Here is a 57671-nt window from a genome sequence, read left to right on the forward strand (position 1 = left end):
AGACCTTTTGGTTACTTTTGGCTGGGCCGGCATTCCGGGCGTTTGCCAAAAGTGACCCGCTGTAAGAGCGGAACCCCAAGCCGCCGTTACCGCAGCAACGGATATGTACACCAACTCACGATGAAAACCGCAATGGCAACGCCGGCTTCAGCAACGCCGCCGGATCCCGATAACGCGCCCCAAAGTGGTCCCCCGGCAACCGCGCCCGCCCAGCCCCAAACAACCGCTCCCGCAACGTCTCCCCCTCGTTGTACCGCTCACGAAACCGCCCCCGACGACGCAACTCCGGCACCACCAATTCAATAAAGTCCCGCGCCGTCTCAAACGACAAGTACTGCCTCAGGTTAATCCCGTCGATCCCATCCTCATCCAGCCATTTCTCAATCGCGTCCGCCACCACCGTCGGCGTACCCGCGACAAAAAACCGCTCGCGATTAAACCCACCCAGCTGCGCCAATACCGCCCCAACAGTGGAGTCCGCCTTGTACCGGCTCAAACTCTCCCACCCCTTGACCTGCCGACTCACCAGATCACTGATCAACGTATCCCGCGGATACGCCGTCAAATCAATCGCCGACTGCCCGTGAGCCAGCGACGCCTCGACACTCACCAACTTGCGATAACTGTCGAGCTTGGCACTCACCTCCTCATCCGTCCGCCCAACGATCACCCCCGCCATCACAATAAACTTCAACCCCGCCGGATCGCGATCATGCTCAACTGCCTTCTGCCGCATCGCCTGGATATTCGCCCGCACCGCCGGCGCATCATTACCACCGGTAAACACCACTTCGGCATGCCGCCCGGCAAACTCGATCCCGGCCGGTGACCCCGTAGCCTGAAACAACACCGGCGTACGCTGCCGCGAAGGCTGGCACAAGTGTGGGCCGGCAACCTTGAAGTGCTCCCCCACGTGGTTGATATAGCGCACCTTGTCCGGATCGGTGTAGATCCGACGCTCACGGTCGACAATCACCGCGTCATCGTCCCAGGAACCTTCCCAAAGCTTGTACAGCACGTCGAGGTATTCATCGGCGATCTCGTAGCGGTGATCGTGAACCACCTCAGTGTCATGCCCGAAGTTGCGCGCCGCATTCGGCAAATACGAGGTGACGATGTTCCAGCCCACCCGCCCCTTGGTCAGGTGATCGAGGGTACTCATGCGCCGCGCAAACGCGAACGGCGGTTCGTAGGTGGTGGAAAAGGTCGCGCCGAAACCCAGGTTCTTGGTCACCCCGGCCATCGCCGGAATCACCAGCAGCGGGTCGTTGCTGGGAATCTGCATGCCCTCACGCAGCGAGGTCTCGGGGCCGTCGCGAAAGCGGTCATAGGTGCCAATCACATCGGCCAGGAACACGCCATCAAAGGTGCCGTATTCCAGCAGCTGCGCCAGCTCGGTCCAATAGTCCAGGTCGTTGAAACGGTGCCGGTTGTTGTCCGGGTGCACCCACAAACCATGGACGATGTGGCTGACGCAGTTCATTTCAAACAAATTCACGTGCAGTTGCTTGGGCACCAGGAGCACTCCTTTCGTAGATACGTTTTCCAATACGTCAGATCGCGACATTCAGGTAGAACGGGATCGGCGTGTAGTCGGTTTCAAGGGTCGGGATCGCATCGATCAGCGCGCGGGTATAGGCATGGGCCGGACGGTCGAACACCGCGCGTACCGAGCCGGACTCCACCACTTCACCGGCCTTCATCACCAGCACACGCTCGCTGACGTGATTGATCACGCCGAGGTCATGGGAAATGAACAGGCAGGCCAGGCCGAGGCGGCGCTTGAGGTCGTCGAGCAGTTCGAGAATCTGTGCCTGTACCGACACGTCGAGCGCCGACACCGGTTCATCGCAGATCAGGATCTGCGGCTCGGACGCCAACGCTCGGGCAATCGCGATGCGCTGGCGCTGGCCACCGGAAAGTTCGATCGGCCGGCGCGACAAGGCGCTGGCATCAAGGCGTACCAGTTCCAGCAGTTCCAGGGCACGGTCGCGCCGGGCATGACGCGGTACGCCAGCCACCACCAGCGCTTCGAACAGCACACGCTGCACGGTGTAGCGTGGGTCGAAGGAGCTGAGCGGGTCCTGGAACACCACTTGCACCGCACGCCGGGCTTCGCGTTTTTGCCTGGCGTCGAGGTCGGACCAGCGCTGGCCATTGATCCACACCTCGCCGGCATCGGCGGTTTCCAGGCCGAGTATCAGCCGGGTCAAGGTGGTCTTGCCGCAACCCGATTCGCCCACCACCCCCAGCGTCTCGCCGCGACGCAGCTGTAGCGACACCTGGTTCAGCACCGTGCGGGTTTTGCCGTCGGGGCCGACAAAGGTTTTGGACAGCTCGCGTGCTTCAAGCAGTATTTCGCCCTGGGGCGCCGGCTCGGGCTCCACCGCCGTGAGCAGTCGGCGTGTGGGCTGGAAGTGCACGGCCTTGGCGGCCCGCAGCAGCAGTTGGGTATACGGATGACGCGGGTCTTGCAGGACCTGTTCGGTGCTGCCCTCCTCCACGATCACCCCGTGGCGCATCACGGCCACGCGATCGGCCAGGCGCGAGACCACCGACAGGTCGTGGCTGACCATCAGCAGTGCATTGTCTTCACCGCGCAGGCTCTCCAGCAGGGCGATGACCTGGGCCTGCACCGTGGCATCCAGTGCCGTGGTGGGTTCATCGGCAATGATCAGCCGCGGATTGCAGGCAATCGCCGAGGCGATCAGCGCCCGCTGGCGCAAGCCACCGGAAAGTTGCCAGGGGTATTGGCTGGCGCGCAGTTCCGGTTCCGGCACACCGACATCCCGCAGCAGTTCCAGCACCCGCAGGCGGCGCGCTTCCAGGCCCAATGCGGTGTGCAGGTGCAACGGTTCTTCGATCTCGGCACCGACGCGGCGCAGCGGGTCCAGCGCGCCCAACGCGTCCTGCATCACAAAGCCGATGCTCGCGCCGCGCAGTTGCTGCCAGGCCCGCTCGTTGAGCTGGCGCAGGTCGACGCCCTGGAAGGCCAGCTTGGCAGCCTGGACATGGGCGTCCTTGCCGGTGAGGCCAGCCAGGGTGCGGGCGGTGACGCTTTTGCCGGACCCCGACTCCCCCACCAGCGCGAGGCATTCACCCCGGCTCAACTGCAGACTGACACCGTGCAACACTGGCTCGGCCTGGCCGAAACGTACTGTCAGGTCGCGGATATCGACCAGCGGGCCGAGGGTATGGATGTTCATCGTCATAGAGGCTTTCCTTCGCTGCGGCGCAAGAGTTCGCGGCCGATGGCACTGATGGAAACAACGGTCAGGGTGATGATCAGGGCGGGCCAGGCCACCAGCCACGGCGCATTGGCCAGGAAGCTGCGCCCGATGGACATCATCCCGCCCCACTCCGGCGCAGGCGGCGGTGCGCCGAAGCCGAGGAAACTCAAGGCGGCACCGGCAGTGATCGCGCCGCCGATGCCGATGGTGGCGAGGATCAACACGGGCTTGAACGCATTCGGCAGGATGTGCCGCAGCACCACCGCCAGCTGCGATTGGCCGAGGGTGACGGCGGATTCGACGTAGCCGGCATTACGTACGCTGAGGGTTTGCGCCCGCACCAGGCGCGCATAACGCGGCACACCGGCAATGCCTATCGCGAGAATCAGATTGGCCGTGCCCTGGCCGAAAAACGTGATGATCACCAGCGCCAGCAACAGGTCGGGAAAGGACAGCAGCACGTCGATCCCGCGCATCAATGCGCTGTCCAGCCAGCGCGGCCCAAGGCCTGCGATCAAGCCGAGCAAGGTGCCCCAGGCCAGGCCCAGCGCGGTGGCGGCGAGGCCCATGAACAGCGACGAACGCACGCCATAAATCAATCGGCTGAGCACATCGCGCCCGTTCTCATCAGTGCCCAGCCAATGCACATTGCTCGGCGCCTGGAACGCCATGCGCGCCGACGCCTCCAGCGGGTCATACGGGGCCAGCCAGTGCGGAACAACAGCGGCCAACAGCAACAGCCCGACAAATACCCCGGCGAGCAACAGACCCGGCCGCAGTTGGGTAAACCCGACAAGACGCAACGGGCGATTGCCGATCAACGTTTCAATGGTTTGCGTCATGCCAGGCTCCTGGTGCTAAGGCGCGGGGTTGGGGATGCGCTGGTGGATGGCCTGGATCTGCGCCTTGATCTCATCGCCAAGAGTCACGTCCAGCGCGCCGAGGTTGTCGCGCAATTGCGCCAGGCTGGTTTGCCCGGTCAGTGCGCTGGTGACGAAGGGTTTGTCGATGATGAAGGCCAGGGCCAGTTGGGCCGGGGTGAGGCCATGTTGCCGGGCTATCTCCACGTAGCCGGTGATGGCCTCCTGGGCCGAGGCACTGTCGTAGCGATTGAAAGTGCGGTACACCGCCGACAGCCGTGAGCCCTCGGGCCGTGCGCCGCCGAGGTACTTGCCGGTGAGCGCACCGAAGGCCAGCGGCGAGTACGCCAGCAGGCCGACGCCTTCGCGATGGGTGAACTCCGAGAGGCCGCCTTCGTACAGGCGGTTAAGCAGGCTGTAGGGGTTTTGCACACTGGCAATGCGCGGCAGGCCGAGGCGTTCGCTTTGCTTGAGAAACTCGGCGACGCCCCACGGGGTTTCATTGGAAACCCCGATGTGGCGTACCTTGCCGGCCTTGACCTGATCGGCCAGCACCGCCAGGGTTTCCTCGATGGCCACGCTCTGGGTGTCTGCCTGATACGGGTATTCGCGCTGGCCGAAGATGTTGGTGGTGCGGTCGGGCCAGTGCAGTTGGTACAGGTCGAGGTAGTCGGTGTTCAGGCGTTTGAGGCTGCCGTCGAGGGCTTCGACGATGTTGCGCCGGTCGTGGCGGCTGAGGCCGTCGCGGATGTGCTGCTGGCTGCTGGGGTCACGGGCCGGGCCGGCGATTTTGCTCGCCAGGATCACCTCGTCACGTCGACCACTGGCCGCCAGCCAGCTGCCGATGTAGCGCTCGGTGGTGCGCCAGGTTTCGGCCTTGGTGGGCGTGGGGTACATCTCGGCGGTGTCGATGAAATTGATACCTTCGGCCAGTGCCAGGTCGATCTGTTGATGGGCATCGTTTTCGGTGTTCTGGTGGCCCCAGGTCATGGTGCCGAGGCCCAGCACGCTGACTTGGATGTCGCTATTGCCCAGTTGGCGGTAACGCATGGGTGATCCTTTTTTCTTCAAGGGTTGATGGCTCATACCGCACTCGCTTCGTCGCGGGCGGCCTGCTGCTCGGCGTCGGCGGCTTGCAGGCTGCGCCAGGCGGCGTTCGGGGTGACGTCATTGAGGTAGTAGTTGCCCAGTGCCCGTTCGCGAAAGATCGCCGGGTTGTGGGAGGCCAGGGTTCGTGCGTTGCGCCAATGCCGGTCGAAGCGACGCGACTCGCTGGTGGCGGAGGCGCCGCCGACTTCGAACAGCAGCGTGGTGGCTTCCAGCACCTGTTCCAGCACGATCTGTTGCGCCTGAAAAGCGCGAATCTCGGCCTCGGTGTAATGCTGTTCGGTTGCGTGCCCGCCCTGCTCCGCTTCGTGCACGTCCTGCAGCACCTCCGCGACGGCCAGCACCTGGGTGCGTGCGGCATAGGCCAGGCTCGACAAGCGGCCAATCACCCGCTGCACCAGCGGGTCATCCTTGGGGCTCGATTGCCCCGGCACACCAAACGCGCGGGTGCGGCCCTTGACGAATTCGGTGGCGTCACGCAGCACGGCGTTGGCGATGCCGGCCAGGGTCGCCAGGTGGAACAGCTGGTAGAAAGCGCTCAGGTAGGACTCGGCGCGCAGTTCGTCTTTCTTGAAGCGCCGCACAATGTGCTGCTCCGGTACGTTCACCGCCTTGAAGCGGGTGGTGCCGCTGCCGGTGAGTCGCTGGCCAAAGCCGTCCCAGTCATCCTCGACGGTGACACCCGGCGCGTCGGTGCGTACCGCGAGGCTGACAAAATCTTCGCCATCCAGGGCCACGGCGGCGATCCAGTTGGCGTACAGCGTGCCGGTGCAGTAGTACTTCTCGCCGTCCAGCTGCCAGCCGGAGTCGACCGCGCTGAGGGTCACCGAGTTGCGGGTGGTGTCGGTGCGCTCGGCCATCGCGGCGCCCCACAACTCGCCGTCGACGACTTTGGCGAACCAGTAATCCTGGGAAGCGCTGTCGTGGCTGGAAAGCCGGCCTTCGACAAAACCAAAATGCGCGCGCACGATCTGCGGCAGGTTTGAATCGGCCTCTCCCAGTTCAATCAACAGGCGAAACAGCTGCGGCAGGCTTGCACCCAGGCCGCCCAAGGCCTGCGGCACACGCAGTGCGCCAAAGCCGGCCTCGCGCAGCCAAGCCACCGCGTCATGGGCCAGCTCGCGTTGCTGCTCGCGGGCGACGGCGGTGTCGGCTATCCGGGCAAATACGTCAGCGAAACGCTGGTGCAAGTCGGCATACCTCACTTCAGCGGGGATCGAAGCACTCATGGTTTTTCCTTCTTCAAAGGCACTCACGCTTGGTTGGCCCGAGGGTCAATCCAGCGGTTGATCAAATCGACGGCCAGGTTCACCAGCACATAGACGGTGGCGGCCAGCAAGGTCACGCCCAGCACCACCGGCACGTCTTTGTTGCTGGTGGCATCGAGCATCAAGCGCCCGATGCCCTGGCGTGCAAACAGCAACTCCACCACCACCGCGCCGCCCAGCAGGCTGGCGAACACGAACCCGGCCAGGGTCACCAACGGCACCAGCGCATGGCGCAAGGCATGACGCAGGCGCACAGCGGTTTCGGACAAGCCACGGGCACGGGCCATGGCAATAAAGGGTTGTTCGAGGGTGTCTTCCAGGGACTGGCGCAACAGCTGGGTCAGCACTGCCGCCACCGGCAACGCCAGCGCGATCGAGGGCAGGATCAATGAGCGCCAGCCAACGGAGCCGGAGGGCGGCAACCAGTGCCAATGAAACGAAAACACCAGCAACAACAGCATCCCGATCACAAACGAAGGTGCTGAAGACAGCACCAGCTCGCTGCCTGAAACGGCTGAACGCACCCAACGCGAACGGTTGGCGGTGAGGATCGCGCACACCAGGGCCAATACCACCGCCAGCAACGCCGCGCTCAGGGACAGTTGAATGGTTGCACCGATCTGCTCGGCAATCGCCTGCTGCACCGGGATGCGCAAGCGATAGGACTCGCCCAGGTCGCCATGGGCCAGGCGCACCAGGTAATTGCCGTATTGCACGATGAGGGGTTGGTCCAGGCCGTACTCGGCACGCACCCGGGCCAGCAGCTCCGGGGTGGGCATCGAATCCGGCCCGCCGAGGATTGCCAGCGCCGTGTCACCGCCGCTGAAATTGACCGCGAGGAACGTCAGCGTCGCCGCGCCCCACAGCACGCCAATGCCCGCCAGCAGGCGCCAGGCGATGGATTTGAACAGGCTCATGGTTGCCCCCGGTCCAGCCAGATGCTGGTGAAGAACGGTACGTTGTGGGAGGTATCGAAAATCACGCCCTGGACTTGTCGACCATAGGCGGTGAGTACCTGGGCTTCCACCGAAGGCACCGACGGCACGGTTTCGGTCAGGCGCTTTTGTGCCTCGCCATAGAGCGCCTGCAACTCAACCGGATCGCGGGATTGGCGAGCGGCGCTGAGCACGCGATCCAGTTCGGCATCACGGAAGCGTCCAACGTTCTGGCCGATCCTTTTATCGGTGCTGATGGACTCGCTGTGATAAAGCACGAACATGCCGTCGGGTGTGTTGGTGTGCCAGTAACCGTCCGCCATCGCCTGGAACTTACCGGCATAGCGCCTCTCGATCACCCGGGTCAGCGGCAGCATCTCGACGGTCATCTCAAAGCCGACTTTTTTCAGGTCGGCCTGGATGGCCACCGAAACGCTGCCGGGAAAGGCCGGGCTGCTATAGGCCAACAAGGTCGCCTTCAGGCGCTGCCCGGCCTTGGTCCGATAGCCCTGGGCGTCGCGCCCTGTCCAACCGGCATCATCGAGCAAGGTATTGGCCGCCTTGACGTCGTAGGCCAGGGCCTCTTTGTTGGGTTGATAAAACCGGGTATTCGCCGCCAGGAAATCGGCTTTGGCGATGTATTCGCCGAAGCCGGAAATCCACGCCAATCCTTCGCGGTCGACGGCTTTGGCCACGGCGCGACGTACTCGCACGTCGTCGAATGGCGCCTGCTCGACGTTGAACACGATGCCACGGCTCGGGTTTCCCTTGCGAATCCGGCTGCGCATCACCAGGTCGGGGTTGGCGCGGATGGCGGCGGCATTCTGGGCCGGTGCATCAAGCGCGAAATCCGACTGGCCGGACTCTAGCGCCGTGAAGCGGATCATGGCTTCGGGGACGTAGCTCAGTTCGATACGGTCCAGGTAGGCCTCGCCCGCGTGGCGCGTCACCGGTGGCGCCCAGTTATAGCCGGGGCGCTTGATGAACACCGCGCCCTGGTCACGGGTGTAGCTCTGCAACGTAAACGGCCCGCTGCCGATGGGGTGCTCGGCGATGGTCTTCGGCGCCTCGCGAATCTGCCTGGGGGAGATCATGCTCAGCCAGGACTGCGCCAGCACATCCAGGAACGGCGTATAGGGTTCGCGCAAATGGGCTTCGAAGGTGTAGTCGTCGATGACCTTGCCATCCAGGTACGGCGCGATATAGGCCGCGGCCAGTGGGGACTTGGTCGCCGGGTCGCGCATGTGGTCCAGGTTGGTTTGCAGCGCCTGGGCATTGAATTTCTCGCCGTCGCTGAAGGTCACGTCGTCGCGCAGGTGAAAGGTGTAGGTCTTGCCGTCGTCGGAGATGTCCCAGGAGCGGGCCAGCCACGGGCTGGTATTGCCCTGCTCGTCCTGGTACACCAGGCAATCGAAGAGAATCCGGCCCATCCACTGGATGTTGCCGTTAGACAGTGCATGAACATCGAAACTGCCGGCGTCGGAGGCGGCTGAGACGCGCAAAGTTCCGCCACTGCGCCCCGGTGACGACTCATGAAAGTCCGTCGCCGAATAAGTCACTACACCGTTGGTGACCGTGCCATCAGCCGCAGACGTTTCATGTTTCGGTGCCGCAGCCGGTGAGCAGGCATTGACTGCCAGGCACAGTGAAATAACCGCCGAAAGTTTCAGGATGGTTGTCAATGACACTTCCTTAGAGGAACTCGATGAACACTGAAAGTTTGCAATTACGGGGTGTAATGCAGTGAGCATGCCAGTCTTCAAGAAACGCCATATTGACCACAAAACCAGCGCAAAACCCTTGTAAAACGGGGCGAACACTGCCAAACACTTATATGGTTATACCCGTTATACACCCCGGGATTGTTGGTAGCCTTACACACTGCTTATCAACTGTTGCGTTCGCGACAGCAGCAGCAATCCCAGCCATTAAAGTTGACTGTTGAGAATCAAACACCGATTCAAAACAAAGTATCCCGCAGAACACTTAACCTTAACTAAGCGCCCGTATTCCTTGACCAATAGTCTTGGCATAGAAACTGCTCAGAGCGAAACAGGCATGACTATTCGAATAGAAAGCTGGGGCTCTTTTATCTATTCACAAGGAACACGCTTAATGGATCCAATCTTTCGGGGAGAGTTGCAAAAGTTGACACTTGCCGTGCGGCAGGCAACTTGGCTGGCGATGGTGGGGCTGGGCTCAGCCCTGGTTTTTTCCGCCAGTGTGCAGGCAGATGATGAGGTCACACCGACGACCGGAACACGGCTAAAGACGGTGACAGTAGAGGCACAAAAAATCACGCCCGTTGAGGCAGCCAAAAGTCAGCTGTCCGAAGTGCCAGGCGGCACCAGCGTGGTCGACAGCGAACAAGTGGCCAAGGGACGCACCGCCACCTTGCAGGACACCCTCGCCTATCAGCCGGGCGTGTTCGTGCAGTCCACCGGCGGCAACGACGCGGCCAAGATCTCCATTCGTGGCTCGGGCGCCAACACCTCGCCGGGGTATTTCCGTGAGGGCATCAAGTTCCTGTTCGACGGCCTGCCGATCACCGGCCCGGGCGGCACACCCTACGAATTCCTCAACGGCTCGGGGGTGAACTACACCGAGATCCTGCGGGGTGCCAACGCCTTCCAGTACGGCGCACTGAGCCTTGGCGGCGCCATCAACTTCGTCAACCAGACCGGTTACACCGCACCCGGGCTGCGGGTGCGAGCGGAAACCGGGAGCTACGGCTACAACAAGCAAAGCCTGAGTGTCGGCGGCGTCGAGGGTGCGTTCGATTACTACCTGAATGCCGACAACTACCGCAGCGACGGCTACCGCGACTACAGCCTGTCGAAGAGCCAGGGCGTGGTGGCCAACTTTGGCTACCGCTTCAGCCCGCAACTCGAAACCCGGGTGATGCTGCGTTACCGCGACGAGTTCCACAACGACCCGAGCGCCACCACCCTGGATGCGGTCAAGCACCACTCCGACCGCGCCAGTGCCACCGCCGAAAGCAGCGGCGCCGGCAGCCGTCGCCCCGGCAGCGTATGGCTGGGCAGCAAGACCACCTACACCTTTGAGGACGACGCCACCCTGTCGGTGGGTTTCGTCTACTACCAGTACGCCCACAACAACAGCCCGAACAGCCCGAGCAACCCCAGCTACTGGGACTGGCATGACCTGAGCGCGGTGATCAACTACGACCGCCGCGACACCCTGTTCGGCCACGAAAGCCGCTCCAGCCTGGCCTTCACCTCCACCGAGCACCTCAAGGGCCAGGTCGACTCCACCTTCGCCAACAAACAGACGCGCAAGTTCGTCGACTACAGCTCCTCGTTTGATCACGTGTTCTCCGTGGGCAACGACCTGGAACTGGTGGACGGCCTGTGGCTGACCAGTGGCGTCTCGGCGATCAACGTGCGCCGCCATGCCGACGTCAAGGAAGCCCTGGTGGCCAACACCACCACCTACCCGAGCGATGTGACCTACGACAACTGGAGCCTGGCACCGCGAGTGGGCGTGCGTTACGAGTTCAACCCACAACTGCAAGTGTTTGCCAACGTCAGCCGCTCCGTCGATCCACCGGCGTCGTGGGAATACTCCGGCTCCGGGCCGACCACGCCGTACGTACGGCCGCTGGTGGAACAGAAAGCCAATACCGTGGAAGTCGGGATCAAGGGTTCGTCGGGCATCTTCGACGGCAGCCTGGCGCTCTACCGCTCGTGGGTGAAAAATGAATTGCTCAACGTGCAGATCATCCCGGCCACCTCCACGGCTGCTGCGGTCACCGGTGCATTCAACGCCACGCCGACGATCCACCAAGGGATCGAGGCCGGCTTGAATACACGCCTGTGGGAAAACTCCTCGGGTGAAAAAATCACCCTGCGCCAGGTGTATACCTATAACGACTTCTACTACCGCCACGACCCGACCTTCGGCGACAACCAACTGCCGGGGATTCCGAAGCATATCTATCAGGGCGAAGTGCAGTATCAGCACCCAGCGGGCTTCTATACCGGGGTGAATGTGCAATCGGCTTCGCGTACGGCGGTGGACTATGCGAACAGCTTCTATGCGCCCTCCTACACAATCTTCGGGGCGAACGTGGGGTATGAAACGCCGAGCAAGGACTGGAAGGTGTCGCTGGATTTGAAGAACCTGACCAATCAGAAATACGTGACGGCGGTGCAGCCGTTGTATGACGCGAAGGGGCAGGATACGGCGTCGTTGTATCCGGGGGATGGGATTGGGGCTTATGTGGCGGTGGAAATGCGCTATTGAGGCCTCTGCGTCAACCGTCGACAGAACCCGTTAGGCGCTGTCGACGATTTAACTCAAATCTTGCCTAGAAGACGAATGACAAACACAGCCCCTTGCCCGACCGAATGATCTACCGCGTGCATCAACGCTTTCGCAGCATCTGAAGAGAAGCCAGCCGAAATGGTGACCGACGCCAGGATACCTAGAAAATAAATAACCCAATCTTTTCGGCTAAGACGGTTAGCTGCCTGTGCAGCCGTATCCAGTTGGTTTTTCAGTATCGCAAATTGTTGTGCGCTAACATCGGCATTGCTCTTTAACTCATCGAGTACCTGCTTAAACCCCTGCTGAATCCTGGCTATATCTTGGGGTGTAAACGAGGTTTGTTGACTCTCGATTTCGATGCTACCGAACAATTGAGCCTGAATCGACACGCCAGTAAGCAAAACATCTGCTTCGCTGTAACTGCTGCCCATGAGCCTTAGTTGTAAATAACCGTCGCTACCGGCGTCGACTAGAACAGATGTTCCAATAGTCAACGTCTCTTTCCGGTCCGGAAACTTAGCACCTCCGATCACAAAATCGGCACCGTCTGTTGTGCAGTTAATCGCGGTGATAACAACGTCGAAAGGGGTGAATTCTTCAGCTACTTTTTTTCGAAGTACCTTGCGGACAGGTTGAGATGGAGGGGTCATGAGCGTCCTTATGTATGGATTGCCTTAGGCGTTAGATGGTTACGGCGAAGCGCTGAGCATCAAGGGCAGGAACGGCCGAAAATCCGGCGCCCTTCTTGAAACTCATGTTATGGACAAAATTCCTCATAGCATCAGATGGATCGATGGTTTCGAGGTTAAGTCCGTCAACAGTTAACCTAGAGAACGCAACACTCAGAATTGGCTGTTCCTCCATATGACCTGTCGAGCTGTTGAGCACATTGTCAAGAGCGGTGACGATGACCAGGTCATCCGGCAGGATTGCCAACAACTCTCGACCTACTCGCAGCGCGCAGCTGCACACGTAGTCCTGATGGAGTTCGTTGAACCGACCAACTGGCATAGCTTTGGTCGACAACTTGCCGCTTTTGAGTAGAGATTTGATTTCGGCAGGAATCACGTCGGAGCCATGGATAGCGACTTTGGCTTCTAGGACACCACCTTCATGAACAATCATCTGAATAGCTGAGCCGAGGTGTGATATTTCTGCAAACGACTCGAAAGCTTCGATGGCATCTAGCTTGGCCTGACGATCACCATCAAGGATACGGATAGCAATGTCCCTCTCCTCTGCCCACTCGGTATGGGCAGTTTTCCATCCATCAAGCTGAGCCTGATATCGCCTTTCGTCTTCCGCCTTCGCGGCGCCAATCTTGCCTACCAGGGCTATACGCTGACGAGCCTCTAGCTTGAAGAGCCGAGCCCAGAAATTGGGGTGATATGTAGCGGCCGCATGCGTAGCTTCTTGCTCGAGAGTATTGCTTTTGAGTGGCTGTCCAGGTTCAGGGTTGGAGAGAAGTCGCTTCCATTTTACGGGCTCGGCACATTCCTTGTGCATCGAAAGGAGGATGTCTACGTGATTTTCGTAAACCTCACATTCATACGCTGCTTGCTCCAGCGCTTCCATCTTTGCGTACTCTTTCTGTCGCTTTTCAAGTTCGCGCTGACGGCGATGAGCGTTTCGTTCCGATCGCCGCGCAGACGCTTGCAGCGAACGTACAGTCCCTTTCCAACCCATCACGACTCTCCATAACGTTCATATGACGGCACATTAATATAACTCCTAGCGTTGCCTGAATCACCTGCGCATTTCGTAACCGAAACATCAGTTAGCCCATAAAAAACGCATTTGTACTCTACGCTTCTCAGAGCAAGGGCACGTTCAGTTTCCCAGAAGTAAGAGGACCTTCACGGCCCCCTTGTTTCTCGTTTACTCCGCCATTAGACGTACGGCCCTCTCAATCCGTTGACGTCCAGCATGAGCAAGCTTGCTTACACCAGCTTCCTTCGCGACCGCATATATTAGGGCCTCTCCTTCGTGCCCCCGCTGCGCCATCTCGTCAACCAAAGCACGTAGTTCTGGCAGGCAGATTTCAGATAGCCCTCTCGTGGTGTCTTCATCGCCGGGCTTACGAAAGACGACACTGGCATCCGACTCGATATGAGTCGGCCAGAAAAAGACTCCTGTCTGTTCCTCTTCATGTGAGCGGAATCGCGCCCGGGCAATTTGGTCAACGCGATCACGTATCCGTGAGCCGGTTCGTACCCAGCCATGAGCGCGGGCAATGCGCCTTGCAAGCGCCGTGTCCAGAACCGGTCCCTCTTCCGCCACGACATGAGCAATCATCTGCTCCAGCGTTTCCGTGTAGCTCGCCTCAAAGAACTGATCTGGATCGACCAACCTTACCGCCTGACGAGGGTCGGATTCTTTGTAAATCAAATATTCAAGGGGACGAGCAAAAGCCAGGACATCCTCATCTGGTTTGACAGATGCCGACTTGGCATACTTCAAATCAGGAAACGCACCTGAGGGGTCATTGGATTCGCCCACACTATCGACTGTGGCGACCACAGTAACCTGACTTACTACCTCAATGACCTCAGCCATAGCTGCGTCGATTTTCAGTCGCTCTGCCTCTTGAGCGGCGTCGATGACAGCCTGCTTGGCTCGGGACTCAGCAAGGAGTTCGTTCAGACGTTGATGTACCTTTTCGGCAGTTCCAATTGCATCAACCCACCAGTCCGTCGACCATATCCTAACAATCTCCCAGCCAAGTCCACGCAGTACAAACTCACGGAGTTTGTCACGATCACGAGCGGTCGCACTGCGGTGATAGGTAGCGCCGTCGCATTCAATCCCGGCAAGGTACCGTCCAGGTGCGTCAGGGTGGACAACCCCAAGGTCTATTCGAAAGGAGGAAACGCCAATTTGGGTAAATATCTGCCATCCCTTTTTAGCCAAGGCCGCTGCAACTGCCTCTTCGAATGGGCTGTCAAAACTACCCACGCTACCAAAGTCAGCTTCTGCGAGAGCCCGTGGACCACGCTCTGCAAACTCCAAGAAGTGCTTAAGATCTCGAACCCCGATCGCTTGCGTACGAGCTAGATCAATATGCTCTGGGCGCAAGGTCGAAAACACCACAAGCTCCTGGCGAGCACGGGTTATTGCCACGTTCAGTCGACGCTCACCACCAGGGCGGTTCATCGGACCGAAGTTCATGGACAGCACACCGGCAGCGTCTTTTCCGTAGGTGGTCGAGAAATAGATGATGTCTCGCTCATCGCCTTGAACGCTCTCAAGGTTCTTGACGAACACAGGCTCCAGCTCGGACTCAGCGAAATACGAATCGAGTGATGGGTCTTTCCGGCAAGCCTCATCCAGCATGTCCATGATGAGCTTCTGTTGCTCGCCGTTAAAGGTTACGACCCCCACGGTCCGACCGCTTTCGCGGAAGGCCGGAGACTGTAGGCGGGCAACCAAATCAGCAACTAAATATCTTGCTTCAATTAAGTTTGTTCGCGCCCCACCCTTGTCATATACACCCGGGACTGAGCATAACCGTACTGCTTTGTCGGCCGTAAACGGTGATGGGAAGGTCACCAGCTTCGACTGGTAGTATCGCTGGTTCGAGAAAGCGATCAGACTCTCGTGGCGGCTACGGTAGTGCCAGTTCAGATTACGCATTGGCAGATTGGCACTGATGCACTCGTCCAGAATACTCTCGAGATCAGCCTCTACATCCTCATCTTCAGCGGTCGACTCAGCTCGGTTAAAGAACGAAGTTGGGGGGAGCTGTTTGGGGTCGCCCACCATCACCACTTGCTTCCCTCGGGCCATTGCGCCGATGGCATCCCAGACAGGTATTTGAGATGCCTCATCGAAGATAACGAGATCGAATGGCGTTGAGGCAGGAGGCAGATACTGAGCAATGGATAGAGGGCTCATGAGCAAACATGGAGTCAGCTTGGTTAGCGCTTCTGGCGCACGACTCATCAGCTCCCGCAATGGAATGTGCTTGGTCTTCTTGCCCATCTCATGTCGCAGGACTCCCCACTCTGAAGAGCGACTTACACTGTCTTGGCTTGGTAGGTCGGAACATAGCCGAGCCCGGAGCCAGTCCTTGGTCAACTCGGTGAACTTGTCGTCCAAAGCGCGGAAATCGCGAATGCGTTGCTCATGCTCCACGCTGACGAACGTCCGGATCACCTCTTCGTTGTCGACCGTCGTATTCAGCCACCAGCGGGCATAATTTACTTCCAATACACGCCGGACTTTTCCAGAGCTGATAGCTCCTGCTTCCATCGCTTGAACAATCGGCGCCAGGCCGACAGCGTAGGCTTCATCGCGAACCTTCCGCCAAGCGCACCATGCCTTAAGGCGCGATTCAGACGAGACGACAGTTTCGCAGTTTGTCTTGATATCACTTAGCGCCAGGTGAGCAGTTTCGATGACGCCCATTTCGGTGAAATGACCGACAGCCGTCAGGTGCGCCGCTCGCGCCTGTAGCAACTCAAGCTTTTCTCGAAGAGCAACACCGGCATTGGCTATAGCAGCCTCCGGTTCAAGTAGTGCGTTACCATCCCCCAACAGAGTTTGAAGCGGTGTTTTGTAGGCCGCGATCTGCTCAGGATTGAGTGCCAGCTTCGCCACCGCGGTAGCCATCTCCCCCTGAAACGCTGCCGCACTACGCACGACATCAACTTTCGTTTTCAAGTCATTCCAGACAGGAACGATTTCTCGCAGATCGGCCAGATCCACCAACTCTCGCTCAACTGCTGCTCTGTTCTTGAGCAACTCAAAATCAGCTTTTAACGACGAGCCACAACGCCCCTCCTCTACATGAGGATGATCGTCGACAAGCCGACCACGTTCTTCAATGTCACGTCGTTCAGCCTGGAAACGTAGCGCTGCAGTCAGCACGTCAATATCAGTGGTCAAACCGCTCCAGAGAGAGCTAGTTGCTAAACTGAGATCCACCAGCTCATCTAACCCAGCATCGAGACGAGTCAGCGCACGCAGCCGGCGGAGCTCCTCCTTCAGCTCATCACCTACCTGGCCCTGCTCAACCAACTGCAAGCCGTCATCAATCCAGGCAGAATTACTTTTCTGAAGCCGCATAGCCTCTTGCAGCTTGATCGCTGTCGCGAGATGCGTTGCTTCGGATTTGGCACCTTGCCAAACAGCAACACACTCATGACCTGGCTCCAGCTCATCGATTGCTCGACGCACCGACCGAATCTCTACCCAAGTAGCGAGATCCTTGCCATTGTCGATTTCACCTGTTGATGTCTGCGTCGGCGCCAATAGCCCAGCGATGCGGCGTTTTCCGAACCAGGACTTAGGCCAGAAAGACTCCTCCGCTTCTTTCCATTCGCGCAGTAGGAGTTCGGTATCAAGTACTTCAATCGCATCCCCGTAGGACGCCGTTAGCTGGTGCTTGAGGTCGTCTATCTGACGCAGCAATGTGACAGCTTGCCCGAGAACGTCAGTGACATTTTCTGGCCAGGCCGGGCCTAGATCAACGAATGTAGCGCGGCGTTGCTGCAGCAGATCAATGCCTTGTTTAGCTTCAGCAGTAATACGAGAGGACCAGAAGGATGAGAGTCTGGAGTTAATGTTCCGGTGTTCGTCGACCCAAGTGCAGCCGTCACTCAGGCGTTTAGAAATCGAGCGAGCATCGGGGCGCAGTGCGAACCGCCAATCATGCCCAGCGGCAGCGGGAAGTACTCGAGAAAGAATCGACAGCCCCTCAAGCGCTGTTGGGGTGTACTCCGTAACAGGAAGCCCTGACAGCTCAATGAAGCGATCGGCAGCTCGCTGGACTTCAAGCACTGCAGGAAGCACGTCACGAGCCGCCTGCACGAATTGTTGCTGCCAATGAGGCGACCATTCTGCTTGGCCTACCCCGGACAAAGCGTTGCCTGCCAGCTGACTGTAACCCACAGCCTGCGCGTTCACTTCAAGGCGGTCGCCCAGCTCTCGAAGCGCAAGCATGGCCTTCTGATCATGAGTGTCCGGGGATGACCAAGAAAGCGCAGCAACTGCCTCATCAACACCCGATGTCACAGTCCCGATAGCATCGTAGATCGTATAGCCATTGCGGTGCCGACGATGCAGACGCTCGACATAAATATTGAGGCTGTCACGCAGGGAAGCCAGCCGCTGCGCTTCCACCTCCCAAGCGGAAGCATCTACCTCCCCTTTCGCTTCCCAAGCCGACTGCAACTGAGCAAGGACATCCGTTTTTCGAGCCTTACTGGAGTGAAGTTCAAGGCAAAACTCACCCAGACCGATTTCACGCAAGCGGCGGTACACGACATCCAGGGCAGCAATTTTCTCAGATACGAACAGTACCCGGCGCCCTTGAGCGATGGACTGGGCGATCATGTTGGAAATCGTTTGGCTTTTACCCGTGCCCGGTGGACCTATGAGAACGAAATCTTTTCCCTTCGCTGCTGCCATCACAGCAGCAAGCTGAGATGAATCAGATGGCAATGGGCAGAACACATCAGTCGGACCATAATCACGGTCCAGTGACTCCGCCTCCGGAAACGGGGTATCGGAGATGAACGAATCACGTGGCGTATCCAGAAGATGTTGGACTACAGGGCTCTGTCGAAGGTGCTCTGCATTCTCGGCAAGATCCTTCCACATAAGATACTTGGCAAACGAGAACATCGAGAGCACAACGTCCTCGTTCAGCTCCCAGCCAGGGATATCCTTGATAGCATGGCCAACTTTGTTCCAAATGGCTGCGATATCCAGACCGGAGTCGTCCCGAGGCAGCTCCTGCTCCAGTGAACCCAAGCCCAGTTCAAAGTCTTGACGCAGCATCTCGATCAGAGTCGGGTTAAACCGAGGCTCATCATCGTGCAGCACCATGGTGAATCCGGAACGTGCACTCTTACGCTCCAAAGTGACAGGAACCAGGACTAGTGGCGCTTTGTACTTCTGCCCGGCCCTATCCTCACGCGTCCAACTAAGAAAACCGATGGCCAGGAAGAGAGTATTGGAGCCACCCTCCTGCAAAGCAGTACGAGCGCCTCGATATAACTCAGTTAACCGGACCTCCATTTCGGCGGACGTCAGCGCAACGAATACTTCCCTACGCTTGAGAGCATCTTCAGCATGACGGCGGCGAACATCTTCTCGCTCACGCTGCTCATAGAGTGCGCGCTCACGCGGATCTGCACCATCCATCAGGTCAGGCCTCGTAAGCAGCTTCAGAGACTGTCCACTTGCAAGAATGTCCTCGAGAGCACCGGGATCAGGAGATTCAAGCTTCAGCGCTCGCTTACCCATTTTGAAATTGAGCAAGTTATTTCGAAGCGACAGATCCAGGAGCTTTCGCTGCCACCGGCCGAGGCGATCTGCTGGGTCGAGCTTAGACAGATCCTCAGCCTGTACCTTAATATTGTCATCGGCGATGCCGATTCCTTCCTCCACCAGAAGCGGTGGCGCTTCATCAAACTCAGAAACAGCGACACGTGCGATCTGAGCCTCTGAGCTGGCGAGCGGTTTGATACGCTGCAGACGGGCGCGACGGATATCTAGCAGCATCTCGAAAACACTATCAGCGTCTTCGGCTACCTGCTTCGCGCCCATCTCTACCGCATAAGAGAATGGCGGTATGGAGGCGTGGGTTATAAGAGTAGTCTCAAACAGCACAAGCTCCTGAAGTTTCACCCTCTTACGTACTGCGGTGACATCATCCACGACAGCAGTCGTAAACTCTTCTGGCTTAAGCCAAAAACCAGCAAAAGCATGACCATGGGTGAACACGATTACAGGGTTAAGACCTATCTGCTCCAATGCCGCGCAGAAAAGCAGAGTAAGATCGAGACAAGTAGCTAACCCGGAGTCAGCAATCTGACTGGGGCTACGAATCTTCTGCCCAGATCGTTCAAAGCTAGCCGGCGGCAACGCATAGTCGAGCTTCATGCGCGCCACCGCCCCCCACACTGCAGACCCCAACTGCCAAGCTCTTTTGGGGCCTCCCTCATACCCATCAAGTGCAGATGACTTATCGCTAAGACGAAGCAGCTCGGCTGCCTGTTTGAGCAACCTTTCAACCGCCGCATCATTCGGCTGAACAAAAGCTGCCGTCATATCTGGTATATGGCGCAATCCGCCCCACTGATTTCTGGGCAGGAGGTCTACGACCTGTTCAAACAGAGCAACTTCCTTGCGACCGCCTTCCGACTCCTTGTCATCGGCTTCGAGGACAAACGTGAAGGTCGACATCTCTGATTCTGTCAGGCGACTCAGCAACGGGCCGTCCAAAGCAAGATCAAGCCCAGGTATGACCCGGAAGCTACCTGCAGCGATCTCGTCAATCCGCCAGACCTTGGACTTAAAAACCTCGGGTACCGAGCTAAGCGTAAGAGTCGCATTGACGAAACGATCACTCGTTTCGTTCGATATGCGAAGCTCGCGTATCACAGGAATGGCGTTCTGAAAATCCGCAAGGTTCAGCTTTGCCACCAGAGTGGCAAGGATTTTTACGTCTTTAGGCTGGATTTCTTCTTGGAGCGTGAGGGGCTGAACAATGTCGTCCATGCGCAACAATCCTTGTCGTGATGCTCGAGGGAGTGCCGGATTTGTCCGGCCAGGAGGCCCCTCTTGAGCTGATGGCGGGATGATATCTCTTCTAGGGAGAGCCGTAATGTGCCTTTGGTCGTCACTAACTTCTCATTCCGTCATCGGATCCCCATCTATTGATCTCTGATATCAGGCCGAGGCTGATGTTCGCAGAACAGATTCGATGGTAAATCCACATCCGAAAGCTATTCATAGCCGGCTGTTTTATGGGGAGGGGGTAAAAATGCAGGCAAATAAAAAGGCCGCGAGATAAATCTCGCGGCCTTTTTAAATTATATGGTCGGGACGGAGTGATTCGAACACTCGACCCCTAGCACCCCATGCGCTTATGAAATGGGTTTCTATAGCACGCCCCAGCTCGCTCTGGACAACATGAAACCTATTGAAAACAGAGCATAAGGTCTAAATTACGAGCTATCATGATCCACAGGTATCCATGGGTAGCCAGTCGATTCGGTGGGGCAAAAGTGGGGCAAAATTCGTGGACGCTCATTTGGGGCAAGGGGTAGATAGTGGCGAAGTTGACCGTAAAGCAACTCGAAGCGCTTACCACCGCCGACAACGGCAAGACACTGCGCGAAGAAGGTGGCCTTACCGCTAAGATCCGTGCGGGTGTTCGTGGTATTACTGCACTGTTTCGGTACGAGTACAAATTGGGCGGGACCAAACGCGATCACCGCCTAGGTAGTTGGCCCACTAAAACGCTATCGCAGATCCGAGCGGAGCGTGATGAAGCCAGAGCAAGTGTCGCGAAAGGCATAGACCCCACCACTGCCCGTAAGGCCGCGAAGATTGAGGTTCAATCAGCCGTCGCCGCAACCATTGCTGAGGCCGAGCGCCTGGCAGCAGAGAACAAGACTGTTATTGATCTCTTCGAAGAGTGGATGCGTGATGGTGTTTCTCGCCAAGACGGCAATGCGGAGTTACGCCGTAGTTTCTCCAAAGACGTCCTACCAATCATTGGCGAAAAACCGCTGCGAGATATCACGGAAAAAGACCTTCTGACTGTTCTGCGCTCGATTAAAGCCCGGGGGCTAAACCGTACCCTCGTCATTCGCAGCAACGACATAGGTCAAATGCTCCGATGGGCTGAGAAACGTAAACCTTGGCGCACGTTGATGGCCGATGGAAACCCTGCCAACCTCGTTGACGTCAAAAAACTACTTGATCATAACTACCAGGAGCAGCGCGATCGGCTTTTATCCAACACAGAAATCCGAGAGCTGCAGCAAATTTTCATTCGCCTAGCGCGAGATTATGATGCCCTGCCCGCTGGCCGAAAATATGCCGGCATCCGACCGGTTAACTCCCGCGTGCAATGCGCAGTCTGGATCTGCCTTAGCACGCTCTGTCGCATTGGAGAGCTCCTAAAATCCGAATGGCGACATGTCGATCTAGAAAGCGGCACCTGGCTCATCCCAGCAGAAGCCACCAAAGGCCATAAAGGTAAACGGCAGGATCACCATGTATTCTTATCATCATTCGCGCTGAACCAGTTCAAACGCCTTAGAGAAGAGACAGGCCACACCCCGTTTTGCTTTCCCAGCAAAGACGAACGCAGTCATGTGGATACCAAAACAGTCAGCAAGCTGATCGGAGACCGCCAATGCTGCTTCAAAAATCGCAGCAAGCCTCTATCTGGCCGGCATCACGACGATTCACTAGTACTAAGCCAGGGTAACAAGGGCGAATGGACTCCGCATGATTTACGTCGTACTGGCGCGACAATGATGCAGGAGCTCGGCGTAACCTTGGAGATCATTGATCGGTGCCAGAATCACTTGCTGGGTGGCTCAAGGATACGCCGACATTATCTGCACTATGACTATGCCAAGGAAAAGATTGAAGCATGGCGCATGCTGGGAGAGCGCCTTGAGTTTATCCTAGAAGCGCCAGCAACTGAAAAATAATGAGGATGTAAGCGGAGCGGGAAACGAGACTCGCATCGGGCTTGCTAGTTATTGAAATAGAAGCAGCTTCCGCTATTCCCCGAATAGAAATAGCCTCAATTCGGGACTCATTTTCTACCGCTGGCAAGCAGTAGATAGATGAACGATGCAGAATCTCAAGAGAGCGGATCGTGGCTTGACCACACCTAACCGCTTGGTATCAATGCCGGAGTGCAGGACGTAGCCTGCGAAGGCTCGCGCCACTCGGAAATGGCACTAGTCACGATCCTGTACGGGGGAAATAATAAATGAAAATAACTCTAATCCAACTCATAATTCGGCAGTCAATTTCGAACCACCAATTCAAAGCAAATATCGATAGTATTCATTCAAGCGCATGATCAAAACCCTTTAACATACACGTGAATTCTGCGAGTCCCGGCGCCATTGATCGGCCACAAGGATAGAGTAAGAACGGCGTCGCATCTAAACTCCAATCAGAAAGCGCACTTACCATATTTCCGCCAGCTAACTACTCAGCCGCACGAAATTGCAAAAAATAGAAAATACCGACACCAGTCAGCGCTGGCTCCACACCAAGCTATGTTTCATGGACACACAGCTCTCCTGATACCTCGACGATCACATACTCATCTTGCGGAGTCCCCCAATTAAATATTGAGCCAGTTCCAATGCGAATCTGAATAAACTTGTAGATTCTCAGATCTGACGCTACCAAAATGGGTGGCCTTACAGAAAGATAGTCGGAAGTTGCGACAGCTATCCAGCTTACCCCATGACCGATATGGATGGTTATAAAGTTTTCAGGGGCTGTGTTGGCGCGCCAACGCCGGCATTAAATCCTGCCCAAACGATATCAAAAGCTCGATTCTCTACCTCAACCTCCACACCCACTTCTGGATATCGTTGAATAAAATAAAGTAAGACTTTACCCATTACTATGCGCGCACTGTCGCTCAATACTTTGAGGCGGAGTTTCCCTATGGATTCTCCGATCAAGTCAGCACAAACCGTCAGACCTGTGCTGAAATAGCCCTCCATCTAACAGCCGTCTACAAGCCCTCCATCCAATGAGTCAGATGAGCTTTTCCGATTTCGAGTACGTCGGTAAGCGCAAGCAGACCCCCGCACGCCTTTCTTGGCCAAGATGGTGCAGGTGGTGCCGCGTAGCGGCTTGGTGGCATTGATCGAGTCGCATAACCCAATGGCCGGCGGTGGTCGCAAGCCGCACCCCTCACTCGTTGAGCTCAGATCAGAGTCGATTTTTGAGAGGCGATTTTAGGCAGCTAAACACGCAGCGCCTTCAAGCATTGCGTGTAGATGCATCGCTCCGCAACGAATGATCTACCTTATCGCTTATTACTAGTGAAAATATTCATTTTTAACAACACCCTCAGCAACGTAATCTAACTTTGAACTCGAATTAGCCATCCAAGGCACACGCCAAAGCAATTACCTATCCGATAAAAATCAAAAAAGGACGGTAACTTCATGACAGGCATCAACATCGCCTTTCTACTAACACATCAGAAGCCTCGATTAATATAGACCTAGCCCGTCTCCGCCCTAATCCAAAATCACATTTAAACTAAAGAAACCTCAAACCCCAATTTAACTCCGAAGTACCTCCACGCCCGCGAGATTTGTATGAAAACAACAATAAGACACTGCTTTACCGGAGCGTTGCCACTGTCATTATTTACACCTGAAAATTTATACGCCCAACCAGAAGATCATTATGGCGAAGGATCTCTAGCGAACGCGCTAGCTGGAGAAACACTAAATAAATGGGGCATTCACGTATCCGGACTTTTAGACGTGGGGTACTCACGCAACAATCGTTCTTACCACGACGAGCGCCGCAAAGGTCTTAGCAATCTACCTATTGCAGGAGAGAGCGATGAGGGTTTCGAGTTGAGATCAGTACATCTTTTTATAGAAAAACCTATTATCGGGAATTTCATCCCACGGATAACTCCGTTACCTGGCCCAAATCCAGAGCAATTATCTTTTGGCTTTAGTATTGAGGCGCTGTATGGACGAAACGCTCAGTTTGCCCGCACTTTCGGCTGGGACATGCATTGGGAAGAAAACTCGCCAGGCGATGATGATTCCGAAGCGGCAAAACGAAATAGACAGCTATTTTTGGCCATGCCCAACGTCTTAGCCACGGCCTACCTTCCGTGGGGGCCCGGCGTCACGGTCTGGGGAGGGCTTTTCGGACCCGCTATCGGTAACGAAATTCCTCCAAATCCGAGACAGTCGCGCAACCTATTCGCAACAAAATCTTATTCGTTCGTGACCGAACCAGGCACGGTCTTCGGCTTGGTCGCTGCTCTTCCGATATACAAGGGTGATTCAGGGATCATTAGTGTCGAAGGAGGGCCCGTCCGTGGCATTAACAATATGCGGGACAACAATGATGTCACCTCCCTAATTGGCGCAGTTCGCTGGCGCTCCCCAAACATGAAAACTTGGCTGGATTATGAGTTTTACTCAGGAGCGGAACAAAACGCCAGCTTCGGCGATATCCAAATGCCTACTGCACGATTGCTTTCAACTCGAGACCAGCAGCGAAAACAGCATGCTGTGACCCTATGGCATGAATTTGATAGTCTATGGAACGGCAGCATTGAAGCCGTTTACGGCGAGCAAAATGGAGATGGCCGTATTGATACTATTGACCTGGTTACTGGCGAAGCTTTCAATGGTGCACATTGGTGGGGAGCAAATGCAAGCATTAGCTATCGGGCCACAGAAAAACTGACCTACTCCACACGTATTGAATACTTCAACGATCCTCAGGGCTATGCTTTGTTTCCTGTTTCAACTGCTCGTGGCGCATTTAACGCGATCACTGCAGGCCTACGTTACGACCTAAATAACTTTGTATCTCTACGCCCTGAATTACGTTACGACTGGCAGAGCGCTACGGATGACAAAGCGTTTGGATCAGCAAGAAACCAATCACAATTCACTAGTACCTTTGAGCTGTTAGTTTACTTTTGAATCATTTCCTTCTACTTCCGGCGGAAAATCGAAATGCTCACCCAGTACAAAGCGCGCCTCGAATGGTATACCGCTGTAATTTTGTCTATAGCATTCGGCCTAGTTGGCCTTGATCGATTCATAATACTCCCACTATTTCCCACGATGATGAAAGATCTTAATTTAAACTATCAAGACCTTGGAAATATATCTGCCGTGCTGGCTATCGCCTGGGGGCTCTCGGCAATAATCATGGGGCGGCTATCCGACCGCATTGGCCGAAAATTAATTCTGGTTTCTTCAATAATTGTGTTCTCGGCACTCGCAGGTTTATCAGGCGTAGTATCTGGCATTGGAGGACTGTTAGTTATTCGCGCCGTCATGGGAGTAGCAGAGGGGGCATTCACGCCCACTAGCATTGCTACGACTGCAGAAGTCTCGAGGCCCTCACGGCGCGGTCTGAACATCGGCATTCAACAAGCTGCCTTTCCAATTCTAGGCCTAGGCCTTGGGCCAATTCTTGCTACCCACTTGCTACTTATCGTTCCATCCTGGCGCTGGGTATTCGTCATAGTTGCAGTACCTGGCCTGTTGGTTGCTTGGATGCTTCATCGTACACTGCGAGCGCAACCTCAACTGGGTTCACCAGCAAAACCCCTTGATCACAGGCAACAAAGTAGCTGGAAAGACGTTATTAAATATCGAAATGTAATAGTTAATATCTTTAGCATGTTTTGCATCCTGACCTGCTTGTTTGTAGTTAGCGCGATGATACCAAACTACCTAACCGACTACCTAAAGCTAGATGTACAGTCGATGGGACTCGTAATGTCCGCTATTGGTCTCGGAGGCTTTGCTGGTCAATTGATCCTTCCTGGGCTGTCTGACAAATTAGGGCGCAAAACAGTGCTTCTTGCCTCTTACATCGGCACGGGCGTGTTTCTGACCCTACTGATCAAAATGGGGCCAAATCCGCTCCCATTGTTCACAGCGCTGTTCTTCTCCACGTTTTTTAATTTCAGTCTTACCTGCCTCACGGTTGGCCCACTGACAAACGAAGCGGTCCCCCCCCATTTGGCAGCCACGGCGGTAGGTGTAGTTGTAGGCCTAGGTGAGATCTTTGGCGGTGGCGTCGCCCCTGCTCTAGCAGGCTACATCGCCCAGCACCACGGGATCCAATATACCCTGTATCTCGCCATGGGTGGACTGATTCTGGGGTTCTTCATAGCATTGTTCCTGAAAGAGACTGCCCCGCTTAAAGCCAACTCAAAAACTAGTTCACAGCCTACCATCAAGGTGTGATTTCGATGCTGCAGCCGCCGGCTTCGGTGGCTTTCCGGACGACGCTGGCGAACTGTTTAATCGCCGCGTCATCCGTCCCTCCTTTCTTCCAAAGCAATCCCGGCGTTCGGATTGGTGTTGGGTTCTCAAGCGCAATGACACTCAAACCAGAACGTGAACCGATTGCTGTTTCAGCAACGATACAAGCCAGATCCGTATGGCGTGCCAGCTCAAGCATTGGTAGCAAGGTATTCATTTCGACTGCAACGACCGGCTCCGCTCCAGAAGAGCGGAAGCACTCATCCAACTGCCGACGCGTCATGAAATGACGTGGAAGCAAAGTCATACGCAAGTTGTGCAGCTCGATCATGCGTACACTCTTACGCTTGGCAAGCGGGTGATCAGTGCTAACTACAAGCTTTAATTCTTCGTTGTAGAGCGGTTCGAACCAAAGATCGTGTCCGTCTGTGGGCCGATATGCGATGCCTAAATCCAATTCGTTACGCTCCAGACGCTCTATGATGAGATCCTGCGCAAGCTCCTCTGCTGAAACGCTTACATCAGGGTTACGTGAGAGGAAGCTGGCTATACAGGCCGGTACCAAACGAATGTTGAAGCTATATGTCGCTCCGATACGGATATGGCCACTGGCAGAACCTGGCGTACGGGTGATGGCATGAATGGCGACATCAATTTGCTTGAGGGCCGGTAGAACCTGGGAAAGCAACCGGTCACCAGCTTCGGTTATCGATACTTTCTTTCCGATGCGATCAAAGAGCCGGACACCGACCTCCTCCTCGAGCTGTCGGATCTGATGCGACAAGGTTGATTGAGTAACGTGGGTGCGCTCTGCGGCCCGCGTGAAATGCAGGGTTTCAGCCAGTGCAGCAAAGTATCTCAGGTGACGTAGCTCCATGACCAGCCTCAGTGATAGCATCGATTATTTTTATTCAAAATAATCACTTCTCTCTGTTAAGTCCAGGCCGTAACCTTCGCTGAGGTGCTGAAATTCTGCCTACGTAAATAACAAGAGAAGGAAGACCTCCATGGCCCAGTTCGACTGTGCGGCGCACTTGCGCGACGTGCTCAATAGCTTTGGTAGCTGCGATGAGCCCCGCTTCAAGCAAATCATGACTTCGGTCGTCCGCCATCTGCACGCCTGCGTAACGGAGCTGCAGCTCACTCCCGAAGAATGGTTTTCAGCCATCTGCTTTTTGACATCCACCGGACAGATCTGCACCGACAAACGTCAGGAATTCATCCTGCTTTCAGACTTGCTTGGCGTCTCCACACTAACCATCGGTATCAACCAGCATCGTGGTGACGACTGCCTCGAAGAAACGGTCGAGGGCCCCTACTACTGGCAAGGTGCGCCTGAGCTGCCTGAGGGTGCGGACATTTCCAATGGCGTGGCTGGCTTGAAGACTTACTATTACGGCTATGTCATCGATGACGCTGGCAATCCAATCGCCAATGCACTGCTGGATGTTTGGTCCGGCGACGGTGAAGGCAACTATGACATGCAGATACCTGGGCAGACAAAAATGCTCGCTCGAGGCAAATTCCTTACTGATAAGAACGGCAGATATAGCTTTTGGTCGATTAGACCCAATTATTACCCCATTCCTCAGGATGGTCCAGCTGGACTAATGCAAGCGAAGTTGGGCCGTCATCCCAATCGTCCAGGTCATATTCATTTCAAGCTCAGCGCTGACGGTTACCACCCGGTAAATACTCAACTTTTTGTCGCGAACAGCCCCTACCTCGACTCGGACTGCGTGTTCGGCGTGAAGCGCAGCCTGATTGTTGACTTCATCGAGCATCCGGCTGGTATCGCGCCCGACGGCACCAATGTGGCCCATATCTATTACACCGTGCCTTTCGACTTCCGCTTGACATCTGTCTGACCAGGAGACAAACCAATGAAAATCGGCAAAGAAACTATTCCTCGCAGTGCCATCTGCACATCCAACGAAGACACGATCGTGGTTCGGGGCTTGGACTTGTGTCAAGACGTAATTGGGCAGTTCAGCTTTAGCGAGTACTTCTTCCTTCTGCTGACTGGTAGTCGGCCGAGTAAAGCCACCCTAAAAGTGCTTGACGCGACCTTAGTTGCAATCACTGAACATGGGTTGGTACCAAGTGTACAAGCTGCGCGTATGACCCTCGCAGCATCTCCTGAAGCTGTACAAGGAGCAGTAGCCGCCGGCCTCCTCGGCTGCGGCTCTGTGATCCTTGGTGCGTCGGCGGATGCTGGTGCACTCCTTGATGAGATCAAGCAACTGATGGATAAAGATGTGAGTGTCGAGGATGCGGCTAGGGAAATTGTCACCGCTTACCGATTGGCTAAACGCCCTTTGCCTGGGTACGGCCACCCCTTACATAAAGAGCGAGACCCACGTGTTGCAGCATTGTTCAACACCGCCGAACAAGCCGGCTCAGATCTCACTTTCGTGAAAATTGCCGAAGTAGTCGAATCGGTCATTCCTTCGATAGTCGGCAAGGAACTGCGATTGAACGTATCGGCAGCAATTCCAGCTGTGCTTCTGGGTGCTGGATTCCCCCTGAAAGCACTGCGCGGGGTACCCATTTTGGCACGCAGCGCAGGTCTAATTGCGCATTTGCACGAAGAGCAAACCTCTGCGCCTATCGGGTTCGCGCTTTCCTATCAAGCTACCCGTGAGTACCAGTACACCGGTGATGCTCCGGACGGATTCAAGTTATAGCGCTTACACGACCTCCCTGGCAACAACTACAAAAATGGGCCAAGTCATGAAACATCTGATGACCGATGTAATTCTAATCGGATACGGACCAGTAAGCCGCGTCCTCTGTGCTCTCCTGGGCGAACAAGGGCACCACGTGACCGTTCTGGAACGCCACCCCTATGCCTATCCTCTGCCTCGTGCGGTGTGCATGGACCATGAGATTCACCGTGCCTTGCATGCCCACTATTGCTTAGCTAATTTCGACAGCTTTGCCGCGCCCTCACCTCGCTACCAGTGGATGAATCAGCATTGGGAAACACTCATCGACATCGACTGGACAGTAGACTCGATTTCCGGAGGACCTCAAGCATATTTCTTCCATCAGCCGTCCCTGGAGAAGGCGCTCGATTCTAGGGTGCGCAGTTTCTCGAATGTCTCCGTAATGCTAGAGCATGAAGCAAAGACCTTCAGCCAAACCACTGACGGCGTATCCGTAACTGCCGTCAATACTCCGACAGGCGAAGAGATGCTGATCACTGGTCGTTACCTTATTGGCGCTGACGGAGCGAACAGCGCAGTTCGCAATGCCCTTGGGATAGCCTGGGAAGATCGGGGTTTCCAGGCCGACTGGCTGGTGGTGGACGTTCAGCTAAATTCCGGAGTGGAGCTCGATATCCCTGCCGCAGGCCAACATTGCAATCCAGAACGCCCAACCACTTTCGTTCCTGGCGGCTTGGTTAATGGGCGCCCGTTACGTCGCTGGGAAATCATGCGGCTACCGCATGAGACACGTGAGCAGCTGGATGATACTGACTATGTCTGGGGCTTACTCAATCGCTGGGTACAACGTGATCAAGCGACACTTCTTCGACATGCGGTGTACACGTTCCGCTCTTTGGTCGCCCAACAGTGGCGTGACAACAACATCTTTTTAGTTGGTGATGCTGCTCATACAATGCCGCCGTTCATGGGCCAAGGCATGTGCTCTGGTATTCGCGATGCGCTGAACTTGGGGTGGCGACTAAATATGGTCTTGCAAAATAAAGCCAGTGAGGAGCTGCTAGATCACTATGAAATCGAACGCAAGTCGCACATTACCGAGGTGATCGATGCTTCGGTTTATCTAGGCGAAATTGTCTGTGTTGCCGATCCAATCAAAGCAGCAGCACGAGATAAAGCCTTCGTCGAAGGAACCCATCCACCAATGGCGCCGTTCCCTCATTTGCGAGAAGGCACCCTGGGCGGCGGCAACGAGGCACTCCTCGGCCGACTGGCACCACACTGCACCGTGCATCGTGGAAAAGAGACAGGCTCGATGGATCAATTGGTGGGCGGCGGCTTCTCGCTCCTCGTTCGCGAGAAGTCGATTCTCGCCGCGCTATCAGCCGAGCATCGCAAGTTCCTGGAGAGTATCAATGCGAAGGTCGCATATTTGGCGGCAGCAAATGAAACGACAGATCCCCACGCCATTTTTGACCCCAGTGACAAGCTACCCGGCTACTTCGCCGAGCATGGTCTAGACGCCATACTCGTTCGACCGGATTTCTACATTTTCGCAACAGCAGCATCGCCTGATGACCTTGGTCGCATGGTCTCCTCTTTGAGAGATGTCTTTTCGCCCCCGACCGTCGTTCTCCAAACCGGCTGCTCAGGCCTTCGCGCTGCCATTTGATCGTTCAGAAATTTTTCAGGAGCCAGCTATGGCCAAAGTTCTTTCCGGTATCCGCGTTATCGAACAAGGTACCTTCATCACCGGGCCTAACGCCGGCATGCTTCTCGCAGATCTGGGCGCCGAGGTCATCAAGATCGAACAGCCAGGTAGCGGTGACCCATTCCGGGCTTTTCAGGGCGAGCTCTATAGCCCGCACTTTCAGACCTATAATCGCAACAAGCGCAGCGTGACGCTCAACACCAAGCTACCGGAAGACCTAGCAGTTTTTGATCAGCTCATCACAGACGCTGACATCTACATTCAAAACTTCCGGCCCGGCGCTGCAGATCGTCTGGGCGCAGGCGAAAAGCGTTTGCGCGAACTCAACCCGCGGCTTATCTACTGCGCCATCAGTGGGTTTGGGCAGGACGGTCCAGCGTCGACAAGACCTGCATACGATACAGTTGCTCAGGCCGCTAGTGGTTTCCTCAATTTGCTGATCAATCCAGCAAACCCAAGGGTAGTCGGCCCGGCGCTGGCTGACGCACTCACCGGATTCTATGCAGCCTACGGGATCCTAGGTGCACTGCATGAGCGCAATCAGACAGGCTTGGGTAAGACGGTTGAGGTATCGATGCTTGAATCGATGTGCCACTTCAATCTCGACGCCTTCACTCACTATTTCGCAGAAAACGAGATCATGGGGCCATACAGCCGGCCAAGTGTCTCCCAGTCTTACGTACTCAAGTGCGCTGATGAAAAATGGATCGCGCTGCACATGTCTTCGCCCGAGAAGTTCTGGCAAGGACTGGCCAATGCCATTGATCGTCCGAACCTGTTCGAAGACGCGCGTTTCTGTAACCGCACTCAGCGCATTAAAAACCAAGAGCTGCTTATCGAACTGCTAGGTGCAGAGTTTGCCAGGCAGACACGAACCGAGTGGTGCCGCCGCCTTGAGTTTGAAGATGTGCCTCATGCACCCATGTACGACACTAGCGAAGCTTTGCTAGACCCGCAAGCTCAGCATTTACAACTCGAAATCAGCGCGCCGCATCCGCATAAGGGAACTTGGCGCACTGTTCGTTCCCCCATTAGCTTTGACGGAGAGCGCTCCTTGGAAGTAACCGCGCCTCCGCTCCTGGGTGAGTACGATGCTGAGTTACGTAACCGCTACCAAGCCAAGGTATGAGAGCATGCTCAAGTTCGCAGCTAACCTCTCGCTAATGTTTAACGAACTGCCATTCCAAGACCGCTTTGCCGCGGCCCGTGAGGCGGGTTTTTTGGCAGTGGAGTTCTTTCCACCCTCAGGGATAGCTATTGAGCGTGTAGCAGCATTGTTGGAGAGTCACGGCCTCACCCAGGCATTGGCCAACATGCCTCTAGTTGATCGCAGTAAAGGATTCGCGGCTCTCCCAGGTCAGAGCATACGCTTCAAGGCCCACTTCGAACAAGCACTCGATTGGGCTCTAGCAGTCAATGCCCCACTCCTTCATATAACTTGCGGGTGCGTCGAGCCAGCCGATCTTCACTTAGCAAGTCTGGCATTTCAGGAAAATTTGGAATGGTCTCTACAGCGCGCTGAAGGCCGTATCGAACTTGTCATTGAGGCCATAAACCAGACAGCGGTACCTGGTTACTTCATTCAGTCACTGGCAGACGCTCAGCGTTGGACGCAGACAGTGCCAGGCTTGACCTTGATCATGGATGTTTACCACGCTGCCATGGAAGGCCTCGACGTGGTAGACGCAATCCACCGTTATCTTCCTTATGCAGGTCATGTGCAGGTCGCAGGCTGGCCTGGCCGACATGAGCCCAACGTGGGCGATTTGCCTTGGCAGGGCATCCAGGATGCATTAGTAAAGGAAACATACTTGGGCTGGATCGGTTGCGAATACATCCCTGTTGGAGCAACTCTTGAAGGCTTGGGTTGGCTCCGTGACGCTTCCCTGGTGAATCATGGCTAAGACCCTATACGATAAGCTCTGGGAAAGCCACCTGGTTCCCGCTGCATCCAGCCAGCCCTTGCTCTACATCGACCGACACCTGATTAACGAAGTAACCAGCCCGCAAGCTTTCGAAGGTTTGCGGCAAGGTGCTCGGCAGCCCTGGAGAGCAGGGAGCATCATCGCGACTGCTGACCACAACACTCCCACCCGGGGCAGCGGTCCGATTCAAGATGAGTTGGCTCGCGAACAAGTGGACACCCTTGATGACAACATAAGGTCCAGTGGTGCAATGGCCTACTTCCCGTACCGAGCGCCTCAACAAGGTATCGTGCATGTTGTCGCCCCCGAACTGGGTGCTACACAACCTGGAATGACCATAGTTTGCGGTGACTCGCACACCTCGACTCATGGCGCATTTGCTGCGTTGGCATTTGGTATCGGCACCTCTGATGTTGAGCACGTGCTCGCTACGCAGACGCTACCGATGAAGAAGTCAAAAAACTATGCCATTAACATAAATGGAGAGCTTGTTCCGGGTGCCTATGCCAAGGATCTAGCGCTCACAATCATCGGTAAACTTAGCACGTCGGGGGCCACGGATCACGTTCTGGAATATCGTGGAACAACAATCGATCACCTATCGATGGAACAACGCATGACCCTTTGCAATATGTCGATTGAAGCTGGAGCTCGTGCCGGCATGATTGGTGTTGATGACGTAACGATCGAGTACCTCAGGGGACGGCCCTATGCACCGGCCGTTCAGTACCGTGCACAGGCAGAAACCTATTGGCGCTCCCTCCGTTCTGATCCTCACGCGGTCTATGATCGAGAGCTAATCATAGATGCGAGTCAGGTAGTCCCTACTGTAACTTGGGGTACCTCGCCGGACATGCAGAGCGGGATCGATGGCAAAGTACCTGACCCTGAGCTTGAGGCTGATCTTATTAAGCGTCAGGCTATGATCCGCGCTCTGCGCTACATGAATTTGATGCCAGGCACACGGATGCGAGACATCAATGTGGACAAGGTATTCATCGGCTCCTGTACGAACGCACGCCTCGAAGATCTCCGTGTCGCCGCACGCTTGGTAGAAGGCAGGAAGCTCGCAAAAAATGTCGTGCAAGCACTAGTTGTTCCAGGATCAGGTACAGTGAGGCAGCAAGCCGAGACCGAAGGCCTGCATGAAATTTTTCTTGCAGCTGGATTCGAATGGCGCGCACCAGGCTGCTCGATGTGCCTAGGTATGAACGAAGACAGGCTCAATCCTGGTGAGCGCTGCGCCTCGACTTCCAATCGCAACTTCGAAGGTCGTCAGGGGATGGGAGGGCGCAGTCATTTGATGAGCCCTGCAATGGCAGCTCTGGCAGCAATCAGTGGCCACTTGGCCGATGCAAGGGAGTACTGCTAAGTGGACCCAGTAAATGAAGTCAAAGGCATTGCGGCTTTCTTAGATCGCAATAACGTTGACACTGACGCGATCTTACCAAAACAGTTCATGAAGTCGATCAAGCGCAGTGGCTACGGCCCATTTTTGTTTGATGAATGGCGCTATCTAGACAAAGGTGAGCTTGGCATAGACTGCTCTACTCGCCCACTGAACCCAGAGTTTGAGCTCAACCAACCTCAAGCCGCGGGCGCAAGCATCTTGATTACCAGAAACAACTTCGGCTGCGGCTCTTCTCGTGAACATGCACCTTGGGCTCTTAAGGAATATGGGTTCAGTGCAATTGTTGCTGAGAGTTTCGCAGAGATATTTCGGAGTAACTGTCTTAAGAACGGCTTGCTGCCCATCACCTTACCAAAACAATATCTAGATGAGTTATTCAGCCGCGCCTTATCGCGCACTGCTGTCAGGATTGTCCTGAAATCGCAGACGCTGAGTGCTGACGGGCTCGAGTTTAGCTTTTGGTTCGACCCAATTGAAAAGAAGAAACTTCTACTTGGGCTAGATGATATAGCGTTGACTCTCCAGCATGCCGAGCAAATCCGTGCTTTTGAAGCTCATCGTTTTGAACTATTGCCTTGGCTACAAGACCCTCCAGTACGATAAGCGATTGGCGAGTTATATGGTTGCTGCAACACAGATTCGTAAATGCGAAACTACCGGATACGGCTCCTGAGAGTCGCCCCTAGTTTCGTAAACACCTCAATGCCTCATAATGAAGCCCACCAGGAGGTGCCATGACCAGCGCCTGGTCTCTCCCGAAACTGGTGGACAAGTGGTTAAGAGCTACTGCTCGCATTTAGCCGATCAAACTCCATAGAACTGAGATAGCCCAACGTCGTAAGCGGCCGGCGAACACACCTTCAAAATCCCAGCATTAAGGGCGATGGTGTCCGCGTATTTTTAAGCGGACGCGATCGCCCTTATCGCCGGGATTTCCATGCGCCAACGAAGCTCTTACCCCAAACCATTCAAAGCCCAAGTCGTTCAGGAATGCCTGCAACCCGGAGCGACGATTTCCAGCGTAGCCATCCATCACGGCATCAATGCTAACGTGATCCGCAAGTGGCTACCGAGTTACCGGGATCAATCGCCTGCAACCTTGCCGGCTTTCGTTCCGGTAAAAACGGTACCAAGGCGAGCATCAGAAGAGATGGTGATCATCTCGCTGCCTCTGGGTGATAAATCCATCACCGTAAAATGGCCAGCCTCGGATCCGGACGGCTGCGCGTGTTTCATTCGTGGCCTGGCCCAATGATTCGCGTCGATGCCATCTGGCTCGCCACCGAGCCCATGGACATGCGCGCCGGCACCGAGACGGCATTGGCCCGAGTGGTCGCGGTGTTCGGTGCGGCGAAGCCGCACTGCGCTTACCTCTTTGCCAACCGTCGGGCCAATCGGATGAAAGTCCTGGTGCACGACGGCGTCGGTATCTGGCTGGCAGCACGGCGCTTGAACCAGGGCAAATTTCATTGGCCAGGCCTCCATCGTGGGACGGAGGTCGAACTCGACCCCGAACAACTTCAGGCGCTGGTACTTGGATTACCTTGGCAACGAGTCGGTGCGTGCGGCGCAATTACATTGCTTTAAATGTTGCCTTTTAGCTGAAGCAGTCAGGCTGCTTTGGTAAAATCCACCCCCATGACTTCCTTGCCCGATCTCGACCAAATGACCCCCGAACAACTGCGCACACTGGCTGCGCAGTTGATGTCCAAGGTCGACACCCAAAGCAGAAAGATCCATCGTGATGAAACGATCATCGAGCAGCTCACTCACGAGATCGCCCTCCTTAAACGTCACAAGTTCGCCAAGCGCAGTGAGCAGATCAGCCCGGCGCAAGGCAGCTTGCTCGACGACCTGCTTAATACTGACCTCGAAGCCATCGAGGCCGAGTTAAAAGCCCTTCATCCAGCACCCGCGCAGGCAGAACCACGCCAGCAACCCAAGCGTGCGCCGTTGCCACCGCAGTTCCCACGCACTGTGATCCATCACGACCCGGACGACACGCAATGCGCGTGCGGCTGCCAGCTTCAGCGCATCGGTGAAGATGTCAGCGAGAAGCTGGATTACACGCCGGGCGTGTTCACTGTCGAGCAGCATGTGCGTGGGAAATGGGCCTGCCGGCAGTGCGAAACACTGATCCAGGCGCCGGTGCCGCCTCAAGTGATCGACAAGGGCATCCCCACGGCGGGCCTGCTGGCGCATGTGATGGTGGCCAAGTTCGCCGACCACCTGCCGCTGTATCGACAGGAGAAGATCTTCGGCCGTGCCGGCCTGGCTATCCCGCGCTCGACACTGGCGCAGTGGGTGGGTCAAACCGGCGTGCAGCTTCAGCCGCTGGTCGATGCGCTGCGCGAGGTGGTGCTGGCCCAGCGCGTGGTTCACGCCGATGAAACGCCGGTACAAATGCTGGCGCCCGGCGAGAAGAAAACCCACCGCGCTTATGTCTGGGCCTACAGCACTACGCCATTCTCGGCCCTCAAGGCCGTGGTCTACGACTTCAGCCCCAGCCGTGCCGGCGAACACGCGCGTAACTTCCTGGGCACGTGGAACGGCAAGCTAGTCTGCGATGACTTCGCTGGCTACAAGGCCAGCTTCGAGCTGGGCATTACCGAAATCGGCTGCATGGCCCATGCGCGCCGCAAGTTCTTTGACCTGCATATAGCCAATAAAAGCCAATTGGCGGAGCAGGCGCTTCACTCGATTGGCGGGCTTTACGGAGTCGAGCGGCACGCCAAGGAAATGAGCGACGAAGACCGTTGGCGATTACGCCAGGAAACGGCAGTGCCCATCGCTGAAAAGCTGCATGAGTGGATGTTGGCTCAGCGTGAACTTGTGCCCGAGGGTTCGGCCACGGCCAAGGCTCTGGATGACAGCCTCAAACGCTGGGTAGCGCTGACGCGCTACCTGGAAGATGGTGCTGTGCCCATCGACAACAATCAGATCGAGAACTTGATCCGGCCGTGGGCGCTTGGGCGGTCGAACTGGTTGTTTGCAGGATCGTTACGCAGCGGCAAGCGGGCGACGGCGATCATGAGCTTGATCCAATCTGCACGGCTAAATGGGCACGATCCGTATGCCTATTTGAAGGACGTTCTCACGCGCTTGCCGACGCAGCGTGCGAGTGAGATTTCCGAATTGCTGCCGCATAAATGGCAACCCGTTTAGTTACGGAAGTCGGGATGCCCTGAGGTATATTGTTGTCCATTCCGTGACCTCGAAACAAACATCAGTAACTCGTGAAACGGGTGCACACTGAGATATCCAGACTGCATTTCAAGAACCAGCTGCACAAATATGACTTCCAACAGCACGAAATTCAGGGTCGGCAACTTACCAGCAGATAGGAAACGATTCCCACCTACCACGACCCATGGTGCTGCGGTGGTGGTTCTCTAGCAACCCCTTCGAGATTTCCATATGAAACCCAATCCTCCAATCGATAACGCACTACGCGTCGCGTTGGTTACAGGATCCACTTCCGGTATCGGCGCAGCCATTGCACGTACACTGAGCCGGGCAGGCTATGCTGTGGTTCTCCATTCGCGAAATTCTGCGGATACGGGTCGCGCTATGGCTGCCGAAATGAAACAGGCTATCTACGTGCAAGCTGATCTTGCTGTTGAAGCTGACAGGGTCAGGCTTGTTAACGAGGCGATCGCCGCGTGGGGTCAGCTCGACGTATTGGTCAATAACGCCGGCATCAGCAGAGTTATTCCGCATAGCGACCTTGCCTCTGCCACTTCGGCGGTGTGGCACGAACTTAACGAGATTAATGTCGTGGCGCCTTTCCACCTAGTCGCATTGGTCGAATCGGCATTGCGCGATGCCGCCCGTTACCGTCGAGCAGGTAGCGTCGTAAACATCAGTTCGCATGCGGGTGTCCGTCCTAAGGGCGCATCCATTCCCTACGCGGTGAGCAAAGCTGCGCTCAATCACATGACCCGCTTGCTCGCGGTGTCACTTGGGCCAGACATTCGCGTAAATGCTGTGGCGCCTGGCTTGGTCGACACACCTCTGACCGCAGAGTGGACAGATGCCCAAGAGTTGTGGCGAGATCGCGCGCCAATGCGCAGGGCCGCTAGCCCAGACGACATTGCAAACGCTGTTGCAATGTTGGTTGATTCGGACTACTTAACCGGTGAGATACTCCTGTCAGACGGCGGATTAAATCTGACCTAGGTTGAGCGCGCTCCGCAGGGGTGGCGCGAGAAGACGAGTTACTTTGCTTTGCCGACGGGCTCAAACGCCGGTCGGATACGATAGCTTTGGAGGGGGGGGCTAGATGACTTTGCCGGACGGATACCCAACGTCGAATGGCGACGACGGTGATCTTAAGAGCTGATGCAGTAGAACAGGTCGGCTTTGGCCTCTTGGTATTTGGTGTACCGAGTCACATACACCCGCTCAGCCTTCAGCGAGCGGAAGAAGCTTATCATCGCGGCGTTGTCCCAGCAGTTCCCCGGAGGTGGGTGGCTGGGCACGATTCGATGTCGCCGAAGCAAGGACTGGTAGCCGTGCGCCCAGTATTGGCTGCCATGATCCGAGTACAGTAGTAATTGTTCTTTCGGCTGTCGGCATGCAACGGCCCTATTCAGAGTAGAATACATCAGAGCTGATCGCCCAACCAACGACAGCGCGTGAATGGAGATCGAGTACACCGGCCAGATACAGCCAGCCTTGGGCGGTACGCACATAGGTCATCTCCGAGACCCTGTTCCGATTGGCGCGATCCGAGGCGAACTGGCGATCTAGCGGGTTCGGGTAATCGGTAGAGCATTACGACCGCTGGAAACCAGTCGCCAACGCTTGTGCGAACAAACACGCAGAACAGCTTCGCGCATCAGTCGATGCGACTCTGCGTCGGACCACACACATGCCCCAAGGCCGCAAACTCGGCCTTGATTCGCCGCGCTGGCCTAGATCCCATTCACCTCGTGGTGGGTGATGCGATCTCTTTGCTCAGACGCCGATTCGCCTTCTCTCTCGCCTAGGGAGGCCGCTGCTGCAGGCATAGAAACCGCTGCGGGATATCTGCAGCAGCCGGCACATCGGTGCTACGGGATAGCGACCGGCCAACGCCTCGATGTCGCCAAACTTCACTTAGTGGGGTTCGAGAAGATGGCGAGTGCCTTTTCTAGTACATCGCGCGCCATGGTGACCTACGCCAACTGCTGGCGTAAGCGACGAAGCGCCGCCCTCTCGCCCCGGTGCTTGCCGTTGCCCGGAAAGGCATCGTCAGCTTGCGGCTCATACTGGCGCATCCATTTGCCCACAGGCTTTCAGCAATGCCCACAGCGTCTCGGCTACATGACGAAGCGGCGTACCAGCAGCACCTGATATACCGCCTCGCGATTGAAGGATTCGGGAAAACGTCTTCTGGTATGGATCATGAACACTCCTTGCCGTAGATATGATCCACCTTAAGTCAGTGTCCACTCAGCCCGGGACAGACCACTCCCCCCGGAACAGGCCGGACTGAAAAGCTGAAGATAGCCGATTTGGATGGTGGCGCTCTCTTGAATGCTAAGCTCGGGATACATCTTAGAACAGGGCCTTATCAGAAGGGGCACGTGTTGCATCCCGTTTTACCGGCCGACATGCCCATCTTGAAGAATAATTATCAAGGCAAGTCCTTGAACTCTTCGCGCAATTGCGGAAGGAAACGAGCCAGATGGTTCATTTCTTGCGCACAGTGCATAAGCATAACGGGACCAAAATGGTCAGCCTTAACGCCCCCAAAGCGGCGCAAGATCGGCTCAACCACCCCCCCAAGCGGTGTTGTTAACAAGCGCCCTGCCCCACCACCGGCAATGGACGCAGATGGTAATCTCAAAACCTCAAGGTCATTCACGAAGAAGCGGGAGCGCATCTCACATCCGTTTGAGGTTGGCCGGATTTGATGAATCAACCAAGCAAAGCTGATCGGAGAGGTGCTAAATCCGCCACGAGCAACGATTGTTGTGCAGCCGGGTTTGGCCTCGAGAAAACCAACAGCCCGTGGGTCAAGAAAGCGCACGGACAAAGGGCTACTATCAGGGCCGAGATACTCATCCACGTATGAAACATTTCCCACATATCGCTGCCTATCGGTGAGACTACGATCAGAACGGCGATCCTGCCCGACGGCAGAATAGAAATGGGCACCGGGATGCCACAGCTTATAACGTGCCGTTTCTACTCCGTGCCACCCGAACCACCAATCCCACTCCTCAGCACAGACGCCTGGCATATCTGTCAAAACTGAGACGAGTATCTTGCCGTCTGGCAGTTGCGCATACCCTGTCTCCATTGCCTCGTAGCCGGGACGAGACATGCGTACCGCTGCTTCATCGATTTGATATGCGAACTCATCAGGTTGGCGACCAACTGCAATGGCCTCAATCACATGCGGTTGAACTTTAGCAACTTGTTCTGTAAAATAATTGGCGTAGGGCTTAGAACAATCACTCTCCCGATAACCAAGGTAGCGTGGTTCAGTTTGATATGACGCGGGCGCTGGAGCAAAGTCGCTTTTTGAAAGTTTATATTTCACCGCACAATCCTCTCAACTGTAAGCTTAAGCAAAATTAAAATGTCCATGTCCATGACCAAAAGTATGATCTCCGATAACTAAATTGAGGTTAAACCTTAAAGCTAGACACGTTACTTTCCAGGGTATCAGCCACAAATTCTATTTTACTGCTGTAAACATCGTTATCAACAGCCGCCTCAGAAACTTTATGCCCTTGCTGTGCGACCCGATTGATAGAAAAACCGAGTTCACCCACAACGTCTTTTTGCTGCGCTGACGCCGAGGCGATCTGTGAATTCATGTCACCAATTAATTGGATAGCTGAATTTATCCTATCAATTGACACCATCGAATCATGCGCCCGCTCCATACTCATGCGAGATAGGGTTTTAGAGGCCACCATTACTTCAACTGCCTTGCCGGCGCCACTATGCAAGCGTTCCATCATATTTGAGATTTCATTTGTAGAGTTCTGAGTACGCTTAGCAAGGTTGCGAACCTCATCTGCAACCACTGCGAATCCGCGCCCAGACTCCCCTGCTCTTGCGGCCTCAATTGCAGCATTTAGCGCCAGGAGATTTGTTTGCTCTGCGATACCCTCAATTTCCTTTAAAACAGCAGAAATTGAACTAATTTCTTTACCCAAAACAGTGACAACATCGCAGGCAAGTGACAGCTCCCCTGAAAGACTTTTCACAGCATCGCATGATTCAATAACAGTCTTAAGCGCGTCCCCGACGCCGCGAACCCCGTCTGCTGAAGCCTCTGCCGCTAGTCTAGCGCTAACGGCCACCTCTTCGGCAGACGCTTCTAACTCCGACACAGACGAAGCGATACTATCAATTTCGATCTGCTGATTGTCTATGCTTTCTCTTGTAAAGTTTGAATTTCTCTTAAGGGCTAATACGCTGCTTTTCAGTTCACCAACTCCGCCTTGCCCCCCCGATACCAACTCATGGATTCGACGTACCAAGTCATTAAACCTTTCAGCCAAATCACCTGCCGCGCCCTTGCAGGAATTATCAAGCCTGAGTGTAAGGTCTACCTTAGCGCCAGCCACATTTTTCAACGCTTCAACGATATCCACAAATGGAGCCAACAAAAAATACTTGCAAACATAAAAAGACACAACAACAACCAGAACAAAACAAGCACAGAAAACCAACAATGTCGAGAAAGTCATTTCTGAGAACATCTATTCCCTCGCACCAGTTCGAAATATAAATAAATATCAATAAGTGCCATAAATAGAAAGTCAAAAACAGCAGTAAGAACGTCCAACAGCACACTATCGAAAAAGCAAGAGGCCTCCTCAGCCCCTCAATGTCTAGGCAGTTAACCCTTACCGAAGGATATCTGAGGAAACCACAACTAACCAATTAGAGGACAACGGTAGCGATACTTAAAATTCCAGTCAGCGCTCTACGATAGGGAGTGTCAAGACCGAATTAAATTCGCCACCAGTGTGTATCACGTGCTTGCCGACGTTAATTGACTCTGGGAAATCAACAGCTGGGAACCATTGCCCGCGCCTCTCATAACCCATAACACTCAGTCGGAGCGTATCTCCAGCACTCCACTTCATGCTGGTGGGCAAAATTGAAATATCTACAGGAACAACTTGACCGCGCGCTAGCTTCTGCTCAGAGTTAAACTTGTAAACCGGTAAATTTTCTTTGGAATTCACACCATCCAACTCTCGCCGAGATACCCGCAAGCGCCCATTGGGACCATTAAATATAGAGAAACCGTATTTAAAAATCCCTTTGCGATGCAAAAAACCAATCAAAGCAACCAAAGGCTTGAATGGAGGAGGCATGATAGATCGGAACAGCGGTTTTCGACGACGCACCTTTTCAACAACCACGTAGATGTCCATGTCATCTGCGTCGTCGCTATGCACCCACAAACGCAATGCGGGATACCCAGAAATCTCTGTGTCTTTAGTGAACTTAACTTCAAATTCTACTTTCCCTTTTCGGTCATCAGACTGATAGCTGACTTCCGAAGAACAAGCCACAGGATCATTAACCAATTTTCGAGCTCGGCCATCTAGATAGAACGATCTAAGAGTGGCACCTTTCGGAGGAAAGGTATCTTCTGGGCGATCAACAACATCTTTCCCACCAAGATCCAATACCGCCATTCTAACACGCGCGGTTTTTTCCCAGTCGTTCTTATTACCTTTGAGATAGCGATCAAAGAAGCGACGCATATCTTCAACATATGCAGGCGTATAAAAATCCGGCCACTCCATCGTATTATGGATACGAAGCCATGAAAGAGCGGGATCTAATTTTCTATACGCTGCAAAGGTGCCCTTACAATGCAGTTGATTTGTATAACTAGCAACCACATATGCTGGAATATTTATATTCTCAATATCGGGTGCCTTGTCAGCCCAATATTCGTCGTAGAAAGGCCGCTCCTTAAGAGCTGCACACACATCCTCAATCATCCCATTGCCATAGCTGTGATCAATTACATCGGCATGAAAACTTGGAAAAGGAATACCCCCACTACAAATATTTTCATGGTAATGATTTGAGAGACCCTCCCATGGAGCAATTGCCTTCAAGTGCGGTGGTCGCACCGCTGCTGCAGCCCACTGAATCATCGCCAGTTGAGAATTCCCCGCCATCCCCACACTGCCATTACACCACGACTGGGCCGCAATCCACTCAATAGCATCATAAGCGTCATTAGCGCTAGAACTACCCTGGAAGTTGTGATCACCTTCTGAATGATCAGTTCCTCGCGCACAAACATACACAACACAATAGCCGTGATCACACCAATACGCAGGATCTGGTGCTTCAAATGATTGCAGACCAGACAGAGAGTCTAGGGGAATGCCTCCGTTAAACGGGAAACGACCTAAATGCCAATACCCACCCATTTTTCCATACGGGGTAAACGACATCACAACCGGTAGTTGCTGAACATCGCCCTCGGGTCGATAAATATTTGCTACGAGTTTAATTCCGTCCCGCATAGGCACGCTGACATCTTGGTCAAGAACAATACTGCAAGGCAGCCTCAACCCCTTTGCAACAAGTTGTTCACCTTTCGGGAACCGTTTGGTGCCTGGCGCAAAAGCCGGTGTGCGCGCCTCGGGCAATAGTGGACTTTTCATCTCAATATAAGGCACAGAGACACCAGGAAGAATATCAGCTCGTTTGACTTTCACAACCCACACCATTCATCTAATGATTACTGGAACTAGGGAGCCACATACTCACGCCAGCACTATCACTACAGGACAGAGTATGAACCCCCTATACGAAAGCTACTACTAGAAGCTCTTCGACACCCCAAACAATATATAGTTATAATCTACATCAAGCCGGGTTCCAGTGCTTGCACCAGAGCCTTCAAGCTTCTCAGGCAATTGTCGTTCATAACCTAACTGTAGGTCGTAACCGTCAGAAAGAGCATAGCTAAAACCAAGCGCAAAGCTCTTATTTGAGATACCTGGGCCACGAAAGAGTCCATCCGCGTACTCAGAGCGCGCAAATTTATCTGCGTGGCTATAGCCAGCGCGAAATACAAGTCGATCTGTAATATCTTGGGAAATGCCAATGCGATAAACAGTCATGTCCTCGTATCCGGACCCCCCTTTCGCATTAAGGAAGTCAACGTCACCCCAATAGATTCGCATCGCATCGGCGGCGATGGTAGTACCAGGTGCGACCTTGTAAGCAAAGCCGACACCAAGTTGCTCTGGCGCATCAAACCTACCATTTGAAGATGCAAATATATCGTTTTTATATCTTCCCCACTCTCCGGCCTTAGTGCGCGGGGTGTACATCATACCAAGGGATAATTGCTCAGTTGCTTCCCATAGAGCCCCTACGCGAAATCCGTAAGCAGTAGCCGAGTCAGAAGTATCTTTTTTCCCAGGAACACCATTAGTCTCAATTGACGTGTACATAATAGTCGGCGAGAAACCGACATAGAAAGACTCACCAAAACGTTTAGTAATGGTAGGTGCGATGGTTATCTGATTGAGAGTGTTACTGGACTTACTTAGACCGGGGATTGGAACGACCTGTTTCTCGTAGTCAGTAGCCATCCCGCTACCAAAAACTGATAAGCCGATTGTGACATCATCACTGAACTGGTAGTTTGCACCCATTTCAGGAATTGCCATCGTCATGTCTTCGATTTCATTATCATTCCCATGGAATGAGTTATCCGCGTCCCCATGGAATATACGCAAACCAAAGTCTACACGCGTACCGACCTTACCCATACCTGCCGGATTGTTAGCTGCGGCGATTGAATCAAGCGGAAGCGCAATCGACGCCCCCCCCATCATCGAGTTCTTTGTCCCATAACCAGACATAATGGTGCCATTACTCGCCATAACAGAAGCGGAAAGCAGAGACAGCGTAGATACCAAAGAAAACTTTGTTAGTTTCATAACTTTCACTCTTTAATTAGCAGCTCTAAGTTTATTAGCTTGCTAGCTACAAAGATTACGTCTGCGTCATACGCAGAACAAAAAATTTTTAGAGCAGCCATCTTGACTGTGACCAAGAGAGAAAGGTCTTGAATGTGATGAGGTGGGTTACTGGTCGAGTTGAACGAGACTCTGCACGCGAGATCATCGAGTTAGCTCCGATTTTTATTTTTGTTTTCTTATCCCGATCTGCGCATTGCGATCGAGGCGCGGTGTAGTCACACATAGGATACACATACACATGTGTATTTATGACGCGTGAAAAACGTTCTGTCAACAGAATTCATTGAGTTTTTTGGCGCCAAGCAAGAATCCGACAAAATGCAATACTGTATGCCAGCTCATACGCTCCACCGCCAGCCAGGCCTCAGGATCAGAAGCTTCGCTACTGCACTGTCAAACACGGCACCGCTCAGCCGTCAGAATCAATCAGAACCCACTTCTGATCCACGGCCCTTACCAGCTCTCGATGTGCTCTTCGCTGCTGACATGACTTTCTGGCGAAAACTCGTAGATGCCATGAGCACCAACCACACGCCCACTGCTCTCCAGGGCCGCACGCAGCGCTTTTCGGAACTCAACGCTTCCTGGGCGGGCACTGCTCAGGGCGTTTGGAGTCGAGGCGGCTATGAGCTGCATAGCGTCATATAAATATGTCCCGAATACAGAAACGCTGTCCGGGCCCATCCCCCGCTCATAGGCTTTTGAGAAGTCGCGCGCTTTTCGCTTTGAGGGATGACTCTCAGGGAGCTGATCCCACACCAAGACAGGTCCGACAGGCAGAACGGCGCCATCCAGCGCCTTTCCTCCCATACGCAAAAATGCCTGATTAGCTGCCGCGTGCGTGTGGTCGATCTGCCCTTTGTATCCGAGTCGCTTCAACTCTGTATGAGGAACTGTCGCGGAGGCTCCTCCGGCAGCAATGAAAATGGCGTCGGGACTGGAGGCCAGGGCTTGTTGCGCCTATACTGATACCGAAGCATCGCTGGGATCGTATCGCTCATCAGAGATAGTTCTGATTCCCGTACTGCCAGCAAAGCGACTCAAAACTCCAAACCACTCATCGCCCTAAATATTGTCACCCTATAATGCCCAGTGATAAGACGCCATGAACCTGCATATACTTGATCAAGGCTTGTGCCATCAACTCATTAGTTTGCGGGATGGTAAAGACCCAGCCCTAGGTTGCCCCCTGAGAAACCAGAGGCGAAAGGATGATGAATGGAGTTGATTTTGATTTCGCAACTTCAGAGATAGGGATAGCGGTGGGAATAATTGAACCTCCGATCAAGACATCGACGTTATGCTCATCGACTAAGCTTTCAAAATTATCTTTTGCCCGACCTGGAATGCTGCCATCATCAATAACCATGTAATCAACTTTTATTCCAGCTATCTCTTTTGGGAATAGTCTGACTGTATAACGCCCAGGAATACCTAAAGATGCCGCAGGGCCAGAGGAGGAGATAGAGAGCCCTACCCTTATGTCCGCCTGCGCCGCTTCCATAAGCGACGCTAGAGCAACAATAATGTGTAAGAAATTCATTCTGTAACTCCAAATTATTGCTCTCATTTTAATGGCTCCAGCCCATTCCCAAGGACGGTTTGAAAAAGGCTGAAAACTTCATATTTCCGGGAAACTCTATTACGCATTCGTAGGTTATGAAAACGCTCGATGCAGTCGAGTAGATACGCTGATGCTTCATCATGGATTCGATACGACAGATGGCCGACGCACTCCCGTTTGAGCTGACCTAAGAAACCTTCACAGACAGTGTTGTCACCGCAATGCTCGACATCGCTCATGCTGCAATCAGTGTGTTGCACTCAGAAAGCGCTGGTGGTCAAGGTCGTCGCCGGCGCGTGAGATCGACTGGCTGGCCAGCTCCATGCTGCTGATCACTTGTTGAGCGGCGTCGACCAAACGGTTGAAGCTATACGCCACCTGGGTCAGCTCGTCGTTGCCATCGAGGGGTAGGAGCATGGTCAGATCGGTCTGCTCGCGCGTCGCGCGGGAAAGCGCCGAGACCGTGTCGTTGAGCGGTGGATGATGGTGCGGATTGGCAGCCGGGCGAACAGTTTGCCGTTGACGTCCTCGAAACCTTCGACCTGCTTACCGACCTGCGCTGGCGCGGTCGGATGCATGACCATCAGGTAGTCGAGGTCGAGGATCAGCAGGTAATTGTCACCCAGATAGCGGATGGTGCTGACAACTTCAGCAGCTTGGCGCTGAGCCTCCTCGAGGCTAAGGTGACCAGCGAACACCTGCTTGTCGTAATGGGCCAACAGGTCGGATGCGGTATCCAACGGGGTGCAAATACCTGAGATCTTCTCTTCCAGCAGGTTACGCTGCAACACAGAGCCTAACCAAAGGCTCAGGCAGACAATGAACACCACTACACTGAGGATCAAAAGCAGGATGCGCGTGCTAGTACGCATGTGTCGCAACCCGGGCACTATCGGTGTATGCCTCAATTGTTGTTAGGGCAAGTTGAAGGCTGCCGCATTCCTGCGGCATCCATAAGCTTTTTTCAGCTGCTGGCTGACAGCCCTCTTTTAGATCTATCTTCGTCAAATAGCTGTCGCAGAAACTCCATCAGATCCGCCCAGGAACGCTGGTCGGCGACCTTGCGGTAGTTGGGAGAAGCCGGATTGCTGTAGGAGTGCAGCGCGCCCGAGTAGCGCTTGAGGCTGTAGCGCACGCCAGCCTCATACATCTCGACTTCGAAGCGCGACAAATCACTCTCGCTCACCAGCTCGTCGGCGTCGCCATGGGCAACCAGAATCACCGCCTTAACCATGCCGGGGATCGCCGGAGTGTCGGTACCGAGCAGGCCATGGAAGCTGGCCACCCCGATCAGGTCGAGCCCTTGACGTGCCATATCGAGTACCACCCGACCGCCAAAGCAGTAACCTATAGCCGCGACCTGCTGATCGCTGACCTGCGGCTGACGGCGTAGCAGCTCCAGACCGGCCTCGAAGCGCATACGCAGCCGCTCAGAATCGGCCAGTGCATCCAAGTGCGCGCTTCATCGGGCGAAGTGGTTGTTTAACCATTTCCATACATGTCGAGTGCCAATGCCGCATAGCCCTGCTTGGCCAATTGACGGGCGCGGTTGCGCGGATAATCGTTATTGCCCCACCACTCGTGCGCCACCAGCACGGCCGGAGTAGGTTCAGTGCCTGCTGGCAGGGCCAAATACGCCACCAGTGGCACACCATCATTGCCTCGGTAATCCAGGCGCTGCACCATCACGCAAGCACTGTCGTTCATGTACGCTTCTCCTGTAAGAGGGCTAAACGAAGGCATCGGCGAAGAAGTTGTCCGCCAGCAAGCCGAGCTGCTCGACGTAGTCACGTCGTGCCGAGTCGACCACGATAGGCGCGCCGCAGGCATATACCTCGAACTCACGCAGGGAGCGGAAATCCCTGAGTACCTGCTGATGGACGAAGCCCGTCGCACCCTGCCAGTCACACGCCTCGCTGGCATCGGACAACACCGGGGTGTAACTGAGCCAGGGCAGTTCGGCGGTCCATCGCAGCAGTTGCTCGTGGCGGTACAGATCCTCACGTCGGCGCCCCCCCCAGTAAAGGTAGACGGGGCGCGTATTGCCCTGCTCGCGCAGTTGCTCGAGCAGCGCCTGGATCGGCGCGAAGCCGGTGCCACTGGCTAGGAAGATCATCGGCGCAGCAGTGTCACGCAGGAAGAAGGAGCCGAATGGGCCTTCCATGCGCAGCATCGCCTTGGGCTGCAGGCCAGTGAAGACGAAGCCGCTGAACACTCCGCCCGGCATATGGCGAATATGCAGTTCCAGCTGATTGCCGCGCAGCGCAGATGTGGCCATCGAGTAACTGCGTCGTGAGCCATCCTTGAGCAGGAATTGCAGGTACTGCCCCGGGAGATAACGGAAGGTAGTGCCTGGCGGCAACGCCACGCGCAGCACCATCACATCGTGGCTGACCTTCTCCAACGTCATTACCCTTCCGGCCGTCTGCTGGATACTTATCCCGCGCAGTTCGGTAACTTCCGGTGCGTCGATGATCAGGTCGGACTTGGCCCGTGCGCAGCAGAATAGTGCCAGCCCCTCAGCACGCTCCTGCTCACTGAGCACATCCATAGGGCTGTCTCCATGATCGACTGTCCCGGATACCAACCGGCCCTTACAACTGCCGCAGGTGCCCTCACGGCAGCTGTGCTTGAGCATCAACCCATCTGCCAAGGCGCCATCGAGGATAGTCAGTTCCTCCGCCAGCTCGAAGCTCTGGCCTGAAGGTTGAATCTTCACTGCATAAGTCATGAGCCTGTCCTCAGTATCACTTGGCGCCTTGCGGCACCGCCATGGTCACGCGCGAAAGGCAGGCCAGAGCGCACTTTTCGTTGTCGATACGCACTTTCCTGATTTGAATCTTGCGCCCGGGCGAGGCGGGCTTGACCGTGCCACAGACAACCCTTCCGACCACGGCCTGGCGCATGATTACCGTTGGTATCCAACCGAGCACAGTAATAAGTAGCGCTGTCCAGAACGAAAGCGCCAACCCAGGAGGCCAGGGACTCGGTGAAGGCGATGGAGGCGCCGCCATGCAACACACCGGCCGAATTGGCGGTGTGCTCGCCCAACGGCATGCTGCCCTTGAGGTCGTCCGCGCCTGCCACCAACAGACCGATACCAAGATTGCCGTTGAGGCTACGGTCACTACGCCGGTTGCAATACTCCAAGGCGAGCTCGCCCCCGAACCAGATCGACATCACCATCAACTCAGAATTTCTGGCGGGCAGCGAGCAGATCCAGCGCCACGTCGACGATCATGTCTTCCTGGCCACCAACCATGCGCCGTTTGCCCAGCTCGACGAGGATGTCGAGAGTCTTCAGTCCGTACTTCTCGGCCGCCACCTCGGCATGACGCAGGAAGCTGGAGTAGACGCCGGCATAGCCCAGGCCGAGAGTTTCGCGGTCGACCCGTACCGGGCGATCCTGAAGCGGCCGCACCAAGTCGTCGGCGGCGTTCATCAGATTGTAGAGGTCGGTGCCGTGATTCCAGCCCATGCGCTCGGCAGCGGCGATGAACACCTCCAGCGGGGCGTTGCCGGCGCCGGCGCCCATGCCGGCCAGGCTGGCATCGACACGGTCACAGCCCTCTTCCACCGCGACGATAGAGTTGGCCACGCCGAGGCTGAGGTTGTGGTGGGCGTGCATGCCAGTCTGGGTCTCGGGATTCAGCGTGGCCTTGAACGCGCGCATACGGTCACGGATGTCGTTCATGTTCATTGCGCCGCCGGAGTCGGCCATGTAGATGCACTGCGCGCCGTAGCTCTCCATCAGCTTGCCCTGACGCGCTAGTTCCTCGGCCGGAATCATGTGGCTCATCATCAAGAAGCCCACGGTATCCATCCCCAAGCTGCGGGCGTATTCGATGTGTTGCTTGGACACATCGGCCTCGGTGCAGTGGGTGGCCACACGCACGGTGCGTGCACCGGCATCATAGGCGGCCTTGAGATCATGCACCGTGCCGATTCCCGGCAACAGCAGCACAGCGATGCGCGCGTGCTCGATGACATCGGCGGCCGCTTCGATCCACTCAAGGTCGCTGTGCGCGCCGAAGCCGTAATTGAAGCTGGACCCCTGAAGGCCGTCGCCATGGGTCACTTCGATGGAGTCGACCCTGGCCTTGTCCAGCGCGCGGGCGATGTCCTGCACGTTCTGGATCGAGTACTGGTGGCGTATGGCGTGGCTACCATCACGCAGGGTGACGTCGGAGATAAAAAGTTTCTTGCCGTTCATATCAGTGTCCTCAACCGTTGAGCATCGACAGGGCCATACGCTCGGCGGTGGCCAGCGCGGCGGAGGTCATAATGTCGAGATTGCCGGCGTAGGCCGGCAGGTAATGGGCGGCGCCTTCAACCTCGAGGAAGATCGAGGTCTTCAGGCCGCTGAAGCGACCGTGGCCAGGGATGTTCAGTGGTGCTGACTCAGGGATGATGTCGAACTGCACCCTTTGCTTGAGACGGTAGCCCGGGACATAGGCCTGCACGGCGGCGGCCATGTCCTCGATGCTAGCGGCGATCCTGGACTGATCGGCGGCTTCACTTAGCACGAACACGGTGTCGCGCATCATCAAGGGCGGCTCCGCTGGGTTCATGATAATGATCGCCTTGCCCTTGGCAGCCCCGCCGATCACCTCGATTGCCTTGGAAGTGGTCTCGGTGAACTCGTCGATATTGGCGCGAGTGCCTGGGCCGGCGGATTTGCTGGCGATCGAGGCGATGATCTCGGCATAGTGCACCTTAGCAACACGCGAGACAGCCGCCACCATGGGGATAGTGGCCTGGCCACCGCAGGTGACCATATTGACGTTGAGCTGTCCGAGGTTCTGCTCTAGGTTGACCACCGGCACGCAATAGGGACCTATCGCGGCCGGGGTCAGATCGATCAGGCGAATACCGGGCTTGTGGCCCCGCAGAAATGCGTCGTTCTTCACGTGCGCGTATGCAGATGTAGCATCGAAGACGAAGTCGATCTCGTTGAAGATCGGTAGGCGGGTCAGACCCTCGACGCCTTCATGGGTAGTGGCCACGCCCATTCGTGATGCTCGGGCCAGACCGTCGGACGCTGGATCGATACCGACCATAACACCCATTTCCAGATACTGCGCGTTGCGCAGCACCTTGATCATCAAGTCGGTACCAATGTTGCCCGAGCCGACGATAGCGACTTTCAATTTCTTGCTCATGCGGATTCTCCATAGGCTTCGGCGAGCAGAATTACGGCGGGGTCGAGGGTCTCGGCGTAAAGCCGCTTGACCTGCTCGGCGCGCAGGCTCAGAGCCATGCGCTGATTGATATAACCCTTGTCGGTGATTTCGCCGGCGTCCGGGCTTGGTGGCGTATCAAGGATCAACGCGCGGAAGGCGTGCTGCGACGAAGCGGGGTATTGCTTGGCCAGTGCCTGCAGTCCGGCGTACAAGGCCAGGCGCACTTCAGGCAGCAGCGCCAGTTCATCGGCGCTCAGCGTCGCCCCGACGGTACCGGCCAGCTCGCGAAGCGCTGGGCTGGGATAGATCAGCGCACCGATCATTTCCTGGTCATGGCCGCAGATCACACAGTCTGTTGCATAGGGCGCCAGAGCGCTGACCAGCTTGGGCCGTAGGGTGCCGACAGAGACCCAGGTGCCGCTACTGAGCTTAAAGTCCTCGGTGACCCGGCCATCAAACTGGATGCCTAGCTCGGGCCGTTCGGGATCGACCAGGCGTCCGGCATCGCCGATGCAATAGAAGCCTTCGGCATCGAAAGCCTCGGCGGTCTTTTGCGGCGCGCCCAGGTATTCACGAAACACCGAGGGGCCACGTACACGCATCTCATGCTTACCGCCGGATGGCACGAACTTGATCTCCGTTCCCGGCACCGGCAAACCGATGGTACCGGGGCGGTCGATCAGGTAATGCACGCTGGTCAGCACCGGCGTAGTTTCCGTGGAACCCCACTCGCTGGCGAAGAACAACCGCTCGCTGCGGACCTTGCGCGCACAGGCGACCAGCCGATCCCAGGTGCTGACGGGCAGCGAGGCCGCCGCGTAGAGCAGCAGCTCCAGGCGGCCAAACAGCGCCTGGGCCAGTTCCTCGTCGCGCTCCAGATAAGGCAGCAACACGTCATAGCCACGCGGCACGTTAAAGTACAGGGTCGGCTTGACCAGCTTTATGTTCTCGATGCTGCGTTCGATCAGGCCAGGCACGGGACGGCCATCGTCGATATACAGGCTGCCGCCGTTGCGCAGCACCAGATTGAAGTTGTGGTTGGCGCCGAACACGTGGCTCCACGGCAGCCAATCCAGCACCACCACCGGCACCTGTTCGAGGAACGGCCAGCACTGGGCGATGGCCTGCTGGTTGGCGCAGAGCATGCCGTGGCTGTTGACCACCGCCTTGGGCGTCCCGGTCGAACCCGAGGTCATCAGGTAGCGCGCCGGGGTGTCGCCAGTAACTCGCGCGAAAGCTTGCATCACCGCCGGCGTCTCGGTCTTATAAAGCTGCGCCAGCGGCCAGGCACCCGGATATTCCTGGGCATTGCGTGCGGCCACCACAAGGCAGTCGGGCCTGATCAGCTCCAGCGCACGGTAGTAGGCATCACTATCGCTCACGAAAATCACGGCCGGGTCGAGTACCTCGATGATCGCCTTGAGCTTGCTGCAGCCATCGCCGGTATGGCGCGCATAAGCCACCGAGGTGGTAGCCACGGGAATGCCGACGTGCAAGGCAGCTAGGCTAAGCAGCGCCTGATCGACGTCGATGTCGGACAGGTTGAGCACCGGGCGACCCGCAGGAATGTCCAGGTCGAGCAGGCCCTGGGCTAGGCTGCCGACGCGCTGGCGCACCTCACGGTAGGTCATGCGGTGCCAACCGCCATTGTGCCGCTCGGCCAGATAGACCTGATCGGGGCGCTCGCATGCCCAGCGTTCCAGCCATTCGCCGATGCAACGCGCATAGGGTTGCAGGGGTTGCGGCGAGCGCAGGACGAATTCGCCATTGTCGCGCGGTTCGAAAATTACCTCGGCAGGGGCCAGCCGTGCCGCAAGGTTCGGGGAATCGGTCATATCCAGGTGCCTCGTGAGTCGGCACGGGGCCGCTCCTACGGTTGTTTTTGTAAAGCACTGATCTGTTTGGGCCGGCTTAGAGGCCCTGCACGCAACGGTGATTCAGATGAACCGGCAGCTCACCTCGCCCAGTCGGGTCAAACGCAGACGCAGGCTGTCGCCGGCTACCACCGGGGTCATCGGTCCCAGCGCACCGGACAGCAGCACATCGCCGGCACGCAGCGGCTGGCCGAGTTCGGCCATGGTGCGCGCCAGCCACAGGCAGGCATTCAGCGGGTTGCCCAGGCAGGCCGCACCGAGACCGACCGAAGCCTGCACACCGTTCTTCTCCAGCAGCATGCCTTCGAGGGTCAGATCGAGGCCGTCTAGCTTCACCGGCTGATCGCCGAGCACGTAGAGGCCCGAGGAGGCATTGTCGGCGACGGTGTCGACCAGGGTGATCTTCCAGTCCTCGATGGCCGAGTCGACGATCTCCAGCGCCGGAAGCAGGTAATCGACGGAGCTGATCAGCTCGCCCAAGGTCGTGTCGGCATTCGGCAGATCGCGGCCGAGGACGAAGGCGATCTCACCTTCGGCCTTCGGCTGGATCAGCCGCGCGGTAGGCACATCCTGGCCATGGCGGTATTCCATATCGGCGAACAGCATGCCGAAGTCTGGTTGGTCGACACCCAGTTGCTGCTGCACAGCCAGCGAGGTGAGCCCTATCTTGCAGCCGCTGAGGCGACGACCGGCGTCCAGCGCTGCGCGGGTGTTGATGGCCTGCACGTCATAGGCATCCTGCAGGCTGGCAATGTCGAAAAGCTCGGACACCCGACCGCAGGGTTGTCGGCTCTGGCGCGCCTGGGCAAGTGCGGCGGCGGCGGATTGCAGATGGGTATGGCTCATGATCGGTGCACTCCTGTTCAACGACGGTTTTGGCCCAGCGGGCGGTCGAGGCTGACGCGATAACCATCGACCAGCTCGCTGACGAGTTCGGCGACGCTGGACGGACGAGTGATCTGGCCCACGCCCTGGCCAGCCGACCAGACGTGCTTCCAGGCCTTGTTGGCGCTGGCGATATTGCCGGAGAAGTCGACGCTGGCTTTGCCTTCGGCGCTGGCATCGATGCCAGCCTTCTCCATCGAGGGGCGCATCCAGTTGGCGAGCACGCCACTGACGGCCTTGCTCAGCACCACGTCATCCATGCGGCAGTCGACAAGCATCTGCCGGTAGTCGTCATCGACCAGGCTTTCGTGCGTGGCGATCAGACGGGTACCCACCACGGCGAAGTCATAGCCCAGCACCTGCGCGGCGTGCACATCGCGGCCATTGGAAATGGCTCCGGCGATGCCCAGCGGGCCGTCCCAGAAACTACGTACTTCCTCGACGAAGGCGAACGGGTTGTTGGTACCAGTGTGGCCACCAGCGCCGTTGCACACCAGAATCAGCGCATCAACGCCAGCATCGGCGGCCTTGCGCGCCATCGCCGGGGTAATCACGTCGGCCATCACCACACCACCATAGGCGTGCACGTCTTCAAGTACCCGCTTTGGGCTGCCGAGGGCGGTGGAAACGATCGGTGGCTGGAAGCGCTTCACCAGTTCCAGCTCGGCGGCGAACCGGTCGTAGGTGCTGTGCACAATCATGTTGAGCATCCATGGCGCCAGCGTGGTACCTGCCGCCTGGACCTGCTCGCGCTCGGCGGTGATCTGCTGCAGCCACTGTTCGAGGATTTCCACCGTACGGGCATTGGGCGCCGGCATGCTGCCGATAATGCCGGCATGACAGCAGGCGCTAAGCAGCTGCGGACCGGAGACTAGGAACATCGGCGCCGCCAGCACAGGCACGGGCAGCGCAGCGAACAGCTCCAGCACCTTGTGCTGGGAAGGGGTATGCGCACTCATCGGCAATGACTCATCTTATGTTTGTTATCAGTAACGCTTATTGCGGTACTTCGTTGTCGGTTTCTCTGCCTAACGACCACCCGCGCTGCGGACTTCCCAGCCACCATCGCTATGGATGATGTGCGCGGTGGTCAACGACGAATTCTCTCGCGAGGCCAGCAGCACGTAATGGCCGGTGTGATCCTCCGGCTCGGCAATGCGCTGCAGGGGCACCGCACGCGCGGCAGCTTCCTCGAAACCAGGAATGGCATTGAGTGGCTGGCTTCGCTTGTTCAGGCCCTCTAGGCTTTTCATCGGCGTATTGGTAGCGCCAGGTGCGACGCCGTTGACGCGAATGTCAGGCGCCAGCTCGTAGGCCAGTTGGCGGATCATGCCAACCAGCGCGTGCTTAGCGGTGACGTAGAGAATTCCGCCGCCGCCGGCGTAGAAGGCGCTGTTGGACAGGGTGAAAATCATACTGCCGCGTGTCTCGCGCAGAGCATCGGTGGCGCATCGCGCGCCGAGTAGATACCCCTGCACGTTGATCGCGAACAGGCGCTGGAAGGCCTGCTCCAGCTCCTCCGGGGCGATACGGTCGAGACGAGTGAAGTAATCGAATACCGCCGCGTTGCCGACGAACGTATCCAGCTTGCCGAAAGCCTCCAGCGTCTGCGCCACCGCGCGCTGGTTGTCGGCGAGGCTGGAAACGTCGCCCTGGATCACCACCAAGGCATCACCCAGCTCAGCCTGCAGTGCATCGAGCTGCTCGCGGTTGCGCGCCATCACGCCGACCCGCGCCCCTTCCTGCACATAGCGGCGCACGATGGCGCTGCCGATTCCGCCAGTGCCGCCGGTCACCAGCGCCACCTGTCCTTCTAACCAACCCATGAGGCGCTCCTTCAGAGAAAGGTGTTAATGTTCTTGCACAGCAACATTGCATTGGGGATGAGGATCTTGCGCTTAAGCAGCTTCAGTCCATCTGCCTCGCGGCGGATAATGTCCTCGCGCCGCCCGGTGATCTGGTGCTGCTCGTCAAGGCCACGGCTACGCACGTTGATGAAGCACGAGTGGACGATATATTCGTTTGCTTTGGCCCCGGCGAGGACCTCGACATTGGTAACTAGGTGTACGTTGCGCGTCGGCGGGTTCTCGGCCCAGGCCGACGGCTGTTTGAAGCGCGCCACGCGACGCTGCAGCTCGCGCAGACCGTCGTCGAAAAAGGCCATGTGCTCAAGCTTATAGGGCCCGGAGCGGTCCTCGCGACGGCGGTTCTCGATGCCAGGCATCCAGTAGTGGATGGCCTCGGACAGACCCGCCAGCCAGTCATCCCAACGTTCGTCATCGAGCAAACGGGCTTCACGCAGGAGGAAGGCCTCGACTTCACGGGCCTGTTCGAACGGCACCGGCAGTTCACGATCGATATCAGTCATGGCGTTCTCCTCAGCGCATCTTGCCGTTGCGATCCGGCACATCCGCCCAGGTCGGCGACTGCAGCAGATCTTTCCAGCGCTGATAAAAGGCGCGGGCGTTGCATTCGTTGAGTTGGCCACGGAAAACGTTGCCGGGCAGCTCGCTGCCGTCGATGCGCGTGTGCATGCCGAGTCCAACGTACAAGTCCTGGTAGCGAGTGACCATGCCGCGGCTAGTTTTGGTGCAGTACTCCCAGTTCTCGCCGTCGTCCATCTCGAACACGCCGGTGGGCGAGAAGGTCATCATCGCGCCACGGCGCCACTTGTCCTTGATCTCCTGCGGGGCGTTCTTGTTGACGATCACCCAAGTGTAAAGGTCGATCTTATCCGGCCCACGTGGCTGCCAGACGCGCACAGTGTTTTGTCCCGGAAGGAAGGAGAAGTTGGGGAACACGGTGAACGAAGAAATCGCACCAATCAGCTTGGAGCGGAACTCGCCCAAACGCTCGGCCACCTTCGGCCGCAGGGTATGCAGGTATTTGTTGATTTCGCGCTCGCCGAGGGTTGCGGCGTTGCCCACTACATCGGTGGCAAACTCGTAGCCATGGCCGTTCCAGTTCACCGAGTAGGATTCCGGCAGCTCGCCGACATTGGTCACCGGCCCG

At 56.1% G+C, this 57671-nt stretch carries 43 protein-coding genes and 3 pseudogenes (1 of these 46 running past the window's edge); 16 read left to right on the top strand and 30 right to left on the bottom strand.

Features of this window, described 5'->3' with window-relative positions; translation table 11 throughout:
* Positions 1-115: 115 nt before the first annotated feature.
* The 7 genes from HX824_RS10135 to HX824_RS10165 are packed head-to-tail and all read right to left on the bottom strand — an operon-like array spanning position 116 to position 9082.
* Positions 116-1516 carry an LLM class flavin-dependent oxidoreductase gene (locus tag HX824_RS10135; protein ID WP_087694260.1) on the bottom strand — a complete coding sequence of 467 codons (1401 nt, stop codon included), beginning with the start codon at positions 1514-1516 and terminating at the stop codon, positions 116-118.
* Between the two features lie 37 nt (positions 1517-1553).
* Positions 1554-3212: an ABC transporter ATP-binding protein gene (locus HX824_RS10140; protein WP_003219919.1), complete on the bottom strand. Its 1659-nt coding sequence runs from the start codon at positions 3210-3212 to the stop codon at positions 1554-1556.
* Positions 3209-4072: an ABC transporter permease gene (locus HX824_RS10145; protein ID WP_102606419.1), complete on the bottom strand. Its 864-nt coding sequence runs from the start codon at positions 4070-4072 to the stop codon at positions 3209-3211. Before HX824_RS10145 ends, HX824_RS10140 begins: the two co-directional genes overlap by 4 nt.
* 15 nt (positions 4073-4087) lie before the next feature.
* Positions 4088-5140, bottom strand: a complete 1053-nt coding sequence (locus HX824_RS10150; protein ID WP_087694258.1) for an NADP(H)-dependent aldo-keto reductase — start codon at positions 5138-5140, stop codon at positions 4088-4090.
* A 32-nt stretch (positions 5141-5172) separates the two neighbouring features.
* Positions 5173-6426, bottom strand: coding sequence for an acyl-CoA dehydrogenase family protein (locus tag HX824_RS10155; RefSeq protein ID WP_177054507.1), 1254 nt, complete (start codon positions 6424-6426; stop codon positions 5173-5175).
* A gap of 23 nt (positions 6427-6449) precedes the next feature.
* The gene (locus HX824_RS10160) at positions 6450-7382 is read right to left on the bottom strand and encodes an ABC transporter permease (protein ID WP_008431773.1); all 933 of its coding nucleotides are present in this window, start codon (positions 7380-7382) and stop codon (positions 6450-6452) included.
* Positions 7379-9082, bottom strand: coding sequence for an ABC transporter substrate-binding protein (locus HX824_RS10165; protein ID WP_177054508.1), 1704 nt, complete (start codon positions 9080-9082; stop codon positions 7379-7381). Before HX824_RS10165 ends, HX824_RS10160 begins: the two co-directional genes overlap by 4 nt.
* Before the next feature lie 433 nt (positions 9083-9515).
* Here HX824_RS10165 and HX824_RS10170 point away from each other — a divergent pair, with 433 nt between their 5' ends.
* Positions 9516-11666 (top strand): TonB-dependent receptor, encoded by a 2151-nt coding sequence (locus tag HX824_RS10170; RefSeq protein WP_177054509.1) that lies wholly within the window; start codon positions 9516-9518, stop codon positions 11664-11666.
* A 53-nt stretch (positions 11667-11719) separates the two neighbouring features.
* Here HX824_RS10170 and HX824_RS10175 read toward each other — a convergent pair whose 3' ends face one another.
* From HX824_RS10175 to HX824_RS10185, 3 genes are all read right to left on the bottom strand, one after another.
* Positions 11720-12340, bottom strand: a complete 621-nt coding sequence (locus tag HX824_RS10175; RefSeq protein WP_102605109.1) for a hypothetical protein — start codon at positions 12338-12340, stop codon at positions 11720-11722.
* A gap of 31 nt (positions 12341-12371) precedes the next feature.
* Entirely contained in the window at positions 12372-13265 is an 894-nt protein-coding gene (locus HX824_RS10180; RefSeq protein WP_256344009.1) for a hypothetical protein, read from the bottom strand.
* Between the two features lie 303 nt (positions 13266-13568).
* Complete coding sequence (locus tag HX824_RS10185; protein WP_177023197.1) at positions 13569-20198, bottom strand: DUF3320 domain-containing protein; 6630 nt, start codon at positions 20196-20198, stop codon at positions 13569-13571.
* A gap of 554 nt (positions 20199-20752) precedes the next feature.
* Between HX824_RS10185 and HX824_RS10190 the strand changes: the two genes are divergently transcribed.
* Entirely contained in the window at positions 20753-22150 is a 1398-nt protein-coding gene (locus HX824_RS10190; protein ID WP_177050351.1) for a site-specific integrase, read from the top strand.
* A 792-nt stretch (positions 22151-22942) separates the two neighbouring features.
* Here the strand turns inward: HX824_RS10190 and HX824_RS10195 are convergent.
* Complete coding sequence (locus HX824_RS10195) at positions 22943-23191, bottom strand: hypothetical protein (RefSeq protein WP_177050353.1); 249 nt, start codon at positions 23189-23191, stop codon at positions 22943-22945.
* A 29-nt stretch (positions 23192-23220) separates the two neighbouring features.
* Between HX824_RS10195 and HX824_RS10200 the strand changes: the two are divergent.
* From HX824_RS10200 to HX824_RS10210, 3 genes and pseudogenes are all read left to right on the top strand, one after another.
* Positions 23221-23402, top strand: a pseudogene (locus tag HX824_RS10200) (IS5/IS1182 family transposase); the annotation flags it as partial.
* Positions 23403-23797: 395 nt separating this feature from the next.
* Positions 23798-25159, top strand: coding sequence for an outer membrane beta-barrel protein (locus tag HX824_RS10205; protein ID WP_177054510.1), 1362 nt, complete (start codon positions 23798-23800; stop codon positions 25157-25159).
* A 33-nt stretch (positions 25160-25192) separates the two neighbouring features.
* Positions 25193-26440, top strand: a complete 1248-nt coding sequence (locus tag HX824_RS10210; RefSeq protein WP_177054511.1) for an MFS transporter — start codon at positions 25193-25195, stop codon at positions 26438-26440.
* Here HX824_RS10210 and HX824_RS10215 read toward each other — a convergent pair.
* Complete coding sequence (locus HX824_RS10215) at positions 26430-27335, bottom strand: LysR substrate-binding domain-containing protein (RefSeq protein ID WP_177051095.1); 906 nt, start codon at positions 27333-27335, stop codon at positions 26430-26432. The genes HX824_RS10210 and HX824_RS10215 overlap by 11 nt on opposite strands.
* A 130-nt stretch (positions 27336-27465) precedes the next feature.
* Between HX824_RS10215 and HX824_RS10220 the strand changes: the two genes are divergently transcribed.
* The 11 genes from HX824_RS10220 (at position 27466) to HX824_RS10270 (ending at position 38353) form a co-directional block, all read left to right on the top strand.
* Positions 27466-28326 (top strand): dioxygenase, encoded by an 861-nt coding sequence (locus HX824_RS10220; RefSeq protein ID WP_177051097.1) that lies wholly within the window; start codon positions 27466-27468, stop codon positions 28324-28326.
* Between the two features lie 15 nt (positions 28327-28341).
* Positions 28342-29145 (top strand): citryl-CoA lyase, encoded by an 804-nt coding sequence (locus HX824_RS10225; protein ID WP_177051099.1) that lies wholly within the window; start codon positions 28342-28344, stop codon positions 29143-29145.
* Between the two features lie 46 nt (positions 29146-29191).
* Positions 29192-30799 (top strand): bifunctional 3-(3-hydroxy-phenyl)propionate/3-hydroxycinnamic acid hydroxylase, encoded by a 1608-nt coding sequence (locus tag HX824_RS10230; RefSeq protein ID WP_177051101.1) that lies wholly within the window; start codon positions 29192-29194, stop codon positions 30797-30799.
* A 28-nt stretch (positions 30800-30827) separates the two neighbouring features.
* Positions 30828-31967 carry a CaiB/BaiF CoA-transferase family protein gene (locus HX824_RS10235; protein WP_177051103.1) on the top strand — a complete coding sequence of 380 codons (1140 nt, stop codon included), beginning with the start codon at positions 30828-30830 and terminating at the stop codon, positions 31965-31967.
* Between the two features lie 4 nt (positions 31968-31971).
* The gene (locus HX824_RS10240) at positions 31972-32742 is read left to right on the top strand and encodes a hydroxypyruvate isomerase family protein (protein ID WP_177051105.1); all 771 of its coding nucleotides are present in this window, start codon (positions 31972-31974) and stop codon (positions 32740-32742) included.
* Positions 32732-34135: a 3-isopropylmalate dehydratase large subunit gene (gene leuC / locus HX824_RS10245; protein ID WP_371316491.1), complete on the top strand. Its 1404-nt coding sequence runs from the start codon at positions 32732-32734 to the stop codon at positions 34133-34135. The genes HX824_RS10240 and leuC overlap by 11 nt, the downstream gene beginning before the upstream one ends.
* Positions 34136-34777 (top strand): 3-isopropylmalate dehydratase small subunit, encoded by a 642-nt coding sequence (leuD, locus tag HX824_RS10250; RefSeq protein WP_177051109.1) that lies wholly within the window; start codon positions 34136-34138, stop codon positions 34775-34777.
* Between the two features lie 334 nt (positions 34778-35111).
* Complete coding sequence (locus HX824_RS10255; protein ID WP_177051940.1) at positions 35112-35429, top strand: transposase; 318 nt, start codon at positions 35112-35114, stop codon at positions 35427-35429.
* Positions 35426-35761 (top strand): IS66 family insertion sequence element accessory protein TnpB, encoded by a 336-nt coding sequence (tnpB, locus tag HX824_RS32515; RefSeq protein WP_177051942.1) that lies wholly within the window; start codon positions 35426-35428, stop codon positions 35759-35761. The genes HX824_RS10255 and tnpB overlap by 4 nt, the downstream gene beginning before the upstream one ends.
* Before the next feature lie 51 nt (positions 35762-35812).
* Entirely contained in the window at positions 35813-37339 is a 1527-nt protein-coding gene (locus HX824_RS10265) for an IS66 family transposase (protein ID WP_177054512.1), read from the top strand.
* Positions 37340-37591: 252 nt separating this feature from the next.
* Positions 37592-38353 (top strand): SDR family NAD(P)-dependent oxidoreductase, encoded by a 762-nt coding sequence (locus tag HX824_RS10270; RefSeq protein ID WP_177051946.1) that lies wholly within the window; start codon positions 37592-37594, stop codon positions 38351-38353.
* A gap of 1441 nt (positions 38354-39794) precedes the next feature.
* Here the strand turns inward: HX824_RS10270 and HX824_RS10280 are convergent.
* From HX824_RS10280 to HX824_RS10360, 18 genes and pseudogenes are all read right to left on the bottom strand, one after another.
* On the bottom strand, positions 39795-40706 hold the full coding sequence (locus HX824_RS10280; RefSeq protein ID WP_177054513.1) for a DAPG hydrolase family protein: 912 nt from the start codon (positions 40704-40706) through the stop codon (positions 39795-39797).
* An 88-nt stretch (positions 40707-40794) separates the two neighbouring features.
* A pseudogene (locus HX824_RS32885) lies at positions 40795-41289 on the bottom strand (methyl-accepting chemotaxis protein); the annotation flags it as partial.
* A gap of 810 nt (positions 41290-42099) precedes the next feature.
* Positions 42100-43875: a CocE/NonD family hydrolase gene (locus HX824_RS10290; protein WP_177054514.1), complete on the bottom strand. Its 1776-nt coding sequence runs from the start codon at positions 43873-43875 to the stop codon at positions 42100-42102.
* Between the two features lie 105 nt (positions 43876-43980).
* Positions 43981-45111: an OmpP1/FadL family transporter gene (locus HX824_RS10295; protein ID WP_177051119.1), complete on the bottom strand. Its 1131-nt coding sequence runs from the start codon at positions 45109-45111 to the stop codon at positions 43981-43983.
* A 495-nt stretch (positions 45112-45606) separates the two neighbouring features.
* Complete coding sequence (locus HX824_RS32890; RefSeq protein WP_177051276.1) at positions 45607-46101, bottom strand: ABC transporter substrate-binding protein; 495 nt, start codon at positions 46099-46101, stop codon at positions 45607-45609.
* 229 nt (positions 46102-46330) lie between these two features.
* A complete protein-coding gene (locus tag HX824_RS10305) occupies positions 46331-46696 on the bottom strand; it encodes an ABC transporter substrate-binding protein (RefSeq protein WP_177051121.1) in 366 nt (121 codons plus the stop codon).
* A 267-nt stretch (positions 46697-46963) separates the two neighbouring features.
* Entirely contained in the window at positions 46964-47134 is a 171-nt protein-coding gene (locus HX824_RS32520; protein WP_256346964.1) for a hypothetical protein, read from the bottom strand.
* A gap of 2 nt (positions 47135-47136) precedes the next feature.
* On the bottom strand, positions 47137-47589 hold the full coding sequence (locus tag HX824_RS10310; RefSeq protein WP_256346965.1) for a cache domain-containing protein: 453 nt from the start codon (positions 47587-47589) through the stop codon (positions 47137-47139).
* 92 nt (positions 47590-47681) lie between these two features.
* Positions 47682-48460 (bottom strand): annotated as a pseudogene (locus HX824_RS32895) (dienelactone hydrolase family protein).
* The gene (locus HX824_RS10320) at positions 48447-49448 is read right to left on the bottom strand and encodes a CDP-6-deoxy-delta-3,4-glucoseen reductase (RefSeq protein ID WP_177051122.1); all 1002 of its coding nucleotides are present in this window, start codon (positions 49446-49448) and stop codon (positions 48447-48449) included. The pseudogene HX824_RS32895 and the gene HX824_RS10320 overlap by 14 nt, the downstream one beginning before the upstream one ends.
* Before the next feature lie 459 nt (positions 49449-49907).
* A complete protein-coding gene (gene dmpG / locus HX824_RS10325; protein ID WP_177054515.1) occupies positions 49908-50930 on the bottom strand; it encodes a 4-hydroxy-2-oxovalerate aldolase in 1023 nt (340 codons plus the stop codon).
* 10 nt (positions 50931-50940) lie between these two features.
* On the bottom strand, positions 50941-51879 hold the full coding sequence (locus tag HX824_RS10330; protein WP_177051126.1) for an acetaldehyde dehydrogenase (acetylating): 939 nt from the start codon (positions 51877-51879) through the stop codon (positions 50941-50943).
* Complete coding sequence (locus HX824_RS10335; protein ID WP_177051128.1) at positions 51876-53735, bottom strand: feruloyl-CoA synthase; 1860 nt, start codon at positions 53733-53735, stop codon at positions 51876-51878. Before HX824_RS10335 ends, HX824_RS10330 begins: the two co-directional genes overlap by 4 nt.
* A gap of 102 nt (positions 53736-53837) precedes the next feature.
* A complete protein-coding gene (locus HX824_RS10340; RefSeq protein ID WP_177054516.1) occupies positions 53838-54620 on the bottom strand; it encodes a 2-keto-4-pentenoate hydratase in 783 nt (260 codons plus the stop codon).
* Between the two features lie 17 nt (positions 54621-54637).
* Positions 54638-55618 carry a nitronate monooxygenase family protein gene (locus HX824_RS10345; protein WP_177051139.1) on the bottom strand — a complete coding sequence of 327 codons (981 nt, stop codon included), beginning with the start codon at positions 55616-55618 and terminating at the stop codon, positions 54638-54640.
* A 69-nt stretch (positions 55619-55687) separates the two neighbouring features.
* Complete coding sequence (gene hcaB, locus HX824_RS10350) at positions 55688-56485, bottom strand: 3-(cis-5,6-dihydroxycyclohexa-1,3-dien-1-yl)propanoate dehydrogenase (protein ID WP_177051141.1); 798 nt, start codon at positions 56483-56485, stop codon at positions 55688-55690.
* An 11-nt stretch (positions 56486-56496) separates the two neighbouring features.
* The gene (locus tag HX824_RS10355) at positions 56497-57027 is read right to left on the bottom strand and encodes a 3-phenylpropionate/cinnamic acid dioxygenase subunit beta (protein ID WP_177051143.1); all 531 of its coding nucleotides are present in this window, start codon (positions 57025-57027) and stop codon (positions 56497-56499) included.
* A gap of 10 nt (positions 57028-57037) precedes the next feature.
* Positions 57038-57671, bottom strand: partial view of an SRPBCC family protein gene (locus HX824_RS10360; protein WP_177051145.1) — the final stretch only. 710 nt of this gene lie beyond the right edge of the window; only the last 634 of its 1344 coding nucleotides appear in the window; its start codon lies off the right edge, out of view; it ends in the stop codon at positions 57038-57040.

Source organism: Pseudomonas sp. D4002 (genome assembly GCF_013385665.1).
Taxonomy (GTDB): domain Bacteria; phylum Pseudomonadota; class Gammaproteobacteria; order Pseudomonadales; family Pseudomonadaceae; genus Aquipseudomonas.

Coding starts and splice junctions, on each gene's coding strand:
- HX824_RS10140 (WP_003219919.1), bottom strand. CDS start 3,212: ATGACGATGAACATCCATACCCTCGGCCCGCTGGTCGATATCCGCGAC.
- HX824_RS10145 (WP_102606419.1), bottom strand. CDS start 4,072: ATGACGCAAACCATTGAAACGTTGATCGGCAATCGCCCGTTGCGTCTT.
- HX824_RS10150 (WP_087694258.1), bottom strand. CDS start 5,140: ATGCGTTACCGCCAACTGGGCAATAGCGACATCCAAGTCAGCGTGCTG.
- HX824_RS10155 (WP_177054507.1), bottom strand. CDS start 6,426: ATGAGTGCTTCGATCCCCGCTGAAGTGAGGTATGCCGACTTGCACCAG.
- HX824_RS10160 (WP_008431773.1), bottom strand. CDS start 7,382: ATGAGCCTGTTCAAATCCATCGCCTGGCGCCTGCTGGCGGGCATTGGC.
- HX824_RS10170 (WP_177054509.1), top strand. CDS start 9,516: ATGGATCCAATCTTTCGGGGAGAGTTGCAAAAGTTGACACTTGCCGTG.
- HX824_RS10175 (WP_102605109.1), bottom strand. CDS start 12,340: ATGACCCCTCCATCTCAACCTGTCCGCAAGGTACTTCGAAAAAAAGTA.
- HX824_RS10180 (WP_256344009.1), bottom strand. CDS start 13,265: ATGGAAGCGCTGGAGCAAGCAGCGTATGAATGTGAGGTTTACGAAAAT.
- HX824_RS10185 (WP_177023197.1), bottom strand. CDS start 20,198: ATGGACGACATTGTTCAGCCCCTCACGCTCCAAGAAGAAATCCAGCCT.
- HX824_RS10195 (WP_177050353.1), bottom strand. CDS start 23,191: ATGGAGGGCTATTTCAGCACAGGTCTGACGGTTTGTGCTGACTTGATC.
- HX824_RS10205 (WP_177054510.1), top strand. CDS start 23,798: ATGAAAACAACAATAAGACACTGCTTTACCGGAGCGTTGCCACTGTCA.
- HX824_RS10210 (WP_177054511.1), top strand. CDS start 25,193: ATGCTCACCCAGTACAAAGCGCGCCTCGAATGGTATACCGCTGTAATT.
- HX824_RS10215 (WP_177051095.1), bottom strand. CDS start 27,335: ATGGAGCTACGTCACCTGAGATACTTTGCTGCACTGGCTGAAACCCTG.
- HX824_RS10220 (WP_177051097.1), top strand. CDS start 27,466: ATGGCCCAGTTCGACTGTGCGGCGCACTTGCGCGACGTGCTCAATAGC.
- HX824_RS10225 (WP_177051099.1), top strand. CDS start 28,342: ATGAAAATCGGCAAAGAAACTATTCCTCGCAGTGCCATCTGCACATCC.
- HX824_RS10230 (WP_177051101.1), top strand. CDS start 29,192: ATGAAACATCTGATGACCGATGTAATTCTAATCGGATACGGACCAGTA.
- HX824_RS10235 (WP_177051103.1), top strand. CDS start 30,828: ATGGCCAAAGTTCTTTCCGGTATCCGCGTTATCGAACAAGGTACCTTC.
- HX824_RS10240 (WP_177051105.1), top strand. CDS start 31,972: ATGCTCAAGTTCGCAGCTAACCTCTCGCTAATGTTTAACGAACTGCCA.
- HX824_RS10255 (WP_177051940.1), top strand. CDS start 35,112: ATGCGCCAACGAAGCTCTTACCCCAAACCATTCAAAGCCCAAGTCGTT.
- tnpB (WP_177051942.1), top strand. CDS start 35,426: ATGATTCGCGTCGATGCCATCTGGCTCGCCACCGAGCCCATGGACATG.
- HX824_RS10265 (WP_177054512.1), top strand. CDS start 35,813: ATGACTTCCTTGCCCGATCTCGACCAAATGACCCCCGAACAACTGCGC.
- HX824_RS10270 (WP_177051946.1), top strand. CDS start 37,592: ATGAAACCCAATCCTCCAATCGATAACGCACTACGCGTCGCGTTGGTT.
- HX824_RS10295 (WP_177051119.1), bottom strand. CDS start 45,111: ATGAAACTAACAAAGTTTTCTTTGGTATCTACGCTGTCTCTGCTTTCC.
- HX824_RS10305 (WP_177051121.1), bottom strand. CDS start 46,696: ATGAATTTCTTACACATTATTGTTGCTCTAGCGTCGCTTATGGAAGCG.
- HX824_RS32520 (WP_256346964.1), bottom strand. CDS start 47,134: ATGCTCCTACCCCTCGATGGCAACGACGAGCTGACCCAGGTGGCGTAT.
- HX824_RS10310 (WP_256346965.1), bottom strand. CDS start 47,589: ATGCGTACTAGCACGCGCATCCTGCTTTTGATCCTCAGTGTAGTGGTG.
- HX824_RS10320 (WP_177051122.1), bottom strand. CDS start 49,448: ATGACTTATGCAGTGAAGATTCAACCTTCAGGCCAGAGCTTCGAGCTG.
- dmpG (WP_177054515.1), bottom strand. CDS start 50,930: ATGAACGGCAAGAAACTTTTTATCTCCGACGTCACCCTGCGTGATGGT.
- HX824_RS10330 (WP_177051126.1), bottom strand. CDS start 51,879: ATGAGCAAGAAATTGAAAGTCGCTATCGTCGGCTCGGGCAACATTGGT.
- HX824_RS10335 (WP_177051128.1), bottom strand. CDS start 53,735: ATGACCGATTCCCCGAACCTTGCGGCACGGCTGGCCCCTGCCGAGGTA.
- HX824_RS10340 (WP_177054516.1), bottom strand. CDS start 54,620: ATGAGCCATACCCATCTGCAATCCGCCGCCGCCGCACTTGCCCAGGCG.
- HX824_RS10345 (WP_177051139.1), bottom strand. CDS start 55,618: ATGAGTGCGCATACCCCTTCCCAGCACAAGGTGCTGGAGCTGTTCGCT.
- hcaB (WP_177051141.1), bottom strand. CDS start 56,485: ATGGGTTGGTTAGAAGGACAGGTGGCGCTGGTGACCGGCGGCACTGGC.
- HX824_RS10355 (WP_177051143.1), bottom strand. CDS start 57,027: ATGACTGATATCGATCGTGAACTGCCGGTGCCGTTCGAACAGGCCCGT.